This window comes from Enterobacter sp. KBR-315C3_2022 (assembly GCF_041399425.1).
In the GTDB taxonomy this organism is placed as follows: Bacteria; Pseudomonadota; Gammaproteobacteria; order Enterobacterales; family Enterobacteriaceae; genus Enterobacter.
Window position 1 is genome coordinate 509,387 of record NZ_JBGKEB010000001.1, and the last position, 52,639, is coordinate 562,025.

Sequence of the window (52,639 nt, forward strand, 5' to 3'; positions counted from 1 at the left end):
CTGTACACCACCAACGCCGACGGCGAGCTGCTGACCATCGATACCGCCAGCAACAAGATCCTGACGCGCAAGAAGCTGCAGGACGACGGTAAAGAGCATTTCTACCTGAACCTGAGCCTGGACACCGCCGGGCAGCGCGCGTTTATCACCGATTCAAAACAGCCGGAAGTGCTGGTTGTCAGCCTGAAGGACGGCAGCGTGATGGAAAAAATCGCCGCGCCGGAATCGCTGGCCGTGCTGTTTAACCCGGCGCGCAACGAAGTTTACGTGACCCACCGCGAGGCGGGCAAGGTGAGCATTATCGACGCGAAAACCTACAAAGTGACTCGCACCATCGATGCGCCCGTTTATCCAAACAGCCTGGCGCTCTCTGCGGATGGCAAAACGCTGTACGTGACGGTGAAGCAGAAATCGACGCGCCAGCAGGAAGCGACCCAGCCGGACGAGGTGATGCGCATCGCGCTGTAAAGAGGGGAACTGCCCGGCGGCGCAGTGGTTGCCGGGCACGCAGAAGAGTGAAACATAGGCCGGGTATGGCGAAGCCGCCACCCGGCTTTTTTATTAACGCGACGTCTCTTCCACGAGCGGAGCGCCCTTGCCGTCATCATCATGATGAACCGGCGCGGTGCTGTGGATCTCATTCACGCGCTTGCGCACGCCGAACCAGCCCGCGATCAGCAGTACCGCCAGCAGCGGAATCGTCGCGATGGTGTAGGTACCGTTCGGGTAATCAAACGCCATCAGCACCAGCACGCTGAACAGGAACAGCAGGGTCAGCCATGAGGTCACCGGCGCGCCCGGCAGCTTAAAGCTTACCTCGGCGGCTTTACCTTCCTTGATCGCCTTGCGCAGGCGCATCTGGCAAACCACGATAAAGGCCCAGGAGGCGATTATGCCCAGCGCGGCGACGTTCAGCACGATCTCAAACACCTGAGACGGCACCAGATAGTTCAGGAACACGCCAAAGACGTAAACGACCAGCGTGGCGAGGATGCCCGCATACGGAACCTGCTGCTTGCTCATCTTCGACATGAACTTCGGCGCAGAACCGCCCATCGACATGGAGCGCAGGATACGCCCGGTGGAGTAGAGGCCGGAGTTCAGGCTGGAGAGGGCGGCGGTCAGAACCACGATGTTCATGATGCTGCCAACGTAAGGCACGCCGAGCTTCGAGAAGAAGGTCACGAACGGGCTTTGACCCGCCTGATACGCATTCCACGGCAGGAGCAGCACCAGCAGCACCACGGAGCCGACGTAGAACAGGCCGATACGCCAGATCACGCTGTTAATCGCTTTTGGCACCATGGTCTGCGGATCTTTGCATTCGCCCGCCGCGGTGCCGACCAGCTCAATAGAGGCAAAGGCGAAGACCACGCCCTGAACCAGCACCAGCGCAGGCAGCAGGCCGTGCGGGAAGAGGCCGCCGTTGTCGGTTATCAGGTGGAAGCCGGTGGCGTTGCCGTCGAGCGGCTTACCGCTGCCGAGGAACACCGTACCGACGACGAGGAAAATCACAATCGCCAGCACTTTTACCAGCGCAAACCAGAACTCCATCTCGGCGAACCACTTCACGCCGATCATGTTCATGGTCCCGACGATGGCCAGCGCGCCGAGGGCAAACACCCACTGCGGCACATCGCCAAACGCGCCCCAATAGTGCATGTACAGCGCCACGGCGGTGATGTCGACAATGCCGGTCATCGCCCAGTTAACGAAGTACATCCAGCCTGCAACGTAGGCCGCTTTTTCGCCGAGAAACTCGCGGGCGTAGGAGACGAAGCTGCCGCTGGAAGGGCGGTGTAAAACCAGCTCGCCCAGCGCGCGAAGGATGAAGAAGGAGAAGATCCCGCACACCAGATAGACCAGGGCGAGAGCAGGGCCTGCCATCTGCAGGCGAGCGCCCGCGCCGAGAAACAGACCTGTACCGATAGCGCCGCCGATGGCAATCATCTGGACCTGGCGGTTGCCCATCGCTTTGTGGTAGCCCTCTTCATGGGAGTTCAACCAGCGACGTTTCGCAGCGTGATGATCGGCCGCGCTTTTATTGCTTGTTTTCATTGAGTTACCTGTTTGCCTGTCTGAACCATTATTGTGATAGTCGTACCTGGCATGCGGCGAAACAAACGATTGCCTCTGCGCAGGCACATGCTGCCTTTCCAGTCATTCTGCGTATGGATAAGGCGAAACATGGCGTCGCATCCTACCTGCAATTGATAAGCGACGCAAAATATAACCGTGGTGAAAGTGATACGCGTCGAAGTTAATCGTGTGGTCAGAGCAGACGGCGATCGCAAGGCGCTGAATCGCGGCAACATTGTAGATAAAATGACCTGTAGGCTGGCGATTTAATCATCAGTTATGCTTAAGCGTTTAGCCCTGGTATTGATGAACTGGATTCATAAGGACAAGCGGTTTTGCGCTGTAGTGTTCATAAGCAAACGCGCCTAAAGTCATTCCACCAGAGACATCATCATGAGGTGGACAATGCAACAGAGACGATTAGGCAAAAACGGACCCGACGTGTCAGCGCTCGGCCTGGGCTGCATGGGGCTAAGCCACGGCTACGGCCCGGCAACGGATAAACAGCAGGCTATCGCGCTTATCCGCGCGGCGGTCGATCGGGGAGTCACCTTTTTCGATACGGCGGAAGTGTACGGTCCCTACCTGAATGAAGAGGTGGTCGGCGAGGCGCTGGCACCGGTGCGCGACAGGGTGACCATCGCCACCAAGTTTGGGTTTGACTGCGATAAGCCGGGGCAGGTGATCAACAGCCGTCCGGCGCATATACGCGCAGCGGTGGAAGGGTCGCTGGCGCGCCTGAAAACGGACGTTATCGATCTTTACTATCAGCACCGCGTGGATCCGGACGTGCCAATGGAGGACGTGGCGGGAACGGTCGCGGATCTTATTGCCGAAGGGAAGGTGAAGCACTTTGGCCTCTCCGAAGCGGGGCCGGACTCCATCCGACGCGCCCATGGGGTTTGCCCGGTTGCGGCGTTGCAGAGTGAATATTCGCTCTGGTGGCGTCAGCCGGAGCAGCAGATCCTGCCGCAGCTGGAGGAGTTAGGCATCGGCCTGGTGCCGTTCAGCCCGCTAGGCAAGGGCTTCCTGACCGGCGCGATTGACGCCAGCACAACCTTCGACAGCAGCGATTTTCGCAACGTCGTCCCGCGCTTTAGCGAAGCGTCGCGGCAGGCAAACCAGGCGCTGGTTGAGACGGTTAAGCGTCTTGCCGCGGAGCAGGGCGTAACCCCTGCGCAAATCGCCCTCGCGTGGCTGCTGGCGAAAGCGCCGTGGATTGTGCCCATTCCCGGCACCACCAAGCTGCACCGTCTGGATGAAAACCTCGGCGCGGTTAACGTGACGTTGTCACAAACGGAGATGAGCCACATCAACCAGGCGCTGGCGGCCGTTGACGTTGTCGGCGAACGCTATCCGGCGCACCTGCAGGCGCGGGTCGGGAAATAAGCTAGCGGTGGCGCAGCGCCTCCACCAGCAGCGCAAACGCGGTGGTATGCTGGCGGCGGCTGGGGTAGTAAAGATGGTACCCGTCAAACGGCGGGCACCACTCTTCCAGCACGCGTACCAGCTGCCCCTGCGCGAGAGCGTCCACCACCGTATCTTCCGGCACGTAGGCGAGGCCCAGCCCGCATTGTGCGGCGTCGATGCGCTGCGGCAGGCTGTTCAGCGTCAGCTGGCCTTCCACCCGCACGCGCAGCTCGCGCCCGTCGCGCTCGAACTCCCAGGCGTACAGCCCGCCGCGCGTCGGCAGGCGCATGTTGATGCAGCGGTGGTGCGCCAGCTGCTCGGGCGTGTCGGGCACCCCGGCGCGCTGGAAATAGTCGGGTGAACCCACCACCGCCATTCGCATATCCGGCGCGATGCGCACGGCAATCATGTCTTTCGCCACCTGCTCGCCGAGGCGCACCCCGGCGTCAAAGCGTCCGTCCACGATGTCCGTCAGCCCGTTATCCACCGTCACTTCAACGTTAATATCGGGATACTGCGTCATAAAGGGCCTGAGCACCGGCCACAGCACGGCGGTCATCGCGTGTTCGCCCGCCGTGATGCGTATGTTTCCGGCGGGCCGGTCGCGGGTATCGCGCAGCGCCGCGAGCTCCTGTTCAATCTCCAGCAGGTGCGGGCTAAGCCGCATCAGCAGCTTTTCCCCGGCCTCGGTGGGGGCAACGCTGCGCGTGGTCCGGGTCAGCAGGCGCACGTCGAGCCTGGCCTCCAGGTTTCGCATGGCGTGGCTGAGCGCCGACTGCGACACGCCGAGCTGCGCCGCGGCGCGGGTGAAGCTGCGCTCGCGGGCGACGACCATAAAGGAGAGCAGGTCGTTGAAATTGTCTTTAAGCATCATGGCTGCCTCATTTATGAATTTAGCTCATGGTTCCATTCTGATTATGCAGTCTAATGCTCCGCCTGGCTTTAGGCTACTGTTAGCACATCAGTCAACGAGGAGATCAACATGAAAATTATTCGTAGCGGTTCACTGCCTTCAGCGCGCGGCCCGGAAGCGTGGTTTACGGGCACGGTGCGCATCGATGCGCCTTTTCAGGCCACCGAGCCGGCAAAGGTAGGGGGCGCGACCGTCACCTTCGAGCCGGGCGCGCGCACGGCGTGGCACACGCATCCGCTCGGGCAGACGCTTATCGTCACCCGGGGGCGCGGCTGGCTGCAGGAGTGGGGCAAAGCCGCCGAGCCGCTAAACGCGGGAGATATCGCGTGGATTGAGCCCGGCGTGAAGCACTGGCACGGGGCGAGCGCCGAAACGGCGATGACGCACATCGCTATCGCCGAATCGGTCAACGGCAGCCCGGTGGAGTGGCTGGAAAAGGTCACCGACGAGCAGTATTCAGACGCGTAGTATCCGGCCTAAACGGCGCCCGCGATGCCGCGCGGGCGCCTTAAGGCTTATTCAGTGCAGGGTTTTACATATCTGATTTCCGGCAAACCAAATGTAAATTAATTGTTTCTCACCGCCAAATTCCGCCTCTAATAATGGTGACATGTTCAGTCAAATGAGATGTCAACATGTCCTGGCGAATCAGCATATTGGATAAAAGCCCCGTCGCGGAAAATGAAACGGCAGCCGACGCGCTGGCGCGCACGCTCAGCCTTGCGCAGCAGGCGGAGGCGCTGGGCTATCACCGCTTCTGGATCGCCGAACACCACAATACTCCTCAGCTGGCGAGCCCTTCGCCGGAACTGGTTATCGCCTGGATCCTCGGCCAGACCGCGCGCATTCGCGTTGGCTCGGGCGGCGTCATGCTTCAGCACTACAGCCCTTACAAAGTGGCGGAAAACTTCAACCTGCTGGCCGCCATCGCGCCGGGCCGGGTGGATTTGGGCATCGGCAAAGCGCCCGGCGGGCTGCCGCTCTCAACACGTGCGCTGCAGCGCGGGCTGAACCCGCAGGAAAAAGGCAGCTTCGCGGAACAGCTGGCCCAGCTTGACGGCTGGATACGACCGGAAAATCAGGCGGAAGAGGCCTCCGTTCGCGCCACGCCGCTGCCGCCGGTTCCCGCCCGGGGCTTTCTGCTGGGGGCTAGCGTTGAAAGCGCGGCGCTCGCGGCGAGCCTGGACTGGGATTTTGTCTTTGCGGCGCACCTTAACGGCGATCCGGAACTGCTGCGGGACGTTATCAGCACCTGGCGCGATAAGAGCGCCCGCGACGTCATCGTCGCCGTGCAGGCCATCGTGGCGGACACCCAGCAGCAGGCCGACGCGCTGGCGCAGCGGGTGGAGGTGTGGGGCGTTGAGCTGGCAAACGGGCAGCGCGTCACCGTCGCCAGCGAGGAGCAGGCCTACGCCTTTGCCCGCCAGGCGGAAAGCGAGCCGGTGCGCATCGCCCGCCGCGCGCAGTCGTTGCTGTTGGGTACCGCGGAATCGGTTATCGCCCAGCTGGACGATCTGCACCAGCGGTGGGGCATCGATGAATTTATTATCGATACGCCCGTGTCCGAGGGCGCGGCGCGGCTGCGGTCCCTGCGTCTGCTGGCGCAGGCGCGCCTGAGCAGGGAGGTGAGCGCATGAGTTTCGCTCAACAGCTGATTGAATGGCGCCGCGAGCTGCACCAGAACCCGGAGCTTTCCGGACAGGAGGTTGAGACCACCCGCCGCCTGCGCGAGTGGCTGACGGCGGCGGGCATCGAGGTGCTGCCTTACGATCTGGCGACCGGCGTGGTCGCGGAGATTGGCAGCGGTGACAAGCGCATCGCCCTGCGCGCGGACATTGACGCCTTGCCCATTGAGGAGCGCAGCGGCGTGCCGTTTAGCTCGCAGCGGCCCGGGGTGATGCACGCCTGCGGCCACGATATTCACACCAGCGTGATCCTCGGCGCGGCGCTGCAGCTCAAGGCCCGCGAGGCGACGCTCGGCGGGCGCGTGCGGATCCTTTTCCAGCCTGCCGAAGAGAACTTTGGCGGTGCGAAAAGCCTGGTGCGCGCCGGGGCGCTGCGCGACGTCAGCGCCATCTTCGGCATGCATAACGAGCCGGGCCTGCCGGTTGGCGAATTTGCCACGCGCGGCGGGCCGTTCTACGCCAACGTCGATCGGTTCGCGATCCGCATTACCGGCAAAGGGGCGCATGCGGCGCGTCCGCACGAGGGCAACGACGCCATCGTGCTGGCAAGCCAGCTGGTAACGGCCCTGCAGAGCGTCGCCAGCCGCAACGTGAACACCCTGGATTCGGTGGTGCTGAGCGTCACGCGGATCGCGGGCGGCAACACCTGGAACGTGCTGCCGGAAAGCGTGGAGCTGGAAGGCACGCTGCGCACCCACCGCACGGAGGTGCAGCAAAACGTCAAGACGCGGGTGGGGGAAATTGCCGCCGGATTTGCCAGCGCCTTTAGCGCGCAAATCGATATCACCTGGTACGCCGGGCCGACCGCGCTGGTCAATGACGCGCGCTGGGCGGAGTTCGCTACGTCGGTTGCCCGCGAGTCGGGTTACGAAACGCGCCGCGCGGAGCTGCACATGGGCGGCGAAGATTTTGCCGTCTATCTCCAGTCCATACCCGGCGCGTTTGTCAGCATCGGCAGCGCCAGCCCGTTTGGGTTACATCATCCGGCGTTTAATCCCGACGAGGCGTTAATTGAGCCTGCCGCCCGCTATTTTGCCCGGCTTGCGGAAAAAGCATTACAGCACGTTTAATTCAGAAGAGGTGAATATGTCTGCAACTCGTCAACTGCGGCTGGGAACCATTTTGCACGGTGCCTCCGGAAATATGTCTGCCTGGCGCCATCCCGTTGCCGCCGCGGATGCCAGCATTAATTTTGATTTCGTTAAGGCGACGGCGCAAAAAGCGGAAGAGGGCAAGCTTGATTTTATTTTTGTGGCCGATGGTCTTTATATTAACGAAAAGTCGATTCCGCATTTTTTAAATCGCTTTGAGCCGCTGACGGTATTATCCGCGCTGGCGAGCGTTACCTCGCGCCTGGGGCTGGTGGGAACGTTATCCACCTCCTACAGCGAGCCGTTCACCACCGCGCGCCAGTTCGCCAGCCTCGATCACCTGAGCAACGGCCGCGCGGGCTGGAACGTGGTGACCTCGCCGCTGGAAGGCTCCGCGAAGAACTTTTCCCGCGATAAGCACCCGGAGCACGCGCTGCGCTACCGCATTGCGGATGAGTATCTCGACGTGGTGAAAGGGCTGTGGGACTCCTGGGAGGGCGATGCCTTCGTGCGCAATAAGGAGAGCGGGCAGTTTTTTGACCCAGAAAAATTGCACACCCTCAACCATCACGGGGATTTCTTTAAGGTGGCCGGGCCGCTGAATATTGGCCGCACCCCGCAGGGGCGTCCGATTGTCTTTCAGGCGGGCGCATCCGATGACGGGAAAAAGCTGGCGGCGAAACACGCCGACGCCATCTTTACCCACCACGAGACCCTCGGCGACGCGCAGGCGTTTTATCGCGACGTTAAGCAGCAGCTTGAGTTACATGGGCGCAGGGCGTCCGATCTGCATATTTTCCAGGGCGTGAGCGTTATTGTCGGAAAAGACGCTGACGACGTGGAAAATCAGTATCAAACCACCGCCGCGCTGGTCTCCATTCGCGACGCGCTGAACTATCTTGGGCGCTATTTCGAACATCACGACTTTAGCCAGTACCCGCTCGACGAGCCGTTCCCGGACGTCGGCGACCTGGGGCAAAACAGCTTTCGCAGCACCACCGACGAAATCAAGCGCAGCGCGCGCGACCGCGGCCTGACGCTGCGCCAGGTGGCGCTGGAAGCCGCTTCGCCGCGGCCGCGATTTTCCGGCACGCCGGAGCAGGTGGCGGATGGCCTTCAGGCCTGGTTCGACGGCGACGCGGCGGACGGCTTCATTATTCAGGGCGGCACGCCGGACGCCTTCCCGCGCTTCGTCGAGCAGGTGGTGCCCGTTCTCCAGGCGCGCGGCCTGTTCCGCACCGAATATCCCGGCACCACGCTGCGCGAAAGCCTGGGATTAGACCAACCTAAAAACCAGTTCACACAACAATAAAAGAGACGCGTGCTATGCAGAAATCATCGCTATTCCTGGCGCTTGCGCTGGCCTTTACCCCTGCCGTCTGGGCAGAGAACGTGAATATTAACGGCACCGGCGTGAGCATCGAGGCCAATAAAACCCCGATCAACACCGCGAAAAACGACGCCGCGGTGGCGCAGCTGCCGAAGGACTACCGCTTTGCGGTGCCGGGTAAATTCACCGTTGCGGTCGCGGGCCTGAACCAGCCGCCGCTGACGGTCTTTTCCGACGACAACAAAACGCTGCTGGGCAGCGAGGTCGACGTGGCCCGCCTGGTGGCCGACAGCCTGGGGCTGGAGCTAAACGTAGTGCCGACCTCGTGGGAAGACTGGCCGCTCGGCGTGGCGTCCGGGAAATATGATGCGGCGATCAGCAATATTACCGTGACCAAAGCGCGCAAGGAGAAGTTTGATTTTGCCACCTACCGCAAGGATTCGCTCGGCTTCTACGTGAAGTCGACCAGCCCAATAAAGTCGCTTGAGAAGGCCGAGGACATCGCCGGGCTGCGCATCATCGTCGGGTCGGGCACCAACCAGGAGGCGATCCTGCTGGCGTGGAATGAGGAGAACGTCAAAAAAGGCCTCAAGCCGTTCACGCCGGTCTACACCAAAGACGATGCGGCCCAAACCCTGGCGCTGCAGTCCGGGCGCGCCGACGCGTACTTCGGTCCGAACGTGATTGGCGCGTGGAAAGCGGCGCTCACCGGGAAAACCAAACTGGTGGGCAGCGTTGACGGCGGCTGGCCGAAGGCGGCGCATATCGCCGTCACGCTGAAAAAAGGCAGCGGCCTGGTTGAGCCGGTTCAGACCGCGCTGAACGGCGTTATCAAGAATGGGGATTACGACAAGGTGCTTAACCGCTGGGGGGAAGGCGTTGAGCGCATCCCGTGTTCAGAAGTTAACCCGGCGGGCCTGGGCGATTAAGGAGCCAGCATGAGCGATAGATTTCGTGACGTTTCACCGGAAGATGCCGATCTCCAGCCCATCATCGAAGGGCTGTTTGGCGAGTACGCGGCGCGCTACGGCGATTATTTCTCTAAGGACTCGGAGGTTGAGCTGACGGAGTGGTACCTGGCGCCGCAGGGGCTGTTTATCGTGCTGGAGCGGGACGGGAACATTATCGCCACCGGCGCGTACAAGCCGTTCGACGAGCGCACCGCCGAGATCAAGCGCATCTGGACCGACAAAACGCTGCGCCAGCAGGGGCTGGCGGCGAGGGTGGTGCAGGAGCTTGAGCGCCGGGCGGTGCTGGCGGGCTATAGCCAGATATATCTGACCACGGGTTTTCGCCAGCCGGAAGCGGTCAGGCTCTATCTCAGCCAGGGCTACGCGCCGCAGTTCGATCTTCACCGCGATCCGGAGGAGTACAGCCGACCGCCGTTCGACGGCAGATTGCGCTTCACCAAAACCCTGATCCGCGAAGCGTTCAGCAAAACCGCATGAGGAGCGACGATGAGCAAAGTTGAAACCATCAAGGTGGTCCCCGCGCGGTATCCGCTGCGCGCGGCCGGGGCCGTGGCGGCGCTGTTTGTGCTGGCGGCGGTCGTCCAGTCCGTCGCCTTTAATCCGCGCTGGGAATGGGCGGTTTTCGCCCGCTGGTTCTTCGATCCGGCGATCCTTGCGGGCGTGGGGCAAACGCTGCTGCTGACGCTGATCGGAACGGTGCTGAGCGTCGCCATCGGCGGGCTGCTGGCGCTGGCGAGACTCTCCTCGTCGTGGCTGCTGAGCAGCCTGGCCTGGGGCTATATCTGGCTGTTCCGCTCGCTGCCGCTGATCGTGGTGCTGATCATCCTCTACAACTTCTCCTATCTTTACGACACGCTTTCCCTCGGCGTGCCGTTCACGGGCATCACCTGGGGCCGCTTTGAGACCATCAACGTGCTGGGGCAGTTTTCAACCGCGGTGGTCGGGCTGACGCTGGTGCAGAGCGCCTATACCGCCGAAATCATTCGCGGCGGCTTTTTGGGCGTCGACCACGGCCAGTATGAAGCGGCCGCCGCGCTTGGCCTCCCGGCCTGGCGCCGCACCCTGCGCATCATTCTGCCGCAGGCGCTGCGCACCATTTTGCCCTCCGGGTTTAACGAGATCATCAGCCTCGCGAAGGGCACCGCGATGGTGTACGTGCTGGCCATGCCGGAGCTGTTCTATACCATCCAGATGATCTACAACCGCACGCAGGAGGTAATCCCGCTGCTGATGGTGGGGGCCGTCTGGTATCTGGTGATCACCACCGTGCTCTCCGCCATCCAGTACGTCGTGGAGCGCGGGCTGGCCCGCAGCGAGCGCCGTTCCGCCGTCAATCAGAACCGCGCGTCCAGCCGCACCCATTCCGTTACCGCCCCAACCGCACAGGAGCCCGTCCATGCAAGCCTCTCCTGAAGGACATATTTCCATTACCGGCGTGAGCAAGTTCTTCGGTCGCCACAAGGCGCTCGATAACGTCACGCTTGAGATCCCGCCGGGGTCGGTCACGGTGATCCTCGGCCCGTCCGGCTCCGGCAAATCGACGTTGCTGCGCACCATCAACCACCTTGAGCGGGTGGACGAGGGGTTTATCCAGATCGACGGGGAGTACATCGGCTACCGACGTCAGGGCGACAGGCTTTACGAGCTAAAGGAGAAAGCGATCCTGATGCAGCGCGTCAACGTGGGCTACGTGTTTCAGAACTTCAACCTGTTCCCGCATCTCACGGTGCTGGAAAACCTGATCGAGGCGCCCGTCGCCCACGGCAGGCTCAGCAGGAAAGAGGCGGTGGAAAGGGCTTACGACCTGCTCGACGTGGTTGGGCTGCGCGACAAGGCGGACGCCTGGTCGCGGCACCTTTCCGGCGGCCAGCAGCAGCGCATCGCCATTGCCCGCGCGCTGGCGCTGCGCCCCCGCGTGATGCTGTTTGATGAGCCGACCTCCGCGCTGGATCCGGAGCTGGTCGGCGAGGTGCTGGACGTGATCAAAAAGCTCGCCCGCTCCGGCACCACGCTGGTGGTGGTAACGCACGAGATCGGCTTTGCCCGCGAGGTGGCGGATCAGGTGGTGTTTATGGTCGACGGCAAAATCGTCGAGCAGGGCAGCAGCGACGAAGTGCTCAACCGCCCGGCACATCCGCGCACCCGCCAGTTTCTCTCCAAAGTGCTTTAGCGAGGCTAATCCGGCGGGGTGCTCTACACTTAGGGTTTTGAACCCTGAGGGGGGGCAACATGATTAAACTTTACGGCGTTCCCGGCTGGGGCTCGGCAATCAGCGAGGTCATGCTGACCCTGGCCAATATTCCCTATCAGTTTATCAACGTGGACGGGTTTGATCGGCCCGGCCCGCAGCGCGAGCTGCTGCAGAAATTGAATCCGCTGTGCCAGGTGCCGACGCTGGAGCTTGAAAACGGCCACGTCATGACCGAAACGGCGGCCATCGGGCTGATGGTGCTGGACCGCTGTCCCGACCTTGCGCCGCTTGTCGGACAGGCCGAACGCCAGCAGTTTCAGCGGCTGTTCGTCTGGCTGGTCGCCAACGTCTATCCTACGTTTACCTTCGCTGATTATCCGGAGCGATGGGCGCCGGACGCGCCGGAGCAGCTGAAGAAAAACTGTCTTGAATACCGCAAATCTCTCTACCTGTGGCTGGATAACCATTTAAAGGCCGCACCGTACGCGCTGGGCGAACAGCTGACCCTGATTGATATCTATATTGCGGTGATGCGCACGTGGGGACCGCGCCACGCGTGGTTTGCGACGAACGCGCCTAAGATAACGGCCATCGCAGACGCGGTGTGCCAGCTGCCTGAACTGCACGGGGTGCTAAAAGCTAACGAAATAATCTGATAACGTGAAGACCCACTTAAAAACAGGACGCCTGCACATGCCACACGTTGATATCAAATGTTTTCCCCGTGATTTTAATGACGAGCAAAAATCCGCGCTGGCGGCGGATATTGCCGAGGTGATTATTCGCCATTTTAATAGCAAAGACGCTTCCGTGTCGGTTGCGCTCAATCAGGTGCAGCAGGAGGACTGGAAGGGGCAGGTCTGGGACACGGAGATTGGCCCGAAGCTGAATGAGCTGATCAAAAAACCGGGTTATTCGATGTAATATTTTTGCCGGGCGGCGGCTAAGCCATGCCCGGCGAAATGTTCCTAAACGCCGGGTGCCGGAAAAGAAAAGCAAGCAACTGATTGATTTAGCGTGTATGGTGGCAGTCCCTTAAATCAGGAGATGCCTATGTCTGGACGTAAAAACACGCTAGCTCGTCGTAACTATTTAGTTAAATGCCCATGCCCAAACTGTTCAAAGGATTCTGAGCACAGCTTTACCCGCGTTCAAAAAGGGGCCCAGCTTGTTTGCCCGCACTGCAGTACCTTATTTAAATCCACGCAGCGACTCTAATCGTCCGCCTTTGCCAGATGACAGACGGCGGAAGCAGGCGCACTGAATCATTTGGCAATAAATTTCCCTCTTCGACACAAAAATAACCGCGTTAGCTTTTCTTCAGCAGTATTTCCATGAGCCCCGGGAAGCGGGCATCCAGATCGTCTCTTCGCAGCGAAATCATATTTTCACGCCCCTGCGGGCGCTGCCAGATCACGCCGCTATCGCGCAGCACGCGCCAGTGGTGGGTCATGGTCGATTTCACGACCTCCTCCGGGCGCAGCGCGTTACAGCTTAGCTCGCTGCCGTCGGCGAGGCGGCGAACGATCGCCAGGCGCAGCGGGTTGCCCAGCGCGAACAGGACGTTTTCCAGCACTATTTGTTCAGTTTCGGGATGGTTCGGGATCATGGTTTTCCTGCATCGGTCATCAGATTGGGCTATATCAACAATAGGCCAACCGTTAAAAAATAGTTCGATAATACTCGTACAATGGGACTATTATAGCAAACGAACGTACGGGCGACCATCCCGGTCGTCAACGCTGTCTTAATGACTAAGGATCTATCATGCCCCGACCCATCCCTCTCGAACGTTATCGCAACATCGGTATCTCCGCGCATATCGATGCCGGTAAAACGACCACCACCGAGCGCATCCTGTTTTATACCGGGATGAGCCACAAGCTGGGCGAAGTACACGATGGCGCGGCAACCACCGACTGGATGGCCCAGGAGCAGGAGCGCGGGATCACCATTACCTCTGCGGCCGTGAGCTGCTTCTGGCCGGGTATGGACAGAAGCTATGAGCCGCACCGGATCAACATTATCGACACCCCGGGCCACGTTGACTTCACCATTGAAGTTGAGCGCTCCATGCGCGTGCTCGACGGCGCGGTGATGGTGTATGACTCCGTTGGCGGCGTGCAGCCCCAGTCCGAAACCGTGTGGCGGCAGGCGAATAAATACCGCGTGCCGCGCCTCGCGTTCGTCAACAAGATGGACCGCCCCGGCGCCGACTTCTTCCGCGTGGTGCGGATGATGCAGGAGCGGCTGAAAGCCAATCCGGTGCCGATTGTGATCCCCGTCGGCGCGGAGGATCGCTTCAGCGGGGTGGTGGATCTGATCAAGATGCGCACCATCATCTGGGACGATGCGACGCAGGGCATGGCCTTTAGCTATGCCCCGGTCCCTGACGATTTGCTCACTACCGCGCAGGAATGGCGGGAAAAAATGGTTTCCGCAGCGGCGGAGGCCAGCGAGGCGCTGATGGATAAATACCTGGAAACGGGCGATCTCGACGAGGCCGACATTATTAAAGGCCTGCGCATCCGCACCATTTCAGGGGAAATCCAGCCGATGCTGTGCGGCAGCGCCTTCAAAAACAAAGGCGTGCAGCGCATGCTTGACGCGGTTATCGAGCTGATGCCGTCTCCGCTGGACGTGCCCGCCATCGACGGCGTGGATGAGAAAGGGCAGCACGCGGAGCGTCACCCGAGCGATGACGAACCGTTTTCGGCGCTGGCGTTCAAGCTGATGAGCGACCCGTACGTCGGGCAGCTGACCTTTATCCGCGTCTATTCCGGCATCCTGCGTAAAGGCGACGCGGTGTACAACCCGGTGAAGGGCAAAAAAGAGCGTATCGGGCGCATCGTGCTGATGCACGCCAACGATCGCCACGAGGTAGACGAGCTGCGGGCCGGTGATATCGCGGCCTGCGTCGGGCTGAAGGATGTCACCACCGGCGACACCCTGACCGATCCGAACGCGGTTATTACCCTCGAACGGATGGAGTTCCCGGACCCGGTGATTTCGCTCGCCATCGAGCCGAAAACCAAGGCTGACCAGGAGAAGATGGGGATCGCGCTGCAGCGTCTGGCGGCAGAAGATCCGTCGTTTCGCCTGCACACGGACGACGAATCCGGCCAGACGATTATCTCGGGCATGGGCGAACTGCACCTGGAAATTATCGTTGACCGCATGAAGCGCGAGTTTGGCGTTGAGGCGAGCATCGGGCGTCCGCAGGTCACCTACCGCGAAACCCTGCGCAGGGCGGTGAAGGACATTGAAGGGAAATTTGTCCGTCAGTCCGGCGGTAAAGGGCAGTATGGTCACGTGGTCCTGACTCTTGAGCCGCGAGAGCCCGGCAGCGGCTTCCAGTTTGAGGATGCCACCAAGGGCGGCGTGGTGCCGCGCGAGTACATCCCGTCCGTCGAGAAAGGGCTGCGCGAAGCCATGAATACCGGCGTGCTGGCGGGGTATCCGGTGGTTGACGTGAAGGCGACGCTGACGTTTGGTTCGTACCACGACGTGGACTCCTCGAAGATGGCGTTCCGCATGGCGGCGATCCTCGGATTCAAAGAGGGCGCGCGCAGGGCGGATCCGGCAATCCTTGAGCCGGTGATGCACGTAGAGGTCGAAACGCCTGAGGAGTACGCCGGAAATATCATGGGCGACCTCTCTTCCCGCCGCGGGATGGTGCAGGGGATGGAGGAGCAGTACGGCAGCCAGATTATTCGCGCTGACGTGCCGCTGGCGGAGATGTTCGGCTACGCCACCACGCTGCGCTCGATGTCGCAGGGGCGCGCGACGTACACGATGGAGTTCCATCATTTTGCTCAAGCGCCGCAGCATGTTGCGGATGAGATAATTTCGCGGCGTGCGAAGTCGTGAGATAAAAGCGCACAGTGGTCACAGGGCTACCGTGCGCTTTTTTTATTTGTGAGTCTGATCTGAGCCGCTGCCGTGGTGATACCGACTGGGGCGAGCGCTGCGCCAAAGCTGAGCCTCTGAGCGTTTACCTAGTGATGCTGGGTCGCGTTGAAAAGCCTGATCCCCTCCGCGTTTTGCTCACTGTGCAATCCGTAAAAACGGGCTCTGTCCAGAATTGCGGCCGCCCAGCGGCGATGCGTGGCGGGTTCACACATTACCCCCTGCGACTTAAACACAGCCTGGGAAGAGTTCAGGATCCGCAAGGCGTCAGAGTGCTCACTCTGGGTGACCATCAGTGCGCTTTGTATGATCTCTATCTGACGCGGATGAATCGCTGTTTTACCTACGAGCCCGTGAGCCATATCAAGAGCCAACTCTCTGGCCATGACCGCCTGGTCGTCAATATGCTCGCACACGGGCGCAGTCAGGGCGAAATCACGTGTCCCAAAGACCGAAACAAGCATTTTGATGACGTAACCCATCGGGCTGTCATACAGCGTCAGATCCCGGGGGCGACGAAGTGAGACAACGTTCATGAGATCGTTGCCACCGATTCGAAGCGCAATAATGCGTTCGTGGCAGGGGTGTGCTATCAAATGGTTAGCGAGCTCGCGCATCTGCACCACGTCAAAGACGTCTTCTGTTTCCAGCGTCGGCATCATATGCAGGTGAGTTCCACCTATGATGTCCCACCATTCAGCTAACGCGCTGAGGGTAAATTTCGGCAACACGAACCCGTCGATCGCGGAAAGATCGTAGTGTTCTTTTAAGCGTTTTCCCATTTCGGCATGCCGGGGGCGAATAAAGACCAAAGGCCAGTCAGTTTTACCCTGATTGCGCATGCAGGCGCTGAGCTTGTGTAACAGCTGCTCAAGATTTTTGAGGGCGGCGGGAATATCTTCTTCACTGACCGCATCTTCAAGGCAAATAACGAGGGAGCGTAAGCCCGGGATTTTATCTTGCGTAACGGCATCAGCAATATCTTTCCGGGTTGCAGGCATGTACAGCGTGGCTCCCAGGTTCCAGGGAGAAAGACGTTTTTTCATCAGAGTACCTTCTTGATAATGGTTACAGCCCGATACTGGCCGAGGGTTCCCCCTATTTCTGTAACGACTATTCCCTTTTCACGAGCAAGCCCCACAAGCAGCGCAACGTCCGGGTCGTCAATTGAACGCACAAAGACATGATCTGGCACCCGGCGTAATACCGCTCGGGTTGCCTCAGCAATGCCGGGTTTAATACGATTGACGCTGTCAACGCTAAACTCATTGGCCAGGAAAGCGAGCACGTCGCGGCTTGTCTGCCACAAGTTCCGGGCTGATTCCGTATTCCAGTTTAGAGGTGCGAGAGAGGACGGTATTAACGCCTTACGGAAATGCGCGACGGTATCGACAAGCATTCGGCTGCATTCGTATTCGCTGAGGTGGTCGCAAACCATGCATCCATGAAACCCTTCAGAGGACCATACTGACCGGGAGATCAGACCTGAAACCGGTGCTCCCATGATGCCAAAAGGAATGAGCCAGTCGTCATCACTGGCAGCAAGCCAGGAGCAGCCGCAGGGGTCGGCCAAAACAACCAGTCGCGGCTGCTCGGGGTAGCCTGGGCGATCTTTTAGCGCGCGCACAAGCTCGCCGGTAATGGCCCCTTTACCGGTCCAGCCGTCAACAAACACAATTCCCCTGGTACCGTGTCGCTCTTCAATGACGTCCAGTGCTGCACCGTCAATTCCGCGATCCCGGATAATGCTGATGCCGTAGTGCCATGAGGATTTCCCCATATCACGCAAGGCCTGGTGCAGCATAACGCCGAGCGGTACGCCAGCCCTGACAAGACTGGCCAGTACGATGGGCTCATCACCGAAGCGTTCGGCCAGCGCAATCGCGAGCTGCGTGACTTCTTTTGCAAGCCGGCCTGCGCCACGATCGAGCGCCCGATGAAACAGATCAAGATGCCATTGCGTGGGTGCTGGCTCCTGGCTGAGCATCTCCGAATAGTGTTTCTTTCCGGACTGAATCAGCTCTTCTTTTTGCTCAACCGGCGTCATTTCAATTTCAACTGGCTTTAGCAGAAACTCTACGTCACCAGGCTGGTATGAGCCGGTGAATGTTTCCCGTGACCGCATTTTATTGCTCTCCAAAAATCCGCTGTGAAATGGCTTCCGCAAACTGACTCTTGCGCGGTATGCCAAACCAGCTGCACAGCTTCATAAAACGGCGATCGCTCAGGCTGTCACCCAGGCCAATGACGGGGAAAACGCCGCGCTCAGCCCGAAGTTTTTCAAGCAGCCAGCTTACCGCCAGCCCTTTCTCTACCGGGTTGGGAAGCCAGGCCACGTTATTACCGTTGCGGTGGATATAGAAACCCTCTTTCGGAAATACCGTTTCTATCTCATCCGCGATGGCATTGAGTTCGTCGAGGCGGGTGCTTTCACGGTGTTTCATCACCATATAAATCGGCGTCTCACCGTATTCGAAATTCAGTCTTGCCCAGGCATTGATCCCTTTAGCCTCCATCATTTCCGTAATAAGGCGCTGCATGGTTGTCAGCTTTTCCCGGTACGGTGCCAGTTGGTCAAGCATGTGGTTCTGCCACTCCTCGTCCGGCTTGCCTTCCGGCGTAAGAATGACGGCTCCGTGCGTGGTGATTGCCCATGAGCGGAAAGGGATTCGGACGCGGCCGATTTCTTCGGTGCCACGTGCGGTCACGGGAATAAGCTCAGCATGCTCTAAGAGCCAATCCACGAGCATGGACTGTTCTTGCGTCATAAAGCTTCGTGGATTTAGGGCACGATCGACGGCACCGGTACGAAATGGCTCCAGTGCCAGTTCGTCCACCATTTTTCGACGGGTCTGAAACAGCGTGTCGTCAAGGTCACTCAGAAAAACAGGTTTATTCATAGGCAACAATCTCCACGACGGGGGCAACATCAGCCAGCGCCTTCAGGAGCTGACTATCCAGACTTTCTGCGGGGGTTTCGGTACAAACAAGAATGCGGTCAAACTGCTGGTGGGCGACGTTATAAACATAATTAGGGATGCCCAGACCATAGTTGTCGGTAAAGTAAATCGCTGACTGAATGGCATAACCCACGGCGATAGGGGAGCGGGTCGTCGAGCCGAAAAACGTTGCTGCTCCGGCAGCTTCGAGCCGTTCAGCGAGCAGGAAGGGCTCCCAAACGAACTCTCCAGTCCCGAGAACCAGCACACGCTCTCCCTGGCGGACAGAGACCTCAAGACCCAGATCGGCCGCAGGTGCAAGCATCCCCAGACGGCCCCAGGACTGTTTACCCTGGATATTCCATTTTCCGCGTGACGTTGTGCCGGCCTTCGGCATGTCCGGTACAGGTGCGTCAGGCAATGGCGTCCATTCCCACCGGCCGCTTACAAGAGAAACGGAACTGACGGGCAAAGGGCTGCGTGCAGACAGGGCATTACTGCTCCAGTCCGTAAGCGTGACGGCAATGACCTGCTCGATATGTTCGAGCTTGCCGGTTTCCCGCAGCGCGGACAGCAGGTTAATAAAGGTATTACCGGTTGTCGCTTCGTCGTCAATCAGCACTATCGTTCGCGCGTGCGTAACGCGGCGTCTTTTCTCTTTATCCTCTGGCAGATAAATCAGATGATCGGTGGCGTGGCTATGCTCTTCTTTGAACTCGCAAAGCAGCGTGCCGTCAATCGGGTGACGGGTTGAGGTCAGGTAAACAGATTCGCAGTACTGGCGGCGTACTTCATCAAACACACCCGCACCGAGCCCTACGGCCGTTTCAGCCATTCCGATAAAAAGCACAGGCCCAGCCAGTTTTGCAGGAAACTGGCTGGCAAGCTGCCTGTAGGCCTGCCGCATGACGGAGGGGGCGACGGGAATATGCCTGCCGAGAACTTTACTCACAAACAGGAAGGCTCGCTTCGGGTTGCGCCGCTCGGCGATATCAAACAGGTCTTCGAGCAAGGCGCCATCCTGGTCTCGGGTAACCTGAATCGTACCGGATGAAAGCGAACGGCGATAAATCATTTCTTCGAGGGAGTCCGACATAAAGACGCCTTAATTCAGTCGGTTAGTTAACGATTGCGGGTATACGATGACATCCGTGATGGATCTCACCGCAACCGAAGAAAAGGCGTTTTTAGCGCTCTGGACCACGGCATTTTTAGTCATCAGACAGAGCTTAAAGGCGGCAAATAATCCGGGAAGGTTTACCCCGCTGTGAAGGGTGTAACCCACTCCACCTGACGGACGCATATTGGTTTCAAGCAGCATGGGGTTGCCATGTACATCGTTCCTTGTCTGAACATTCACCAGCCCGTCGGCCTTCATAAGCCGGGCGCAGCTGCACGCAAGCTCAAAGGCGGAACCTTCGTTTACCAGATACTGGATAGCGCCTTCTTTACGACGCCCTACGGCAGCGAGTATTTCCCCCTTATCTGCAAGAATATCGACGGAAAATTCTGGGCCTGGCAGGTATGGCATCAAAACAAGTGGCTCAAACGACTCACAGGCCGAAGCGGCTGCTACATACTGTTGCGGAGTGACGATGCGATGATCGGGATGATTAAAGACAGCCATGGGCGATGCATTGTCATCAAAACGCCAGAAGCCCATGCCATAAATGCCTGTTATTGGCTTCACGCATACCGCACTGTCAGTAAACGGCGGGGCCGACAGGTAGGCCTGTAATTCTGCAAGCGTGTTGACGCGCCAGGACGGCACGACCGGTAGGCCGTTTTGCATCATAAACTCAGCAAAATTAGCCTTTTCATCCGCCAGGCTAAGCCAGTCAACGCTTGTTGCCCCGGTCGTCAACGTGGCTCCCGTTGACTCAATGGCGGCGCGGTGTTCCTCAAACCATCGGCTACTCCGGCCAGTATGAATATGATGAATACCGTGATGCTGAACGGTGTCTTTAATAAACTGAAGGCGGTTTTCGGTGGTCTGAGGTTCAATCAGCGAATAATCAGCGACAGAGAGTATTTCATTTCTTTCATTACGGTGAGAAGCGAAAAGGGTAATGCAAAATTTATTTGTCTTAGCAAATGAATTGATTCCCTGAATAATATCCCGCTGTGAGGATAGGCCTTCCATTAGCCAAATTTTTCTTTCCACGATTATTTAATTGCCCAGAGCACTATGTAAATTATGACTGGCGGCGAGTCTATGGGCATTGAGGGTGCTTGTCAATCACGCCATCATTAAGTGCTTATTTCTGGGTGAAGTATTATCAGGCTAATGAATAAGAACTGACGAATCGATATTTTGTATATATTACAACGCATAAACAAAGTCTGAATTTTATATGGCGAGGCGTAAAAGAAGTACCAGGGCATATCATCATGATATTATTTTTTATTGCAGTTGATAAACACACTTTCAATTATCCAGGATATAGCCATTTTAAGGAATGAAATATGGTTTCGCTAAGCAAGAATCAGACGGTGTCACTCAGTAAAGAATCTTCATCATTAAGCCAGCTCCAGTTTGGTCTCGGCTGGGATCCGCTAAAGAAAAAGGGCTTTCTTAGCGGTCTATTGGGCGGCAATGCATCGATTGATCTTGATGCTGGCTGCGTATTGATGGATAGCGCCGGAAATACAATTGACACGATCTGGTTCCGCAAACTGGAATCTACCTGCGGAGCAATTGTTCACAGTGGCGATAACCTGGATGGTGTAGGTGACGGAGATGATGAAGTGATTAACGTGAACCTGACCCGCCTGCCTGCAAACGTTGAATACCTTGCATTTACCGTTAACAGCTTCCGTGGTCAGTCTTTCAATGACGTCGAAAATGCCTTCTGCCGCGTGGTCGATCAAACTGGCAAAGAACTGGCTCGTTACAAGCTGACTGAGCAGGGGGCACACACCGGGATCGTTATTTCTTCTCTACGTCGTAACCACGGCAACTGGGATTTCACCGCCCATGGCCATGCGTGTCGCGGCCGCACAATTGATGACATGCATTCCGATATCGTTTCGACGGTTATCCGCTAATGAATCTTACGCCGGGGGGGAACGCCCCCGTCCCAACCCAGGAGTTACGGATCCGGATTGCCTCGGGCGGCCAGGTAGATGCTTCTGCGTTTCGCCTGTACGCAGACGGGAAGGTGAAGGGTGATGCGGACATGGTGTTTTATGGCCAGCCTCGTAACGATGACGGTACCGTCAGCCTGGTCAGTGAGGGCCAGTTTTCAACCTTTACCGTTGCGCTCAGCCGGCTGAAAGCGGAGGTCCAGAAAATAGCGTTTACAGTGACCTGTGACGGTGGGCAGAAGGTGTCTGATCTTCATCATCTCTCCATCGACGTAGAGCAGGGGGCTGCCAGCCTGGCGAGCGGAGCAGTTGACCTGAGCGGCCGTCAGGAAGCAGCCTTAATTCTGGGCGAATTTTATCGTCGCAATAATGACTGGAAATTCCGCTTTGTTGCACAGGGGTTCAACGGTGGGCTTAAGCCGCTGGCTGAACATTTCGGTGTAAATGTGGCAGATGATCCTACTCCTGCAGCCCCGACGCCTGCGCCTGTAACCCCTCCGCCAGCAGAAACAAAAATCAGTCTGAGTAAAGTTTCCCTGACTAAAGAAAAGCCTGCCATAAGCCTGACCAAACGGGACAACTTCGGTGAAATCCGGATTAACCTGAACTGGCACCGGGGCAGCAGTCAATCCGGCTTTGCAGGCATGTTCGGCTCCCAGGGTATCGACCTGGATTTGGGGGCCTTTGTTGAGCTTAAGGACGGTTATAAGTCAGTCATTCAGGCGCTGGGTAATGCCTTCGGTGATTATCGCCATGAACCTTATGTTCAGCTCAAGGGCGATGACCGGACGGGGGATGCGTCAGATGGCGAATGGCTACATATCAATGGCCGTGAATGGAAGCATATCCGCGAAGTGCTGATATACGCCTTCATTTATGAAGGCGTTCCCAGCTGGGACAAGACTGATGGCGTGGTCACCATTCACGTTCCGGAACAACCCCCTATTGAGACCCGGTTAACCGAAGGTGAAAACCGTCGCACGTTGTGTGCCATTGCCCGGCTCGTAAACGAAAACGACGCGATTAAAGTCGAGCGTATTAACCAGTACTTCAAAGGTCAGAGCGAAATGGACCGGGCGTTTGGCTGGGGATTTCGCTGGAGCTCCGGTTCTAAATAACACCGCAACAAAGGAAACAAGCATGAGCTTTTTCAACAAAGTAAAGGGGGCCATTAACTCCGGTCGGGATGAACTGACCCGTCAGGTTGGCCGCTATAAAAACAAAAAATTTATGCAGGGCACCGTTGCTGTCTGCGCGCGTATTGCCGTATCCAGTGACGGCGTGAGCTCAGAAGAAAAGCAGAAAATGATGGGCTTTCTTCGCTCTTCTGAAGAGCTGAAGGTTTTCGATACGAATGAGGTGATCGAATTCTTCAATAAACTGGTTTCAAGCTTCGATTTCGATATGGAGATTGGTAAAGGGGAAACCATGAAATACATCCTGGCACTGAAAGATCAGCCTGAGGCCGCCCAGTTGGCCTTACGTGTTGGTATTGCCGTTGCGAAAAGTGACGGTAACTTCGATCAGGATGAGAAACTTGCCTGCCGCGAGATTGCTATCGCGCTGGGCTTCGAACCGGCTGAATTTGGTCTCTAATCCACATCTCAAAGGGTAAAATAGAGTGTCAACACACATCGGCTTCCCGACTGAAACGGTCGCTGTCTTCATCGCGCTTTCAGTGGGTGCCATCTTTATTGACCTGTTTATGCACCGTGATGATAAGCCCGTTTCCCTGAAAAGCGCGGCGCTTTGGTCCGTATTTTGGGTTGTCATCGCGATGGCATTTGCCGGTTTCCTCTACATCCATCACGGTGCTGAGGTGGCGAGTCTGTTTGTTACGGGTTATGCACTGGAGAAAGTTCTGTCGGTCGACAACCTGTTTGTCATGATGGCCATTTTCTCCTGGTTCGCAGTACCGGATCGTTATCGCCACCGCGTTTTGTACTGGGGTGTCATCGGTGCCGTTGTCTTCAGGGGCATCTTTGTTGCCATCGGCACCAGCCTGCTGAGCCTGGGACCGTACGTTGAAGTCGTCTTCGCCATCATCGTTGCCTGGACGGCGGTCATGATGCTTAAAAGCGGTGATGATGATGACGAAATCGAGGATTACTCCCAGCATCTGGCTTATCGCATGGTTAAACGTTTCTTCCCCATCTGGCCGAAGCTGAGAGGTCATGCCTTCCTGCTGAATCAGAAAGAAGTGGATGGTGAACTGGCGAAGCCTGAAAACAGCGATGTGACCATTGGGCGGGGTAAAAAGGCGGCGCTGTATGCTACCCCACTTTTCCTGTGCGTGGCCGTGGTTGAACTGTCGGATGTGATGTTTGCGTTTGACTCGGTACCGGCAATCATTGCCGTCAGCCGTGAACCGCTCATCGTCTATAGCGCAATGATGTTCGCTATCCTCGGCCTGCGTACCCTGTACTTTGTCCTTGAGGCTCTGAAACAGTATCTCGTTCACCTGGAGAAGGCCGTCATCGTGCTGCTGTTCTTCATTGCGGCAAAACTGGGCCTCAATGCGACCGACCACATCTGGCATCACGGTTTCAGCATCGCGGCTACAACTAGCCTGTATGTCGTATTAGGCGTTCTGGCGCTGGGTATTATCTCAAGCGTTATTTTCCCGGACCAGCCTGAACCGGAGGAAAAGGGGAGCTGATCCCCTTAACTGCCAACCTGAACAATTACTAAGCTAAGAGGGTATTTTATGAGTGTTTCTCTTTCTAAAGGTGGGAACGTTTCCCTGAGTAAAGCCGCGCCGTCGATGAAAAACGTCCTGGTGGGGCTTGGCTGGGATGCGCGCTCGACTGACGGTCAGGATTTTGACCTTGATGCTTCAGCATTCCTGCTGGCCACTAACGGCAAAGTGCGCGGTGACGCTGATTTCATCTTCTATAACAACCTCACGTCTTCCGACGGATCTGTAACGCACACCGGCGATAATCGTACCGGTGAAGGCGATGGTGATGATGAATCGCTGAAAATCAAACTCGACGCCGTTCCGTCTGACGTAGACAAAATCATTTTCGTGGTGACGATCCATGATGCGGTGGCTCGTCGTCAGAGCTTTGGTCAGGTATCCGGTGCGTTTATCCGCCTGGTTAACGACGACAACCAGAATGAAGTCGCTCGCTACGATCTTACCGAAGATGCGTCAACGGAAACCGCCATGCTGTTTGGCGAGCTGTATCGCCACAACGGTGAGTGGAAATTCCGCGCAGTGGGCCAGGGTTATGCTGGGGGTCTTGCCTCTGTATGCGCCCAGTACGGCATTAATGCGTCTTAATAGAACGATATTTTTTCATATCAGGAGCTGGTGGTTCAGCCCTATTTTAACTGTTTGCAGGAGCTAAAAAAATGGCAGTTTCTCTCGTAAAAGGCGGCAATGTATCCCTGACTAAAGAAGCGCCAACCATGAATATTGCGATGGTTGGCCTGGGCTGGGATGCTCGCGTAACTGACGGTCAGGGTTTTGACCTGGACGCTTCAGTATTCGCAGTAGGCGAAGATGGCAAAGTGCTGTCAGATGCCCATTTCATTTTCTTTAATAATAAAACCAGCCCGGATGGCGCGGTAGAGCACCAGGGGGACAACCGTACAGGTGAAGGCGACGGCGATGACGAGCAGGTCAAAATCGATCTGACCAAAGTCTCAGCAGATATCAAAAAACTGGTGTTTGCCGTTACCATCTATGATGCAGAAGCGCGTAAACAAAACTTCGGCATGGTGAGCAACAGCTTCATGCGCGTTTACAACAACGACAACGGCACGGAAATTGCCCGTTTCGATCTGTCTGAAGATGCCTCAACCGAAACCGCTATGGTCTTTGGTGAACTTTATCGCCACGGCGCTGAGTGGAAGTTTAAAGCTGTCGGTCAGGGCTTTGCCGGTGGCCTGGCGGCTCTTGCCTCTCAACACGGCGTCAATATCTAATTAAAGCGTCATTTAACCCCGGCATCATGCCGGGGTTTTTACTTGACGAAATATTATTGTGATTTAGTGAATGTATTCACAAAGCCTGGCTTTACGTCTGAGCTGATATAAACGCTGCACTTTCAAAATAATAAATCATGTGGAAAGTTAATGTGAATTTACAACCCGGACAAAACATTCCGCTTCATAAAATATTGATCAGGCTGAATCTCAATTACTCTGCCAAACCCGGTTTTAAGAGCGAAATAGATACCTGCCTGTTCCTGCTCAATGCTCAGGGAAAAGTAACGGGCGATGCCGGTTTTATTTTTTATAATAACCTGACTTCTCCAGAGGGAGCGGTAAAGCTTGTTTCCGAGCCCCACCAATCCAGCATCGATATAGCACTGTATCGTGTGCCGCCTGATATCAGTAAAATTGCGATCACCGTCGTCATTGATGGTGATGAGACGATTAGCGGACTCAATGTGCTGAGCATTGAGATTCCAGGCATCTCCGAATTTCGGGCTGAGACACAGGCTCGGAGTGAAAAAGCGATCATTCTGGGTGAAGTATATCGTCATAATGGCGCCTGGAAATTTCGTGCGCTTGGGCAGGGTTTCAACGGCGGACTGGAGCCTCTGGCAACGAGTTATGGTGTCGATGTCCTGGCGGAACCAACAATGAACCTCCCGTAATGGAAGAAATTGTCGACTATCTTTGCAATGGATGATTTCGGTTCGATAAGCGATGAAAAGCTATATGATAATTTACTGGAAGAATTCCGGTCGTGGATTGATGAAAGTAAAAAGCTAAATATCCTTTAGCCAGATTCAGAATAAAAATAGCTCTGCAGAAAACAATTGCTGTAGAGCTTAGATGAGACAGGAATAAAGCCGACTTACTCGCACTGGAAAAAGCCACATCATAACGTTGCACGCTAAGTTTAAAAGAAACGATATTCAGCCAACCAGGACCTGTAAATATCAATCCAGCGCCCTAACCATCCTGCCGCTCGCCACAAACGTTCCCGCGCCCAGATGATGCAGCGTATTGAGCTTATCCCCGTCAAACTGCCAGCGGCCTGCAACAAACGCCCGAGCATCCGCGGCGGCGGACACCACTTCGCCAAACAGCGTGTCGTATTTATCTGCCGCCGCGGTTGCGGGCAACAGGCGGCACTCCATCCATGCCAGGCACTTTTCTTCAATCACCGGAAGGCCCAGCTCCGGGCCGTTGACCACCGGAATGCCATAGCAGTTGAACTTGTCTTCATCGCGTCCGCTGACGCTGCCGACGGCGTAGGTCCAGTTTGCGGCCGCGACGCCGGGGATCACGATGCCAAATTTCCCGCTGCGCTCAATCAGCTCCCGCGACCAGGCGCTTTTATCGACCACAATTGCGATGCGTGGCGGATCGAACTCGACGGGCATCGACCAGGCGGCCGCCATCACGTTGCGCCTGTCTATGGTTTCATCGCGGCTGGTGATCAGCACCGTGGGGCCATGGTTTAGCAGGCGGCTGGCGTGGCGTAGCTCAACGGGGTGAAAGTGGCTCATAGGGTCTCCTCATATATATGGATGAGTATGGCGAAAAAGCACTTTTGCGCATCTGGTTAAGCCAAAATAGTTTATAAACAGGGAATATCTTACTAAGGAATTAACTATGTCCCCATTTCTGAGTGCCTATTTTGCCCGCATCGGCTGGAAGCAACCGTCTTCTGTTGATATCGACACCCTGCGCGGACTGCATCTTCACCACAACAGCGCCATTCCTTTCGAAAATATCGATGTCGTCCTGCCGCGCGAGATCCACCTTGACGATCAAAGCCTGGTCGACAAGCTGATGACGGCGCGACGCGGCGGCTACTGCTTTGAGCAAAACGGCCTGTTCGAACGGGCGCTGCGCGAAGTGGGCTTCACGGTACGCAGCGTGTTGGGGAGGGTGGTTTTAGCGAATCCGCCGCAGATGCCGCCGCGCACGCACCGCCTGCTGCTGGTTGAGCTTAACGGCGAGCGCTGGATCGCGGACGTCGGCTTTGGCGGACAAACGCTGACGTCGCCGATTCGCCTGATTGCCAACGAGGAGCAGACGACGCCGCACGGGCTTTATCGGCTGCTGAGCGAGGGCAACGACTGGGTGCTCCAGTTCCGTCATCACGAGCACTGGCAGTCGATGTACCACTTTGATCTGGCAGCGCAGTATTTCAGCGATTACGTGATGGGCAACTTCTGGTCAGCGCACTGGCCGCAGTCCCACTTTCGCCATCACCTGCTGATGTGCCGCCATCTGCCGGACGGCGGCAAGCTGACGCTCACCAACTTCCACTTTACCCACTGGCAGAACGGTCATGTGGAGGAGCAAATTCATCTGCCGGACGCCGGGGCGCTCTATTCGCTGATGCTGGAGCGGTTTGGCCTGGGCGTTGACGATCCGAAACACGGATTTTCACTGGCGGAACTGACGGCGGTGATGGCGGGATTTGAGACGCTTCCGCAGGCGGGGAAATAGCCCGGTAGCGGCTACGCTTTACCGGGCCTTGAACGTAGGTCGGGTAAGGCGTAGCCGACACCCGACACATTTAACGCCGCGAACGCACCACCTGATACCGCCGCGTTAAATACTCCAGCGGCGCGCTCCAGACGTGAACCAGACGCGTGAAGGGGAAGATCAGGAAGATGGTCATTCCCAGCACCAGATGGACGCGGAAGATAAACGCCACGCCGCTCAGATGTTCAGACGAGCCGCCGCGGAACGTCACCACCGACTGCGCCCAGTCCACCAGCTTGAGCATTTCGCTCCCGTCCGGATACCGCGCGGAGAACGGAATGGTCGAGAGTCCCAGAATGCACTGCGCCAGCAGAATGCTGAGGATCAGAATATCCGCGGTCGTCGCGGTGGCGCGAACGCGCGGGTTGGTCAGGCGGCGGATCAATAGCCCCGCGCCCCCCACCAGCGTCAGCACGCCGCACACGCCGCCGAGGATCATCGCCATCAGCTGCTTTTGCGACATCGGCAGGAACCACGAGTAGACCCAGTGCGGCGTCAGCATGCCGAACAGGTGCCCGAAGAAAATGCCGAGAATGCCGACGTGGAACAGATTCGACCACAGCACCATGCCGCGCCTGTCCAGCATCTGGCTGGAGGAGGCGCGCCAGGTGTACTGGCCGTAATCGTAGCGCAGCCAGCTTCCGACGAGGAACACGGTGCCGCACACGTAGGGGTAGATATCGAAGAAAAAGACGTTCAGATACGGCATCATTTTGGGCCTCCGGCGCTGACGTCGACGTACTGCGGGGCGACGTCCTGGCTAAAGCGTCGTTGATATTGCTGCATCGGCGAGCTGTCGCACGACGTAGCGTTGTCCTCAATAAACTTAACCTGTTCCTCTTCCCAGACCGCGTCCAGCGCCTGGCGGGTGTCGTCGCGCTTTTCGCCCGAGACCTGTTTGGTGACACTGTCACTTGAGAGGCGGCTTCCTGCCAGGGCGAGCAGGGCGTCAAACAGCTGATAGTGCGCCACGCCGCGCTGCTTGAGGCGTCCGCCAATCAGCGCGAGGATCGGCGCGACGTTTTGCAGCCCGTCGCGCGCCTCGTCGTCCGTGACGATGCTGAGGTATTCCAGATACAGCGGCAGGTAGTCCGGCAGCTCGCGGCAGTCCAGCTGCAGGCCCGCCTTCTCGTACTGGCTCATCAGATCGACCATCGCCTGGCCGCGATCGCGGGACTCGGCGTGAACGTGCTCGAACAGCAGCAGCGACGTGGCGCGGCCCCGCTCGAACACTTCGCACCACTCGGCCTGCTTGTCCAGCAGGGCGGTGCTCAGGTGCTGGCGCGCAAACGGCAGCAGCATGGGCGCGTCCTGGGCAATCAGGGAAAGCGCTTCGTCACGGCTTTCCCACAGGGTCTCATCGGGATACTCGATCAGCAGCGCGATGATTTTGAGGATCTGCATTATTCTCCCTCCCCGTGTTCGCGCACCTCGGTGATGTTGATCGCGTCGATGCGGCTGCTGTTGAAGAGGTTGAATTTGGTGTCGGAGCCGTGGCAGCCGTCGCCGAAGGTAAAGCCGCAGCCGTTTTTCTCTGGGAAGGCGTCGCGCGCCATCTCGCGGTGGCTGGTGGGGATCACGAAGCGATCTTCGTAGTTGGCGATGGCGAGATAGCGATACATCTCCTCAACCTGTTCAACCGTCAGGCCGACCTCTTCGATCGCGCGCGTGTCCGTTACGCCTTCTACGGTCTGGGAGCGCATGTAGTGGCGCATCGCCATCATGCGCTTCAGCGCGCGCAGCACCGGGCCGGTGTCGCCCGCGCTGAGCATGTTCGCCAGATACTGCACCGGTATGCGCAGGTTCTCAACCGCAGGAAGCACGCCGTCGTTCATCGGCAGGCCGCCGGCGTCGGCGTAGGACTGAATCGGCGACAGCGGCGGCACGTACCAGACCATCGGCAGGGTGCGGTATTCCGGGTGCAGCGGCAGGGCCAGCTTCCAGTCCATCGCCATTTTGTAGACCGGGGACTTTTGCGCGGCGTCGATCACGTTCTGCGGAATACCCTGCTTCAGTGCCTCTTCGATGACCGCCGGGTCGTGCGGGTTAAGGAACACGTCGCACTGGCGCTCGTAGAGATCGGTTTCGTGCTCGGTGCTGGCCGCTTCCTCAATGCGGTCCGCGTCGTACAGCAGCACCCCGAGATAGCGGATGCGCCCGACGCAGGTTTCCGAGCAGACGGTAGGCTGGCCGGATTCAATGCGCGGGTAGCAGAAGATGCATTTTTCCGACTTGCCGCTCTTCCAGTTGAAGTAGATTTTTTTGTACGGACAGCCGCTGATGCACATGCGCCAGCCGCGGCATTTGTCCTGGTCGATCAGCACAATCCCGTCTTCTTCGCGCTTGTAGATCGCGCCGCTCGGGCAGGTCGCCACGCAGCTTGGGTTCAGGCAGTGCTCGCACAGGCGCGGGAGATACATCATGAAGGTGTTCTCGAACTGGCCGTACATTTCCTTCTGAATTTTGTCGAAGTTGCGGTCGCGCGCGCGCTTTTCGAACTCGCCGCCGAGCAGCTCTTCCCAGTTCGGACCGCCGACGATTTTATCCATGCGCTTGCCGGTCAGCAGCGAGCGGGGGCGGGCGGTCGGCAGATGATCGCCTTCCGGCGCGCGGTGCAGATCCTGGTAGTCAAAGGTGAACGGCTCGTAGTAATCGTCGATGCCCGGCAGCGACGGGTTGGCGAAGATTTTCGACAGCACGCCGACGCGGCCGCCGAGGCGCGGGGTCAGCTTGCCGGTAATGCCGCGCACCCAGCCGCCTTGCCACTCCTCCTGATCTTCCCAGTTTTTCGGATAGCCAATACCCGGCTTGGTCTCCACGTTGTTGAACCACGCGTACTCCATGCCTTCGCGCCCGGTCCAGACGTTTTTACAGGTGACCGAGCAGGTGTGGCAGCCGATGCACTTATCGAGATTCAGTACCATGCCAACCTGTGAGCGTATTTTCATTTTTTCGCCTCCTGAACCTGATCCCGACCTTCGCCGTCCAGCCAGTTAATGTTTTTCATTTTGCGGATCATGATGAACTCGTCGCGGTTGGAGCCGACGGTGCCGTAATAGTTAAAGCTGTAGGCGAGCTGCGCGTAGCCGCCGATCATGTGCGTCGGCTTCGGACAAACGCGCGTCACCGAGTTGTGAATGCCCCCGCGCCGTCCGGTTACCTCTGAACCCGGAATGTTCAGGATGCGCTCCTGGGCGTGGTACATCATGGTCATGCCCGGGGGCACGCGCTGGCTGACCACCGCGCGGGCGGTGAGGGCGCCGTTGGCGTTGAAGGCTTCGATCCAGTCGTTATCCTCAATGCCCAGCTCGCGGGCGTCGGTTTCGCTGAGCCAGACGATCGGCCCGCCGCGCGACAGGGTCTGCATCAGCAGGTTTTCGCTGTAGGTGGAGTGAATGCCCCACTTCTGGTGCGGCGTCAGGAAGTTCAGCGCTTTTTCCGGGAAGCCGTTCGGCGGGATCTCGCGCATGTGGGTCACGCTGCGGGTGTCAATCGGCGGACGATAGGCCACCAGGCTTTCGCCAAAGGCGCGCATCCACGCGTGATCCTGATAGAGCTGCTGGCGGCCGGAGAGGGTGCGCCACGGGATCAGCTCGTGGACGTTGGTGTAGCCCGCGTTATACGAGACGTGCTCGCTCTCAAGGCCGGACCAGGTCGGGCTGGAGATGATTTTGCGCGGCTGCGCCTGAATGTCGCGGAAGCGGATTTTCTCGTCTTCCTTGTTGATCGCCAGATGGGTATGGTCGCGCCCGGTTAACTCCCCGAGCGTCTGCCAGGCCTTCACCGCCACCTGGCCGTTGGTCTCCGGCGCGAGGGCGAGGATCACCTCCGAGGCGTCAATCGCCGTCTCGATCAGCGGGCGGCCTTTTGCCGGGCCGTCGAGCTTGACGTAGTTAAGCTTGCCGAGGAAATCCACCTCGTTCTGGGTGTTCCACGAAATGCCTTTTCCGCCGTTGCCGAGCTTGTCCATCAGCGGGCCCAGCGAGGTAAAGCGCTCGTAGGTTTCCGGGTAGTTACGCTCAACCACCGCAATGTTCGGCGCGGTTTTGCCGGGGATCAGGTCGCATTCGCCCTTGCGCCAGTCCTGAATATCAAACGGCTGGGAGAGCTCCGCCGGAGAATCATGCTGCAGCGGCTGCAGCACCACGTCGGTTTCGGTGCCCAGATGCCCCACGCACACCTCGGAGAAGACTTTGGCGATGCCTTTGTAGATCTCCCAGTCGCTGCGCGATTCCCACGCCGGATCGACGGCGGCGGAGAGCGGGTGAATAAACGGATGCATATCCGAGGTATTCATGTCGTCTTTTTCGTACCAGGTGGCGGTCGGCAGGACGATATCCGAGAACAGGCAGGTGCTGGACATGCGGAAATCGAGCGTCACCAGCAGGTCCAGCTTGCCCTCGATGGCGGCGGTCTGCCACTCCACCTCTTCCGGCTTGACGTCGTTGGTCGAGCCCAGGTCCTCGCCCTGAATACCGCTCTCGGTGCCGAGCAGGTATTTCAGCATGTACTCATGGCCTTTACCGGACGAGCCGAGCAGGTTTGAGCGCCAGACGAACAGGTTGCGCGGGTGGTTTTTGCCGCTGTCGGGCTGTTCGCAGGCGAAGCGGATATCGCCGGACTTCAGCGCCGCCGCGGTATAGTCCTGCGGCGTCATTCCCGCGGCTTCCGCGCGCGCCTTCACGTGCAGCGGGTTAAGGTTGAGCTGAGGCGCGGACGGCAGCCAGCCCATGCGCTCGGCGCGGACGTTGAAGTCGATCAGGTGGCCGCTGAACTTCGAGGCGTCGGCTAGCGGAGAGAGCAGCTCCTGCGCGGTCAGCTTTTCATAGCGCCACTGGCTGGCGTGGTTATAGAAGAACGAGGTGCTGTTCATCTGGCGCGGCGGGCGGTTCCAGTCCAGCGCGAAGGCCAGCGGCAGCCAGCCGGTCTGCGGGCGCAGCTTCTCCTGGCCGACGTAGTGCGACCAGCCGCCGCCGCTCTGCCCGACGCAGCCGCAGAAGACCAGCATGTTGATCATCCCGCGGTAGTTCATGTCCATGTGGTACCAGTGGTTCACCCCGGCACCGAGAATAATCATCGACCGGCCGTGCGTTTTGTGCGCGGTGTCGGCAAATTCGCGGGCAATTTTTTCGATCAGGTACGCCGGAACGCCGGTGATCTGCTCGCCCCAGGCCGGGGTATAGGCTTTCACGTCGGCATAGCTTGCCGCCGCGTTGCTGTCCTCCAGGCCGCGGTCGAGCCCGTAGTTGGCCAGCACCAGGTCGTACACGCTGGCCACGCGTTGCTGGCTGCCGTCGGCGAGGGTCAGGATTTTGCTCGGCACGCGGCGATACAATACCGGTTCCTGCTTGACGCTGCGGAAGTGCGGGTTTTCGTTACCGCCAAAGTAGGGGAACGCCACCTCGGCGATGCTGTCGTGGGTGATGAGCAGGGAGAGCGTAAGCTCGGTTTCGCTGCCCGCCGCCAGCGTTTCGAGGTTCCATTTGCCTTTTTCTCCCCAGCGGAAGCCGATCGATCCGTTTGGCACCACCAGATTGCCCGCGACGTCAAAGGCGATGGTTTTCCACTCCGGGTTATTGGCTTCGCCGAGGCCGTCGGCCAGATCGGACGCGCGCAGCATGCGCCCCGGCACCGTGCGTCCGTCGGCCTGTTCGTCGAGCAGCACCAGCATCGGCATGTCGGTGTAGCGGCGGCAGTAGTTGAGGAAGTAATCGCTCGGGTTATCGAGGTGGAACTCCTTAAGGATCACGTGGCCCATCGCCATGGCGAGGGCGCTGTCGGTGCCTTGCTTCGGCGCCAGCCACTGGTCGCTCAGCTTGGCGACCTCGGAGAAGTCCGGCGTGATGGCAACGGTTTTGGTGCCCTTATAGCGCACCTCGGTAAAGAAGTGGGCGTCCGGGGTGCGCGTCTGCGGCACGTTCGAGCCCCAGGCGATGATGTAGCTGGAGTTGTACCAGTCGGCGGACTCCGGCACGTCGGTCTGCTCGCCCCACGTCATCGGCGACGCGGGGGGCAGGTCGCAGTACCAGTCGTAGAAGCTCAGGCAGGTGCCGCCCAGCAGGGAGAGGTAGCGCGTGCCCGCGGCGTAAGAGACCATCGACATCGCCGGGATCGGCGAGAAGCCGGCCACGCGATCCGGGCCGAAGTTTTTGATGGTCCAGACGTTGGCGGCGGCAATCAGCTGGTTAAGCTCTTTCCAGTTCGAGCACACGAAGCCGCCGTGGCCGCGCGCCTGCCTGTAGCTTTGGCTCTTCTGCGGATCGTTTTGAATGGCGTCCCAGGCCACAACCGGATCGGGATGCTCGGCCAGCGCCTCGCGCCACAGCTCGATCAGCCGACGGCGCACCAGCGGATACTTCAGGCGGTTGGCGCTGTAGAGATACCAGGAATAGCTCGCCCCGCGCGGGCAGCCGCGCGGCTCGTGGTTGGGCAGGTCAGGGCGGGTGCGCGGGTAGTCGGTTTGCTGGGTTTCCCAGGTGACGAGGCCGTTTTTAACGTAGATTTTCCAGCTGCAGGAGCCCGTACAGTTTACGCCGTGGGTCGAACGCACGATTTTGTCGAACTGCCAGCGCTGGCGGTAGCTGTCCTCCCAGTCGCGGTTGGTGTGGTACACCTGCCCGTGCCCGTCGGCGAAGCTTTCGCCTTTTTGTTTGAAATAACGAAAGCGGTCCAACAGTTTGCTCATGACATTTCTCCTGCTTCGATAACGTGGCCGCAGGGCGCCGCGGCGCCTTACGGCAAAGAGGCATTATTATTTTTGTGAGGATTTACGGCCGTAGACCAGCCAGGTGACAAGCACGCAGACGATGTAGAACACCAGGAACACCTTCATCGCCCCGACCGGGGAGCCGGTCATCGCCAGCGACGTGCCGAAGGCTTTAGGAATGAAGAAACCGCCGACGGCGCCAATGGCGGAGATAAAGCCCAGCGCGGCGGCCGTTTCGGTCACCGCCTCGTGTTGCGCCTGCTCGTCGCTGCCGCCCTGCTGCTTGACGCGGGCGAGGGTGATTTGGCGGAAAATCACGGCAATCATCTGGAAGGTAGAGCCGCTGCCCAGCCCTGCGGTCAGGAACAGCCCCATAAACACCAGGTAGAACGCCATGAAGCTGCCCGAGCCGGAGCCGGGCAGCGTCAGGAAAATCAGGGCGCTGAAGATCGCCATAAAGACGAAGTTGATCAGCGTGACGCGCACGCCGCCCAGCCGGTCGGAGATCATCCCGCCCGCAGAGCGCGCCAGCGCGCCGATCAGCGGGCCAAAGAAGGCGAGGTGCAGGATGTTGACGTCCGGGAACTGGGTTTTCGACAGCATGGCAAAGCCCGCCGAGAAGCCGATAAAGGAGCCGAACGTCGCCAGATAAAGCAGGCTCAGCAGCCACAGGTGAAAGCGCTTCAGCACCGGCAGCTGGCTGGCAATCGTCGCCTTAGAGCTGGCGATATCGTTCATGCCAAAGAAGGCGGCCACGGTCGCCAGCAGCAGCAGCGGCGCCCAGATCCACGCCGCGTTGGCGAGCCACATCGTGGAGCCGTCCTCCTGCGGCACGCCGTGAACGCCGAGGAAGGTGAACATCGGCAGGAAAATCACCAGCGGTGCGACCAGCTGCATCACGCTGACGCCGAGATTGCCCAGCCCGCCGTTGATCCCCAGCGCGCTGCCCTGTTTGGCTTTCGGGAAGAAGAAGCTGATGTTGCCCATGCTGGAGGCAAAGTTAGCCCCGGCAAAGCCGCACAGCAGCGCGATGATGATAAACACCCAGTACGGCGTGGCGGTGTTCTGAATGGCGATCCCCAGCCAGACGCAGGGAACAATCAGGATCACCGTGCTCACTACCGTCCAGTAGCGCCCGCCAAATATCGGCACCATAAAGGAATAGGGCACGCGCAATATCGCGCCGGAAAGGGAAGGAAGGGCGGTAAGCATGAAAAGCTGGTCGGTGGTGAAATTAAATCCGACTTTATTCAGATTGACCGCAATGGCGCTAAATAACATCCAGACGCAGAAGGCGAGCAGCAGGCAGGCGACGGATATCCATAGATTTCTTCGCGCGATTGGCTTTCCTTTATTCTCCCAAAATTGCGTGTTTTCCGGTTTCCAGTCTTTAAGCAGGTATTGATTATTTTTTTCACCTTGAAATGACATATCGCCCTCTTGCTTCACCAAGTAAAGAGAAAAGTAGAATAAAATCAAACAGATGACAGGATGGAATGAACTGACGTTATTGGATGTTTTTGGATACTTCTGAAAGGATAGATAAAAAAGCGAACCCCCGAGTTTGGAATGGGAATAGGGTATCGCTTTATGTGTTACTAATTGTAACGTTTTGCGGATTTTAATACCTCGTTGTAGGTATTAATACAATTCGAGGGTGATAGATTTATCGAGATGGGTATTAAACGCGTCATCGTCCATTTCGGGCATATTTAAAACGTATATCCCGTCAAGCCCGCATACCAGCCCGATCAATCGCCATGCGATATTTTCAGCCCGATCCGAAAGGGTAAATTCGCCTGCCGACTCGCCGGCCTGAATAATGGCAACGGTATCCTGATGCCACATTTCCATCGTCAGCACGTAGGCGCCCTTTATGTCCTCATCGCGGCTCGCCAGGATCTGCGCTTCGCGCCATAACCGGATATAAGGTTCAAACCCGCCCTCGTCGCTGCCGAGCATCGCCCGCAGGCGTTCCCGCCAGCTGGCCTCCTCGCCGACCACTTCCGCATCCAGCAGGTCGCGGATCAGCCTGACGAACGTCAGCGACTTTAGCTCTCCGACGGAGGCAAAATGGTGGTGAACCTGGCCGGTCGCGACGCCAGCCTCCGCCGCAATGCGTCGCACCGTCATTGCCGCCAGCCCTTCCGCCAGCGCCACGCGCATGGCCGCCTGTAAAATCGCTTCTCGCCGTTCGTCCTTGGTCAGATACCGCATAGTGACTCTCTCTCAATGGGAACGAAACGAGTGTAACAAAAAGCTGGACAAGTGTTCAACATTACGTAGGATCGCCTCCTGGACATGTGTCCAGCTTTAGGTGAAAAGGAAATTTATGTTTCGTCAGTGGTTAGCGTTGGTAATTATCGTGCTGGTCTATATCCCGGTAGCGATTGACGCGACGGTGCTGCACGTGGCTGCGCCGACATTGAGCATGACGCTGGGTGCCAGCGGCAATGAATTGCTGTGGATTATTGATATTTACTCGCTGGTGATGGCGGGTATGGTGCTGCCGATGGGCGCGCTGGGGGATCGCATTGGCTTTAAGCGGCTGCTGATTATCGGCAGCACCCTGTTTGGCCTGTCGTCGCTGGCCGCGGCGTTTGCGCCGTCGGCGGGGTGGCTGATTGCCGCCCGCGCGTCGCTGGCAATCGGGGCGGCGATGATCATTCCCGCCACGCTTGCGGGTATCCGCACGCTGTTCGTTGACGCCAAAGATCGCAATATCGCCCTTGGCGTCTGGGCGGCGGTCGGCTCCGGCGGCGCGGCGTTTGGCCCGCTGATCGGCGGTATGCTGCTTGAGCATTTCTACTGGGGCGCGGTCTTCTTAATCAACGTGCCGATCGTGCTGGTGGTGGTAATGCTGGCCGCGCGCTTTGTGCCCGCGCAGCAGGGGCGGCCCGAGCAGCCGCTGAACATCAGCCACGCGATTATGCTGATTATCGCGATCCTGCTGCTGGTCTTTAGCGCGAAAACGGCGCTGAAGGGGGCGCTGTCTCCGTGGCTGGTGGCGGGCACGCTGCTGATCGGCGCGGCGATGCTCTTTACCTTCGTGCGCATCCAGCTTCGCGCCCGCGTGCCGATGATCGACATGCGCCTGTTCTGCCACCGCATCATCCTGAGCGGCGTGGTGATGGCGATGACGGCGATGATCGCGCTGGTTGGCTTTGAGCTGCTGATGGCGCAGGAGCTGCAGTTTGTTCACGGCTTCACGCCGTTTGAGGCGGGCATGTTTATGCTGCCGGTGATGGTCGCCAGCGGCTTTAGCGGCCCGATTGCCGGGATCCTGGTCGGGCGTCTGGGGCTGCGCCTCGTTGCGGCGGGCGGCATGGGGCTTAGCGCCGTCAGCTTTATCGGGCTCTCGACGCTCGACTTCAGCACCCAGCAGTGGCAGGCGTGGAGCCTGATGGTGCTGCTCGGCTTTAGCGCCGCCAGCGCGCTGCTGGCGTCAACCTCAGCGATTATGGCTGCCGCGCCGAAGGAGAAAGCGGCAGCGGCGGGGGCGATCGAAACCATGTCCTACGAGCTGGGCGCGGGGCTGGGGATTGCGATCTTTGGCCTGCTGCTGACCCGCAGCTTCTCGGCGTCGATCGTGCTGCCGCAGGGGCTGAGCGGAGCGCTGGCCGATAAGGCCTCGTCGTCGATTGGCGAAGCGGTGAAGGTGGCGCAGGATCTGACGCCGTCGATGTCCGAGTCGGTGATCGGGGCCGCGAAGGCGGCGTTTATCACCTCCCACAGCGTGGCGCTGGGCAGCGCGGGCGCCATGCTGCTGGTGCTGGCGGTGGGGATGTGGTTTAGCCTCGCGAAAGCGCCGCAGCAGTAACCGCGCGGCGCGCGGATCGGGGCCTCCTTGTTTTCAGGGAGGCCTTTTTTAGTGCGCTATTTCGCGGTGCTTCGCGTGGCGTACCAGCAGAGGAGCGAGCCGGCGCACACCATCAGCGCGCCCTGCCAGAAGGAAAACGAGAGCGGGGAGCTGAGCACCGCGGCCGCCAGCGCGGCGGAGAGCACGGGGGTAAAATAGGAGACCGCAGCAAGCACCGTGACGTTGCCGTGCAAAATGCCAATGTTCCACGCCGCGTAGCCGAAGCCAAGCGCCACGCCGCAGAGCAACAGCTTAACCACCACCGGCACGCTAAAGACCATTTCCGGCTGATCGCTGACGGCATATTTCACCCACAGGCTGAGGGCCGTCAGCAGCACGAAGAGGGTAATGCCGTTCTGGCCTTTCGCGTATCTGCTGGTCACGGTGCAGTAGGCCGCCCAGATGAAGGCTCCGACAAAGGCCAGCGCGTAGCTCAGCGGGCTGGAGACGACGTTGCGGATGATTTCATCCGCGTGCAGCCCCCGGTCGCCGCCCAGCACCCAGCAGACGCCGAGAAGTGAAACGAGCAGGCCGGGGATCACCCACAGCGTCGATTTTTGTCCGTTGAACAGGATGGCAAAGACGATCGTCAGGCTCGGCCAAAGGTAGTTGACCATGCCCACTTCGATGGCCTGCGCGCGCGTGGCCGCGTAGCCCAGGGAGAGCGCCAGGCAGATTTCGTAGCTGACGAACAGGATGCTGCCCGCCACCAGATAGCGCGGAGAAAACCGCCTCACATTGGGAAAACCGACGGTGACCAGACACAGTAATCCGCTGACGGTGTAGATCATCGCCGCGCCGCCCACCGGGCCGAGCCCTTCGCTGACGCTGCGTATAAGTCCGACCATGGTGCTCCACAGCAGGATCGCCGCCAGCCCAATCAGCGTTGCTCGCTTTCTGTCCATCTCTTCGCCATTCCCCTCATATTCAAAGGGAAAACTTATAACACCGATTGCATACATCCTGCGAATAGTCCATGCAAAAATTAGCCCTTTGGGAGTACGCAAAGCCAGCGGGTGCGACTATTTAGGGGGCTAAATCAGGCGTCCTTGATTTGACGCAAAAAAAACAGGGGCTTTGCTGTTAGTTTGCGGCGCGAAGTCTCATTAGATAACGAGGACAGCAATGGACGTCAGCCGCAGACAATTTTTTAAAATCTGCGCGGGCGGTATGGCCGGAACAACAGTCGCCGCACTGGGATTCGCTCCCAAGATGGCGCTGGCTCAGGCGCGCAACTTTAAGCTGCTGCGCGCCAAAGAGATCCGCAACACCTGCACATACTGCTCCGTAGGTTGTGGGCTACTGATGTATAGCCTGGGCGATGGCGCGAAGAACGCCAAAGAAGCGATTTACCATATTGAAGGCGATCCGGATCATCCGGTAAGCCGCGGGGCGCTGTGCCCAAAAGGGGCGGGCCTGCTGGACTATGTCCACAGCGAAAACCGCCTGCGCTATCCGGAATACCGCGCGCCGGGTTCCGATAAATGGCAGCGCATCTCGTGGGATGAAGCCTTCTCCCGCATCGCGAAGCTGATGAAAGCCGACCGCGACGCCAACTTTATCGAAAAGAACGAGCAGGGCGTGACGGTCAACCGCTGGCTCTCCACCGGGATGCTCTGCGCATCTGCGGCAAGTAATGAAACCGGCATGCTGACGCAAAAATTCGTGCGCTCGCTCGGCATGCTGGCGGTAGACAACCAGGCGCGCGTCTGACACGGACCAACGGTAGCAAGTCTTGCTCCAACATTTGGTCGCGGTGCGATGACCAACCACTGGGTTGATATCAAAAACGCTAACGTCGTGGTGGTGATGGGCGGTAACGCCGCTGAAGCCCATCCGGTGGGATTCCGCTGGGCGATGGAAGCGAAAAACAACAACGATGCGACGCTTATCGTCGTCGATCCGCGCTTCACGCGTACGGCATCGGTGGCCGATATCTATGCGCCAATCCGCTCCGGCACGGACATTACGTTCCTGTCCGGCGTGCTGTTGTACCTGATCGAAAACAACAAAATTAACGCCGAATACGTTAAGCACTACACCAACGCCGGCCTGCTGGTGCGGGACGATTTTGCCTTCGACGACGGCCTGTTCAGCGGCTATGACGCCGAAAAACGCCAGTACGACAAGTCCTCCTGGAACTACCAGTTCGACGAAAACGGCTACGCGAAACGCGACGATACGCTCACCGATCCGCGCTGTGTGTGGAACCTGCTGAAGCAGCACGTTTCCCGCTACACCCCGGACGTAGTGGAAAACATCTGCGGGACGCCAAAAGCGGACTTCCTGAAGGTGTGCGAAGTGCTGGCCTCGACCAGCGCGGCGGACAGAACCACCACCTTCCTGTACGCGCTCGGCTGGACGCAGCACACCGTGGGCGCGCAGAACATCCGCACCATGGCGATGATCCAGCTGCTGCTGGGCAACATGGGCATGGCGGGCGGCGGCGTGAACGCGCTGCGCGGCCACTCCAATATTCAGGGCCTGACCGATCTCGGCCTGCTGTCGACCAGCCTGCCGGGCTACCTGACGCTGCCGTCGGAAAAACAGACCGATTTCCAGACCTGGCTTACGGCGAATACGCCGAAAGCCACGCTGCCGGACCAGGTGAACTACTGGAGCAACTATCCGAAGTTCGCCGTCAGCCTGATGAAATCCTTCTACGGCGATGCGGCGCAGAAGGAAAACGACTGGGGCTTTGAGTGGCTGCCGAAGTGGGACCAGGCCTACGACGTCATCAAGTATTTCAACATGATGGATAAGGGCAGCGTCACCGGCTACATCTGCCAGGGCTTTAACCCGGTCGCGTCGTTCCCGGATAAAAACAAGGTGGTTCGCAGCCTCAGCAAGCTGAAGTACATGGTGGTTATCGATCCGCTTGTGACCGAAACGTCCACCTTCTGGCAGAACCACGGCGAGTCTAACGACGTCGACCCGGCGTCGATTCAGACCGAGGTGTTCCGCCTGCCGTCCACCTGCTTCGCGGAAGAGGACGGCTCGATTGCCAACTCCGGCCGCTGGCTGCAGTGGCACTGGAAGGGCCAGGACGCGCCGGGCGAAGCGCGTAATGACGGCGAAATTCTGGCCGGTATTTACCATCGCCTGCGCGACATGTACCGCACGGAAGGCGGCAAAGGCGCCGAGCCGCTGCTGAAGATGAGCTGGAGCTACAAGCAGCCGGACCATCCTGAGTCAGAGGAAGTGGCGAAAGAGAACAACGGCGTTGCGCTGGAAGATCTCTTTGATGCCAACGGCAACCTGCTGGCGAAGAAGGGCCAGCTGCTGAACAGCTTCGCGCTGCTGCGCGACGACGGCACCACGGCCTCTTCCTGCTGGATCTACGCCGGAAGCTGGACCGAGCAGGGTAACCAGATGGCCAACCGCGACAACGCCGATCCGTCAGGCCTTGGCAATACGCTGGGCTGGGCATGGGCGTGGCCGCTGAACCGCCGCGTGCTGTACAACCGCGCGTCTGCGGACGTCAACGGCAAGCCGTGGGATCCGAAACGGATGCTGATCGAGTGGAACGGATCGAAGTGGGCGGGGAACGACATCCCGGACTTCAACACCGCCGCGCCGGGCAGCAAAACCGGGCCGTTCATCATGCAGCCGGAAGGGCTGGGCCGCCTGTTCGCCCTCGACAAGCTGGCGGAAGGGCCGTTCCCGGAGCACTACGAGCCGATGGAAACGCCGCTCGGCACCAACCCGCTGCACCCGAACGTGATCTCGAGTCCGGTGGTGCGTATCTACGAGGACGACGTGCTGCGCCTGGGCAAGAAGGACAAATTCCCGTACGTGGGAACGACCTATCGCCTGACCGAGCATTTCCACACCTGGACCAAGCACGCGCGGCTTAACGCCATCGCCCAGCCGGAACAGTTCGTGGAAATCAGCGAAACGCTGGCGAAGGCGAAGGGCATTGCCAACGGCGACCGCGTGACGGTCAGCAGCAAGCGCGGGTTCATTCGCGCCGTGGCGGTGGTGACCCGCCGTCTGCAGACGCTGAACGTGCACGGCCAGCAGGTGGAAACCGTGGGTATTCCGCTGCACTGGGGCTTTGAGGGCGTGGCGCAGAAAGGCTACATCGCCAACACCCTGACGCCTAACGTCGGCGATTCCAACTCGCAAACGCCGGAGTACAAAGCGTTTCTGGTTAACATCGAGAAAGCGTAAGGAGCGAATAAATGGCGATGGAAACACAAGACATCATTAAACGCTCCGCGACAAACGCCATGACCCCCGCGCCCCGCGCGCGGGATTACAAGGCCGAGGTCGCCAAGCTTATCGATGTTTCATCCTGCGTGGGCTGTAAAGCCTGCCAGGTGGCGTGCTCGGAGTGGAACGACATTCGCGACGAGGTGGGGCACTGCGTCGGAGTTTACGATAACCCGGCCGATCTGAGCGCCAAGTCGTGGACGGTGATGCGCTTTAGCGAAACCGACCAGAACGGCAGGCTGGAGTGGCTGATCCGCAAAGACGGCTGCATGCACTGCGAAGACCCGGGCTGCCTGAAGGCGTGCCCGTCCGCGGGGGCGATCATTCAGTACGCCAACGGGATCGTCGACTTCCAGCAGGACCACTGCATCGGCTGCGGCTACTGCATTGCCGGGTGTCCGTTTAACGTCCCGCGCCTCAACAAAGAGGATAACCGGGTCTATAAATGCACCCTGTGCGTGGACCGCGTCAGCGTGGGCCAGGAGCCAGCCTGCGTGAAGACGTGCCCAACGGGCGCCATCCACTTCGGCACCAAGACCGAGATGCTGGAAGTGGCGCAGCAGCGTGTGGACAAGCTTAAGGCGCGCGGTTACGAAAACGCGGGCATTTACAACCCGCAGGGCGTGGGCGGGACGCACGTGATGTACGTGCTGCACCATAACGACCAGCCGGAGCTGTACCACAACCTGCCGAAAGATCCGGCGATCGATACCTCGATCAACCTGTGGAAAGGGGCGCTTAAGCCGCTCTCCGCGGCGGGCTTTATCGCCACCTTTGCCGGGCTGATTTATCACTACATCGGCATCGGGCCAAACAAAGAGGTGGATGACGACGAGGAGGATCATCATGAGTAAGTCGAAAATGATCGTGCGCACGAAGTTTATCGACCGCGCCTGTCACTGGACGGTGGTGATCTGCTTCTTCCTGGTGGCGGTATCGGGGATTTCGTTCTTCTTCCCGACGCTGCAGTGGCTGACCGAAACCTTCGGGACGCCGCAGATGGGGCGCATTCTGCACCCGTTCTTCGGCGTGCTGATTTTCGTGGTGCTGATGTTTATGTTCGTGCGCTTCGTTCACCACAACATCCCGGACAAGCAGGACATTCCGTGGGTGAAGGGGATTATCGAGGTTCTGAAGGGCAACGAGCATAAGGTCGCAAAAGTCGGCAAATACAACGCCGGGCAGAAGATGATGTTCTGGACCATCATGAGCATGATTTTCGTGCTGCTGGTGACCGGCGTGATCATCTGGCGTCCGTACTTTGCCCAGTACTTCCCGATCCAGGTCGTACGCTACGCGCTGCTGATCCACGCCACGTCGGCCATCATTCTGATCCACGCCATCCTGATCCATATGTACATGGCATTCTGGGTGAAAGGCTCGATTAAGGGGATGATCGAAGGGAAGGTGAGCCGCCGCTGGGCGCAGAAACACCACCCGCGCTGGTATCGCGACGTTGAGCGCATGGAAGCGAAAGAAGAGAGTAGCGAAGGGCTTAAATAGCGTAAGCGCCGCCGGTTTTGACCGGCGGCGTTTTGCTAAAACCGTTCATGTATAAACCTGAACGGGTATTTTGTCGGCTTCACCTTACCAATTTTACGCTTCGGTAAATCCAGCGTTTCGATATGCAGGTCTTTATAGGGGATCTGCGAAAGCAGGTGCGAAATAATATTAAGCCGCACGCGTTTTTTATCCTCCGACCGTGCAACAAACCACGGTGCCCACGCGGTGTCGGTGGCTTTAAACATCTCGTCCCGCGCCACGGTATATTCGTCCCAGAGGTTGAACGATTTAATATCCATGGGCGACAGCTTCCAGGTCTTTCGTCCGTCATTAATTCGGTCGCGAAGGCGACGCTCCTGCTCTTTTGGCGTCACCTCGAGCCAGTATTTCAGTAAGATGATCCCCGCATCAACCATCGCTTTTTCCATCACCGGCGTGCCGTCCAGAAACTTCTCAACCTGTTCTTCGGTACAAAAGCCCATCACGCGCTCAACGCCCGCGCGGTTATACCAGCTGCGATCGAAAATGACGATTTCTCCGGCCGAAGGCAGGTGGGAAACGTAGCGCTGTAAATAGAGCTGGCTTTTCTCCTTTTCGGTAGGGGCCGGCAGGGCGACAACCCGGAAAACCCGGGGGCTGACGCGCTCGGTGATGGCTTTAATCGTACCTCCTTTGCCCGCGCCGTCTCGCCCTTCAAACACGATACAGACCTTCAAACCTTTGCTGACCACCCACTGCTGAAGCTTCACCAGCTCTACGTGCAGGCGGCGCAGCTCTTTTTCATACTCTTTCGTTTTCAGGGGCGTTTTCGCTGCGTCATCAACCACTTTGTTCGCGTTCTTTTTGCTGCCCATACCTGTCATCCTCTTGCGGGTCTACCTGAAGTGTAATCGACCTGAATAAATGGACTAACGTGTCAGAGATCGGTTTTGAACTGGTTCACCATACCAGTTTGGTCAATAATGCCGGTTGCCTCTCTTTTCTTTGTGGTTGCGGTATGAAAAAAACGATCTTTTCGCTGGCGCTCGGCACGTTCGGTCTCGGTATGGCCGAGTTCGGCATTATGGGCGTCCTCACCGAGCTGGCGCACGATACCGGGATATCCATTCCCTCCGCCGGGAACATGATCTCGTTCTATGCGTTTGGCGTGGTGATTGGCGCGCCGGTGGTGGCGCTGTTTTCCAGCCGGTTTTCGCTGAAATCCACGCTGCTGTTTTTGGTTGCCCTGTGCGCCATCGGAAACGCCATTTTTAGCCTGTCGACAAGCTATACCGGGCTGGCGGTCGGGCGGCTTATTTCCGGCTTCCCCCACGGCGCTATCTTTGGCGTCGGCGCGATCCTGCTGTCGAAAATTGCGCCGCCGGGCAAGGTGACGGTCGCCGTTGCGGGCATGATCGCCGGGATGACGGTCGCTAACCTGGTGGGCGTGCCGCTCGGCACCTGGCTCGGGCATGCGTTCAGCTGGCGCTACACCTTCTGGCTGATTGCCGCCTTCGACGCGCTGGTGATTTTGTCCGTGCTGGCGTGGGTGCCCAGCGTCTATGACAAAACGGAAACCCGGCTGGCCGAACAGTTTCATTTTCTCAAGCGGCCGGAGCCGTGGCTTATTTTCTCCGCCACGCTGTTTGGCAACGCCGGGGTGTTTGCGTGGTTCAGCTTCGTGAAGCCGTTTATGGTGAGCGTGTCCGGCTTTAGCGAAGGGGTGATGACCGCGATCATGATGCTGATGGGGCTTGGCATGGTGCTGGGCAATCTGGCGAGCGGAAAGCTGTCGGCGCGCTTCAGCCCGCTGCGCATTGCGGCAACCACGGACCTGATCATCGTCGCCTCGCTGCTTTCGCTGTTTGCCTTCGGCGAGCGGCAGACGGCTTCGCTGGTGATGGGTTTTATCTGCTGCGCCGGGCTGTTTGCGCTCTCCGCGCCGCTGCAAATTTTGCTGCTGCAAAACGCGAAAGGGGGCGAACTTTTAGGGGCTGCTGGCGGGCAGGTGGCCTTTAATCTCGGCAGCGCGGTAGGGGCGTACTTTGGCGGGATGATGATCGTGCTGGGCTTCAGCTGGCGCTACGTCACGCTTCCGGCGGCGATTCTGTCCTTCTCGGCGATGACGTCGCTGCTGCTGTACGGCTACCTCAAATCGAAACGGGCTCAGGCCAGCGCGCGCGCGCCGGCCTAAAGATCGGAACTAGACAAATTTCGCCAGCGGATCGGCGGCGGCAAAGGCGACCGCGCGGTCCGCTGCTGGCGGATAGATCAGCTCGTTGGTGATGGCGATTTTGATTTTCTTCGCCTCATCGCGAACCGATTTCACCTGCTGATCCCAGCCTTCGGTATACACCGCGCCCCACGCGCCGAGATCCAGACAGGTCACATAGTTCACCTGGCGATAGGGATACGGCTCTGCGCCGAGCAGGCTGGCCGCCGCGTTGTGACCGGCGAATTTGCCGAGCTGGATGGCGTGCTGGCAGGTCATCAGCGCGGTGTTCCCCACGTCGTCCGTTTTGGCATGGGCCATATCGCCGGTGGCGTACACGTCCGGGTGCTGCACAACCTGCAGGTTTTCGTTGACGATAAGGCGGCCCTGGCTATCGCGATCGTCGCTAATCTGCTGGCTCAGCGCGTTGGCTTCTACGCCAGCGGTCCAGACGACGGTGGACGACGCTATACGCTCGCCGTTTTTCAGCGTCACGCCGCCTTCATCAATTGCTTCAATTTCGCTGTTCAGACGCCACTCCACGCCCAGCTCGCGGCTTGCGTCTTCAATGGTTTTACGCAGCGCCTCGCTGTAGCGTCCGCCGATAACCGCGCCTCTTTCAACTACGATAACTTTAGTCTGCGTATCTGCGCCGAAGCGCGCGCGCAGGCGGGCAGGGAGCTCGGTGGCCAGCTCGATGCCGGTAAAGCCGCCGCCGCAGACCACCACGGTATTGCGCTGCGCGCTGACGGGGTGCGCCGCCAGCGAATCAAGATGGGCTTCGAACGCCTGCGCGGACTCAAGCTGGTCGATATCAAAGGCGTGCTCAGCCAGCCCGGCAATCGGCGGGCGCCTGGCCTGGCTGCCCGTCGCCAGCACGAGACGCTCGTAGGACACGACGGATTTGCCGCCGCTGGCATCAAGCCAGGTCACGGTTTTAGCATTGACATCAATGGATTCGGCGCTTCCGGCGATAAATTCGATGCCCAGTTCGTCAAACAGCCCGCCCAGCGGAGCCACCAGCGTTGACACTTTTTCTTCGTAGAAGCGTGGGCGCACGCGCAGTTCGGGGGCGGGAGCCAGTACGGCGATCTTCAGGCCATTATTGCCTTCCAGCGCAGACAGGCGGGCGGCGCTGACGGCTGCCCACATACCGGAAAAACCACTACCCACAATTAAAATTTGCTTCTTCATGTTCGATCCTTTTGATCGTCAGGCCGTATGTCTGACATAACTGCAACTATACTTGTCGGAGTTAACTGCGACAACTTCTTTCTGAGTTAAAATTCGTTATAATGGCCCGAACAGCAATCTGGAGTTAACCATGGCGTTTTACAGTTCCGGTGTGGAATACGGCATTCACAGCCTGATGTGTATGGTGGATGCGAAAGGCAATGAGCGCGAGATGAGCGTCCGGGAGATGGCTGCCCTGCAGGGCGTGCCGTACGATTACTTGGGCAAAATCTTCACGCGCCTGTCGCGCGCCGGGCTGGTGAGCAGCACCGAAGGCAAGGGCGGAGGCTTCAGGCTGGCGCGTCCGGCCGAGCTGATCTCCGTGCTGGACGTGGCGCACGCCATCGACGGTGAAAAAAACATGTTTGAATGTCGGGAAATTCGCCAGCGGCTGGCGGTGTTTGATGAAGCGCCCCCGGCGTGGGTGTGTGACGGCCCGTGCGGCGTGCGTTCGGTGATGGACAGCGCCCAGCAGCGGATGGAAGAGGAGCTGGCGCGGCACACGATTTTAGATCTTGCGCGTAAGATGTACCGCAAAGCGCCGGATACGTTTCAGATTGAAGTACAGGAGTGGATTGCCGACAGGCGGTCTTCCTGAAAAGAAGCCGGGGAGGGCGACGCCTTCACCCGGCACGATATTTACGAACGTAAATCGATAACCATGCGGCCGCGAATCTGGCCTTGTTCCATCTCTTTAAAGATGGCGTTGATATCCTCCAGCGGGCGCATTGCCACTTTCGGAACCACCTTGCCCTCGGCGGCAAACTGGAACGCTTCAACCAGATCCTGACGCGTGCCCACCAGCGAACCCACAACCTGAATGCCGTCCAGCACCAGACGCGGAATGTCGAGGCTCATGGACTCCGGCGGCAGGCCAACGGCCACCACGCGGCCACCCGCGCGCACGGCATCCACCGCAGAGTTAAACGCCGCTTTCGCTACCGCCGTCACCACCGCAGCGTGCGCGCCGCCGGTTTTCTCCTGAATGATCTTGGCGGCATCTTCATTGCGCGAGTTAATGGTCAAGTCAGCGCCCATGCTGGCCGCCAGCTTCAGCTGCTCGTCGTTCACGTCGATGGCAATGACCTTCGCATTAAAGACGTTTTTCGCATACTGCAGCGCGAGGTTACCTAACCCGCCGAGACCGTAAATGGCAATCCACTGGCCAGGCTTGATGTAGGAAATTTTCACCGCTTTATAGGTAGTAACACCTGCGCAGGTGATGCTGCTGGCCGCGGCGGAGTCCAGCCCGTCCGGCACTTTAACCGAGTAATCGGCGGTGACGATGCACTCCTGCGCCATGCCGCCGTCAACGGAATAGCCGGCGTTTTTCACGTCGCGACACAAGGTTTCGTTCCCGGAGTTACAGTATTCGCAGTGGCCGCAGCCTTCGAAGAACCACGCTACGCTTGCGCGATCGCCCACCTTGAGTGAGGTCACGCCTGGCCCGATCTCCTTCACAATGCCAATCCCTTCGTGCCCGAGGATCACGCCGGTTTTGTCGCCGAAATCACCGTTCTTAACGTGAAGATCGGTATGGCACACCCCGCAGCATTCCATTTTGAGCAGGGCCTCACCGTGCTCAAGCGGGCGTAATGTTTTTTCGGTGACGTTAACCTGATGATCGTGAGTCACTACAGCAGCCTTCATATGTTTCTCCTTGTTCATGACGAGAATCTGCATTGCATACACTACCCCTCAAGGATTAATACTTTGCCGCGCTAATGCAAGGTAACCGCAACATAATGTAATAAATTCAGGGCATATCAGATTAAGAACAGAGCGATCCTCTAATAAATAGGGGGGAATAAAACTGCCAAAAAAACGTCATGATTCCGTCATGCGCCAAACGTAACGTGTTGTCTTTCCAATAACCGAAGAGTTAAAAGACAATGCATCTGGTGAAAAAACTTATCGCAGCGGGCGTTTTCCTGTCCGCTTCCGTACAGGCCCAAAACATTCTTGAATTTCCTCAGCCGGACAATAACCCGGAAGAGTTCTACGCCGTGACGGAGATCCCGGCGGGCGGGATAATCAAATATGAAACCGATGCAAAGACCGGGTTTATCGTCGCCGACCGCTTCCAGTCCATGCCGGTGGCGTATCCGGCGAACTACGGCTCGCTGACCCAGTCTTTAGCCGGTGACGGCGATCCGCTGGACGTGATCTTCTATACCCGCGCACCGCTGGCGCCGGGCACGCTGATCAAGCTGCGCGCCATCGGCGTGCTGAAGATGGTGGACGGCGGCGAGAAGGACGACAAAATCGTGGCGGTTCCTGCCAGCAAAATCGACCCGACCTACGACGACATCCACGAGCTGAGCGATCTGCCGAAGATTGAGGTTCAGCGCCTCGAGTCATTTTTCCGCGTCTACAAGCAGCTGCCGGAAGGGCGTAAAAAAGTGGAGCTGAGCGGCTTTAACGATGCCGCCGCGGCAAAGCAGGAGGTTAAGCAAGCGTGGGATGCGTGGAAAGCAAAAGCCCCGCAGTGATTAACTGGCCCGGCGGAATAACCGCCGGGCGCAGGACTACAGCTGTTCTTCCAGGTTTTTAATCTCCTCGCGCCACTGCGCCTGAAGCTGCGGCTTTTGATGCTTCGGCTTGCGCGCCAGATCCTCGGCAAGCAGCGTCTCCAGCGCAACCAGGCGCTCGAGCAGATCGTCCGACGGCGAAGGCTGCGTTGAGGTGGCCTTCTCAGCCGCAGCCTGCGGCATAGCGCCTGACGATTCGCGCAGCCGCTCGAACACGGCTTCCGCGTCGTGCCACTCGCTGAGCGCGCCGTCCTCTATCAGCCAGAAGCGGTTGCAGCTGTGGCTAATCAGCTGACGATCGTGGCTCACCAGCAGAACACCGCCTTCAAACTGCAGCAGGGTTTCCGCCAGCGCCTCTTTGCCTTCCATATCCAGATGGTTGGTCGGCTCGTCGAGCATCAGCAGGCTATACCGGGCGAGCGTCAGCCCGACAAACAGCAGGCGGGAACGCTCTCCGCCGCTGAGGGTGGAGACCTTCTGTCCGTGGCGCGCCCACGGGAAACCGGCGCCGATCAACGCCATCTTGCGATCCTGCGGGTTGGGCGCAAACGGCTCAAGCGCGTCCAGCAGCGTGGCGTTGTCCGGCAGCTGGTTTAGCGTCTGGTCGTAATAGCCGGGAGCGACGCGAGGGTGGATTTTCAGCCCGTCCTCCGCCGGTTCTCCGGTCATCTGGCGCCAGATAAGCCGCATCAGGGAGGATTTGCCGCAGCCGTTGCGTCCGACAATCGCCACGCGATCGCCGCTTTTCAGCCGCGCGACGTCCACGCTGAACAGCGCGGGCAGGCCGGGCGCGGGCGGTACGGCAAGATCCTCCATCTCCAGCAGGCGGTCAGCCCGCAGCGCGTCGCCGCGCAGGGTGAGCGTCCACGGGCTGCCCGCCTTGAGCTCGGTCTGGCTCACCTTCAGCCGCTCGACCTGTTTTTCCATCTGCTTCGCCTTGCGGGCCAGATCCTCGTTGTCGTAGACCTTGCCCCAGGTCGCCAGCCGCCTGGCGCTGGCGGCGACGCGGTCAATCTCCTTTTGCTCCGCCTTGTGGCGCTGCGCGTCGCTTTCGTCCTTCGCCAGCAGCGCCTTACGCGCCGCCGTGCAGGGCAGAGCGAAGTAGTGCAGCGTTTTATCGCGCAGGATCCAGCTGCCGTTGGTGACGGCGTCCAGCAGCTGCCGGTCGTGCGAGACGAGCACGAAGCTTCCCGACCAGGCTCGTAAAAACTGCTCCAGCCAGAGCAGGGTCGGCAAATCGAGGTGGTTGCTGGGCTCGTCAAGCAGCAGCAGGTCCGGATCGCTAATCAGCGCCCGCGCCAGCAGCAGCCGCGTGTGCTGGCCGCCGCTGAGCGTGGCGGACTGCAGCGCCATATCGTTCGGCGTAAAGCCCATTCCGGCCAGCAGCGTTTCCGCCTTCCAGCGCAGGCTTTCCCGTTCAGCGGCCGGGAGTTGCGCCAGCACCGCGTCCAGCATGGTCAGCGAGAGAAGATCCTGCGGCAGATGCTGTTCCACGCGCGCCAGCAGGCAATGCCCGGCCAGCGCAACGGTGCCGAAAGCGGGGGAGTCGGTGCCGTCGAGGATCTTCAAGAGCGTGCTTTTGCCGCAGCCGTTATCGCCCAGCAGGCCAATGCGGTCGCCTTTTTTCAGCGTAAAGGAGAGGGAGTCGAAGAGCGTGCCAAACGCCGTTTCAACGCGTAAAGATTGTGCAGTGAGTAAAGTGCTCATTGTTGCTTACCCAAGAGTTACAGGCATGTTTATGCCTCGTCAAACATCGCTGACGATAACTCAGTAAGCCCGAGGGAAGGGATTTCAGGGGGTTGTGTCTTCGCTCAAGCCGACGTTATCGCAGCACGATATCGGTAACGCTTGAGCAGACGCGATCGCCTAAGGTATGTGAAAAATTGAAAATTTCACAGTACAGCATATCGGTCCTCCTTATATATTCAGTAGGTTGATGGATGAAGGGAGTGTAGCGGGGGAATGGAGGTTTGGCTAGAGGGTATTCGTTAGTCCGTAGGCCCGGTAAGCGAAGCGCCACCGGGTGGTTAGGCTGCACTGCGGTCTGGTGCTTTTACCACAGGGAGAGGGATCTCAGCCAGCAGCGGTTAGGATTTCATTAACAGAATAAAGTACTTAAAGCGACATCCCGGTCCGGCTGAAAATCGCTGAGGCGTTTCCTGCAGGCCGGGAGCCCGGATTGTGAAGGGGGCGGCGGCTGTATGAACCGGTCACATGGGTTACAGATCTGACCGGTCACATAGGTAACACTTTTTGACTTAATCGGCCCGGATTATACGATGATTTCGTCTGTCGTACCGGGCCAGTATCAGTTCACCAAAGCCAATTTCATCC

47 protein-coding genes and 2 pseudogenes (1 of these 49 only partly in view) are annotated in these 52,639 nt (G+C 58.6%); 29 read left to right on the forward strand and 20 right to left on the reverse strand.

All coding sequences use genetic code 11. From position 1 onward, the window contains the following. Nucleotides 1–468, forward strand: partial view of a YncE family protein gene (locus AB8804_RS02565; protein ID WP_371182692.1) — the final stretch only. Its footprint begins 594 nt before the window's first position; 468 of the gene's 1,062 nt are visible here — the last part of the coding sequence; the start codon falls outside the window, past its left edge; the stop codon is at nucleotides 466–468. Between the two features lie 93 nt (nucleotides 469–561). Here the strand turns inward: AB8804_RS02565 and ansP are convergent, their stop codons facing one another. Beyond that, complete coding sequence (gene ansP / locus AB8804_RS02570; protein WP_371182694.1) at nucleotides 562–2,058, reverse strand: L-asparagine permease; 1,497 nt, start codon at nucleotides 2,056–2,058, stop codon at nucleotides 562–564. Nucleotides 2,059–2,484: 426 nt separating this feature from the next. On the opposite strand from ansP, the gene AB8804_RS02575 reads away from it, so the two are divergent. Further along, complete coding sequence (locus AB8804_RS02575) at nucleotides 2,485–3,468, forward strand: aldo/keto reductase (RefSeq protein WP_371182695.1); 984 nt, start codon at nucleotides 2,485–2,487, stop codon at nucleotides 3,466–3,468. A gap of 1 nt (nucleotide 3,469) precedes the next feature. Here the strand turns inward: AB8804_RS02575 and AB8804_RS02580 are convergent, their stop codons facing one another. Then, nucleotides 3,470–4,360: a LysR family transcriptional regulator gene (locus AB8804_RS02580; protein WP_371182815.1), complete on the reverse strand. Its 891-nt coding sequence runs from the start codon at nucleotides 4,358–4,360 to the stop codon at nucleotides 3,470–3,472. Nucleotides 4,361–4,471: 111 nt separating this feature from the next. Here AB8804_RS02580 and AB8804_RS02585 point away from each other — a divergent pair, with 111 nt between their 5' ends. The 10 genes and pseudogenes from AB8804_RS02585 (at nucleotide 4,472) to AB8804_RS02630 (ending at nucleotide 12,888) form a co-directional block, all read left to right on the forward strand. Then, entirely contained in the window at nucleotides 4,472–4,870 is a 399-nt protein-coding gene (locus AB8804_RS02585) for a cupin domain-containing protein (RefSeq protein WP_371182697.1), read from the forward strand. 167 nt (nucleotides 4,871–5,037) lie between these two features. Next, on the forward strand, nucleotides 5,038–6,039 hold the full coding sequence (locus AB8804_RS02590) for an LLM class flavin-dependent oxidoreductase (protein ID WP_371182699.1): 1,002 nt from the start codon (nucleotides 5,038–5,040) through the stop codon (nucleotides 6,037–6,039). After that, entirely contained in the window at nucleotides 6,036–7,157 is a 1,122-nt protein-coding gene (locus AB8804_RS02595) for an amidohydrolase (protein WP_371182701.1), read from the forward strand. Before AB8804_RS02590 ends, AB8804_RS02595 begins: the two co-directional genes overlap by 4 nt. Before the next feature lie 16 nt (nucleotides 7,158–7,173). Then, nucleotides 7,174–9,437, forward strand: a pseudogene (locus tag AB8804_RS02600) (NtaA/DmoA family FMN-dependent monooxygenase). Nucleotides 9,438–9,446: 9 nt separating this feature from the next. Continuing rightward, complete coding sequence (locus tag AB8804_RS02605) at nucleotides 9,447–9,956, forward strand: GNAT family N-acetyltransferase (protein WP_371182703.1); 510 nt, start codon at nucleotides 9,447–9,449, stop codon at nucleotides 9,954–9,956. 9 nt (nucleotides 9,957–9,965) lie between these two features. Continuing rightward, the gene (locus AB8804_RS02610; RefSeq protein WP_371182705.1) at nucleotides 9,966–10,892 is read left to right on the forward strand and encodes an amino acid ABC transporter permease; all 927 of its coding nucleotides are present in this window, start codon (nucleotides 9,966–9,968) and stop codon (nucleotides 10,890–10,892) included. Then, nucleotides 10,876–11,649, forward strand: coding sequence for an amino acid ABC transporter ATP-binding protein (locus AB8804_RS02615; protein WP_371182707.1), 774 nt, complete (start codon nucleotides 10,876–10,878; stop codon nucleotides 11,647–11,649). Before AB8804_RS02610 ends, AB8804_RS02615 begins: the two co-directional genes overlap by 17 nt. Nucleotides 11,650–11,708: 59 nt before the next feature. Beyond that, nucleotides 11,709–12,326, forward strand: coding sequence for a glutathione S-transferase family protein (locus AB8804_RS02620; RefSeq protein ID WP_371182709.1), 618 nt, complete (start codon nucleotides 11,709–11,711; stop codon nucleotides 12,324–12,326). A 37-nt stretch (nucleotides 12,327–12,363) separates the two neighbouring features. Then, entirely contained in the window at nucleotides 12,364–12,594 is a 231-nt protein-coding gene (pptA, locus tag AB8804_RS02625) for a tautomerase PptA (RefSeq protein ID WP_371182711.1), read from the forward strand. 129 nt (nucleotides 12,595–12,723) lie between these two features. Continuing rightward, a complete protein-coding gene (locus tag AB8804_RS02630) occupies nucleotides 12,724–12,888 on the forward strand; it encodes a YnfU family zinc-binding protein (protein WP_220092921.1) in 165 nt (54 codons plus the stop codon). 91 nt (nucleotides 12,889–12,979) lie between these two features. Here AB8804_RS02630 and AB8804_RS02635 read toward each other — a convergent pair whose 3' ends face one another. Continuing rightward, the gene (locus AB8804_RS02635; protein ID WP_371182714.1) at nucleotides 12,980–13,279 is read right to left on the reverse strand and encodes an ArsR/SmtB family transcription factor; all 300 of its coding nucleotides are present in this window, start codon (nucleotides 13,277–13,279) and stop codon (nucleotides 12,980–12,982) included. A gap of 158 nt (nucleotides 13,280–13,437) precedes the next feature. Here AB8804_RS02635 and fusA point away from each other — a divergent pair, with 158 nt between their 5' ends. Further along, the gene (fusA, locus tag AB8804_RS02640; protein ID WP_371182716.1) at nucleotides 13,438–15,540 is read left to right on the forward strand and encodes an elongation factor G; all 2,103 of its coding nucleotides are present in this window, start codon (nucleotides 13,438–13,440) and stop codon (nucleotides 15,538–15,540) included. Nucleotides 15,541–15,668: 128 nt separating this feature from the next. Here fusA and AB8804_RS02645 read toward each other — a convergent pair whose 3' ends face one another. The 5 genes from AB8804_RS02645 to AB8804_RS02665 are packed head-to-tail and all read right to left on the reverse strand — an operon-like array spanning nucleotide 15,669 to nucleotide 20,682. Then, nucleotides 15,669–16,625 carry an HpcH/HpaI aldolase/citrate lyase family protein gene (locus AB8804_RS02645; protein WP_371182718.1) on the reverse strand — a complete coding sequence of 319 codons (957 nt, stop codon included), beginning with the start codon at nucleotides 16,623–16,625 and terminating at the stop codon, nucleotides 15,669–15,671. Then, on the reverse strand, nucleotides 16,625–17,704 hold the full coding sequence (locus AB8804_RS02650; protein WP_371182818.1) for a cysteine protease StiP family protein: 1,080 nt from the start codon (nucleotides 17,702–17,704) through the stop codon (nucleotides 16,625–16,627). The genes AB8804_RS02645 and AB8804_RS02650 overlap by 1 nt, the downstream gene beginning before the upstream one ends. A 1-nt stretch (nucleotide 17,705) precedes the next feature. Continuing rightward, entirely contained in the window at nucleotides 17,706–18,479 is a 774-nt protein-coding gene (locus AB8804_RS02655; protein WP_371182720.1) for a hypothetical protein, read from the reverse strand. After that, a complete protein-coding gene (locus tag AB8804_RS02660; RefSeq protein WP_371182721.1) occupies nucleotides 18,472–19,614 on the reverse strand; it encodes a phosphoribosyltransferase domain-containing protein in 1,143 nt (380 codons plus the stop codon). Before AB8804_RS02660 ends, AB8804_RS02655 begins: the two co-directional genes overlap by 8 nt. Before the next feature lie 9 nt (nucleotides 19,615–19,623). Beyond that, entirely contained in the window at nucleotides 19,624–20,682 is a 1,059-nt protein-coding gene (locus tag AB8804_RS02665; protein ID WP_371182723.1) for an ATP-grasp domain-containing protein, read from the reverse strand. 302 nt (nucleotides 20,683–20,984) lie between these two features. On the opposite strand from AB8804_RS02665, the gene AB8804_RS02670 reads away from it, so the two are divergent. The 8 genes and pseudogenes from AB8804_RS02670 (at nucleotide 20,985) to AB8804_RS02705 (ending at nucleotide 26,344) form a co-directional block, all read left to right on the forward strand. After that, nucleotides 20,985–21,566 carry a TerD family protein gene (locus AB8804_RS02670; RefSeq protein ID WP_371182725.1) on the forward strand — a complete coding sequence of 194 codons (582 nt, stop codon included), beginning with the start codon at nucleotides 20,985–20,987 and terminating at the stop codon, nucleotides 21,564–21,566. Next, nucleotides 21,566–22,723 carry a TerD family protein gene (locus AB8804_RS02675; protein WP_371182727.1) on the forward strand — a complete coding sequence of 386 codons (1,158 nt, stop codon included), beginning with the start codon at nucleotides 21,566–21,568 and terminating at the stop codon, nucleotides 22,721–22,723. The genes AB8804_RS02670 and AB8804_RS02675 overlap by 1 nt, the downstream gene beginning before the upstream one ends. A gap of 22 nt (nucleotides 22,724–22,745) precedes the next feature. Beyond that, nucleotides 22,746–23,201, forward strand: coding sequence for a tellurite resistance TerB family protein (locus tag AB8804_RS02680; RefSeq protein WP_371182730.1), 456 nt, complete (start codon nucleotides 22,746–22,748; stop codon nucleotides 23,199–23,201). 25 nt (nucleotides 23,202–23,226) lie between these two features. Continuing rightward, nucleotides 23,227–24,264, forward strand: coding sequence for a tellurium resistance membrane protein TerC (gene terC, locus AB8804_RS02685; protein WP_371182732.1), 1,038 nt, complete (start codon nucleotides 23,227–23,229; stop codon nucleotides 24,262–24,264). A 48-nt stretch (nucleotides 24,265–24,312) separates the two neighbouring features. Next, complete coding sequence (terD, locus tag AB8804_RS02690; RefSeq protein ID WP_371182735.1) at nucleotides 24,313–24,891, forward strand: tellurium resistance membrane protein TerD; 579 nt, start codon at nucleotides 24,313–24,315, stop codon at nucleotides 24,889–24,891. 71 nt (nucleotides 24,892–24,962) lie between these two features. After that, on the forward strand, nucleotides 24,963–25,538 hold the full coding sequence (locus tag AB8804_RS02695; protein ID WP_371182737.1) for a TerD family protein: 576 nt from the start codon (nucleotides 24,963–24,965) through the stop codon (nucleotides 25,536–25,538). A gap of 152 nt (nucleotides 25,539–25,690) precedes the next feature. Beyond that, a pseudogene (locus AB8804_RS02700) lies at nucleotides 25,691–26,197 on the forward strand (TerD family protein); the annotation flags it as partial. Between the two features lie 45 nt (nucleotides 26,198–26,242). After that, the gene (locus AB8804_RS02705; protein ID WP_371182820.1) at nucleotides 26,243–26,344 is read left to right on the forward strand and encodes a hypothetical protein; all 102 of its coding nucleotides are present in this window, start codon (nucleotides 26,243–26,245) and stop codon (nucleotides 26,342–26,344) included. A gap of 159 nt (nucleotides 26,345–26,503) precedes the next feature. Here the strand turns inward: AB8804_RS02705 and AB8804_RS02710 are convergent, their stop codons facing one another. Next, nucleotides 26,504–27,076 (reverse strand): flavin reductase family protein, encoded by a 573-nt coding sequence (locus AB8804_RS02710; protein WP_371182739.1) that lies wholly within the window; start codon nucleotides 27,074–27,076, stop codon nucleotides 26,504–26,506. Between the two features lie 106 nt (nucleotides 27,077–27,182). Here AB8804_RS02710 and nhoA point away from each other — a divergent pair, with 106 nt between their 5' ends. Continuing rightward, nucleotides 27,183–28,028, forward strand: a complete 846-nt coding sequence (gene nhoA / locus AB8804_RS02715; protein ID WP_371182741.1) for an N-hydroxyarylamine O-acetyltransferase — start codon at nucleotides 27,183–27,185, stop codon at nucleotides 28,026–28,028. A 70-nt stretch (nucleotides 28,029–28,098) separates the two neighbouring features. Here nhoA and narI read toward each other — a convergent pair whose 3' ends face one another. The 6 genes from narI to AB8804_RS02745 all read right to left on the reverse strand — a co-directional run bounded on the left by narI (nucleotide 28,099) and on the right by AB8804_RS02745 (nucleotide 36,990). Further along, nucleotides 28,099–28,779: a respiratory nitrate reductase subunit gamma gene (gene narI / locus AB8804_RS02720; protein WP_371182743.1), complete on the reverse strand. Its 681-nt coding sequence runs from the start codon at nucleotides 28,777–28,779 to the stop codon at nucleotides 28,099–28,101. Beyond that, nucleotides 28,776–29,471, reverse strand: a complete 696-nt coding sequence (narW, locus tag AB8804_RS02725; protein WP_371182745.1) for a nitrate reductase molybdenum cofactor assembly chaperone — start codon at nucleotides 29,469–29,471, stop codon at nucleotides 28,776–28,778. Before narW ends, narI begins: the two co-directional genes overlap by 4 nt. Continuing rightward, nucleotides 29,471–31,015, reverse strand: coding sequence for a nitrate reductase subunit beta (gene narH / locus AB8804_RS02730; RefSeq protein WP_371182747.1), 1,545 nt, complete (start codon nucleotides 31,013–31,015; stop codon nucleotides 29,471–29,473). The genes narW and narH overlap by 1 nt, the downstream gene beginning before the upstream one ends. Next, a complete protein-coding gene (locus AB8804_RS02735) occupies nucleotides 31,012–34,752 on the reverse strand; it encodes a nitrate reductase subunit alpha (protein ID WP_371182749.1) in 3,741 nt (1,246 codons plus the stop codon). Before AB8804_RS02735 ends, narH begins: the two co-directional genes overlap by 4 nt. 66 nt (nucleotides 34,753–34,818) lie before the next feature. Next, on the reverse strand, nucleotides 34,819–36,204 hold the full coding sequence (locus tag AB8804_RS02740; RefSeq protein WP_371182751.1) for a NarK family nitrate/nitrite MFS transporter: 1,386 nt from the start codon (nucleotides 36,202–36,204) through the stop codon (nucleotides 34,819–34,821). 210 nt (nucleotides 36,205–36,414) lie between these two features. After that, the gene (locus AB8804_RS02745; RefSeq protein ID WP_371182753.1) at nucleotides 36,415–36,990 is read right to left on the reverse strand and encodes a TetR family transcriptional regulator; all 576 of its coding nucleotides are present in this window, start codon (nucleotides 36,988–36,990) and stop codon (nucleotides 36,415–36,417) included. A gap of 115 nt (nucleotides 36,991–37,105) precedes the next feature. On the opposite strand from AB8804_RS02745, the gene AB8804_RS02750 reads away from it, so the two are divergent. Further along, nucleotides 37,106–38,593 (forward strand): MFS transporter, encoded by a 1,488-nt coding sequence (locus AB8804_RS02750; protein WP_371182755.1) that lies wholly within the window; start codon nucleotides 37,106–37,108, stop codon nucleotides 38,591–38,593. A gap of 56 nt (nucleotides 38,594–38,649) precedes the next feature. Here the strand turns inward: AB8804_RS02750 and yddG are convergent, their stop codons facing one another. Continuing rightward, entirely contained in the window at nucleotides 38,650–39,537 is an 888-nt protein-coding gene (gene yddG / locus AB8804_RS02755; RefSeq protein ID WP_371182757.1) for an aromatic amino acid DMT transporter YddG, read from the reverse strand. Nucleotides 39,538–39,757: 220 nt separating this feature from the next. Between yddG and fdnG the strand changes: the two genes are divergently transcribed. The 3 genes from fdnG to fdnI are packed head-to-tail and all read left to right on the forward strand — an operon-like array spanning nucleotide 39,758 to nucleotide 44,350. Further along, the gene (gene fdnG / locus AB8804_RS02760; RefSeq protein ID WP_371182759.1) at nucleotides 39,758–42,805 is read left to right on the forward strand and encodes a formate dehydrogenase-N subunit alpha; all 3,048 of its coding nucleotides are present in this window, start codon (nucleotides 39,758–39,760) and stop codon (nucleotides 42,803–42,805) included. A gap of 11 nt (nucleotides 42,806–42,816) precedes the next feature. Then, nucleotides 42,817–43,701, forward strand: a complete 885-nt coding sequence (fdxH, locus tag AB8804_RS02765) for a formate dehydrogenase subunit beta (RefSeq protein WP_371182761.1) — start codon at nucleotides 42,817–42,819, stop codon at nucleotides 43,699–43,701. Then, nucleotides 43,694–44,350, forward strand: a complete 657-nt coding sequence (gene fdnI / locus AB8804_RS02770) for a formate dehydrogenase-N subunit gamma (RefSeq protein WP_371182763.1) — start codon at nucleotides 43,694–43,696, stop codon at nucleotides 44,348–44,350. Before fdxH ends, fdnI begins: the two co-directional genes overlap by 8 nt. A gap of 35 nt (nucleotides 44,351–44,385) precedes the next feature. Here the strand turns inward: fdnI and ppk2 are convergent, their stop codons facing one another. Next, on the reverse strand, nucleotides 44,386–45,213 hold the full coding sequence (gene ppk2 / locus AB8804_RS02775) for a polyphosphate kinase 2 (protein ID WP_371182766.1): 828 nt from the start codon (nucleotides 45,211–45,213) through the stop codon (nucleotides 44,386–44,388). Nucleotides 45,214–45,347: 134 nt separating this feature from the next. Here ppk2 and araJ point away from each other — a divergent pair, with 134 nt between their 5' ends. Then, nucleotides 45,348–46,523, forward strand: a complete 1,176-nt coding sequence (gene araJ, locus AB8804_RS02780; protein WP_371182768.1) for an MFS transporter AraJ — start codon at nucleotides 45,348–45,350, stop codon at nucleotides 46,521–46,523. A 9-nt stretch (nucleotides 46,524–46,532) separates the two neighbouring features. Here araJ and AB8804_RS02785 read toward each other — a convergent pair whose 3' ends face one another. Then, on the reverse strand, nucleotides 46,533–47,735 hold the full coding sequence (locus AB8804_RS02785) for an NAD(P)/FAD-dependent oxidoreductase (protein ID WP_371182770.1): 1,203 nt from the start codon (nucleotides 47,733–47,735) through the stop codon (nucleotides 46,533–46,535). Between the two features lie 130 nt (nucleotides 47,736–47,865). Between AB8804_RS02785 and AB8804_RS02790 the strand changes: the two genes are divergently transcribed. Continuing rightward, nucleotides 47,866–48,372, forward strand: coding sequence for an Rrf2 family transcriptional regulator (locus tag AB8804_RS02790; protein WP_371182773.1), 507 nt, complete (start codon nucleotides 47,866–47,868; stop codon nucleotides 48,370–48,372). A gap of 41 nt (nucleotides 48,373–48,413) precedes the next feature. Here the strand turns inward: AB8804_RS02790 and adhP are convergent, their stop codons facing one another. After that, nucleotides 48,414–49,424, reverse strand: a complete 1,011-nt coding sequence (gene adhP, locus AB8804_RS02795; protein WP_371182776.1) for an alcohol dehydrogenase AdhP — start codon at nucleotides 49,422–49,424, stop codon at nucleotides 48,414–48,416. 242 nt (nucleotides 49,425–49,666) lie between these two features. On the opposite strand from adhP, the gene AB8804_RS02800 reads away from it, so the two are divergent. Continuing rightward, nucleotides 49,667–50,266, forward strand: a complete 600-nt coding sequence (locus tag AB8804_RS02800; RefSeq protein WP_371182777.1) for an inorganic diphosphatase — start codon at nucleotides 49,667–49,669, stop codon at nucleotides 50,264–50,266. Between the two features lie 36 nt (nucleotides 50,267–50,302). On the opposite strand, the gene AB8804_RS02805 is transcribed toward AB8804_RS02800, so the two are convergent. Beyond that, nucleotides 50,303–52,012: an ABC-F family ATP-binding cassette domain-containing protein gene (locus AB8804_RS02805; protein ID WP_371182779.1), complete on the reverse strand. Its 1,710-nt coding sequence runs from the start codon at nucleotides 52,010–52,012 to the stop codon at nucleotides 50,303–50,305. Nucleotides 52,013–52,639 lie beyond the last annotated feature (627 nt).

What these genes read in the sequence shown, in the direction of transcription:
- ansP (WP_371182694.1), bottom strand. Translation starts at nt 2,058, where the DNA reads ATGAAAACAAGCAATAAAAGCGCGGCCGATCATCACGCTGCGAAACGT.
- AB8804_RS02575 (WP_371182695.1), top strand. Translation starts at nt 2,485, where the DNA reads ATGCAACAGAGACGATTAGGCAAAAACGGACCCGACGTGTCAGCGCTC.
- AB8804_RS02580 (WP_371182815.1), bottom strand. Translation starts at nt 4,360, where the DNA reads ATGCTTAAAGACAATTTCAACGACCTGCTCTCCTTTATGGTCGTCGCC.
- AB8804_RS02585 (WP_371182697.1), top strand. Translation starts at nt 4,472, where the DNA reads ATGAAAATTATTCGTAGCGGTTCACTGCCTTCAGCGCGCGGCCCGGAA.
- AB8804_RS02590 (WP_371182699.1), top strand. Translation starts at nt 5,038, where the DNA reads ATGTCCTGGCGAATCAGCATATTGGATAAAAGCCCCGTCGCGGAAAAT.
- AB8804_RS02595 (WP_371182701.1), top strand. Translation starts at nt 6,036, where the DNA reads ATGAGTTTCGCTCAACAGCTGATTGAATGGCGCCGCGAGCTGCACCAG.
- AB8804_RS02605 (WP_371182703.1), top strand. Translation starts at nt 9,447, where the DNA reads ATGAGCGATAGATTTCGTGACGTTTCACCGGAAGATGCCGATCTCCAG.
- AB8804_RS02610 (WP_371182705.1), top strand. Translation starts at nt 9,966, where the DNA reads ATGAGCAAAGTTGAAACCATCAAGGTGGTCCCCGCGCGGTATCCGCTG.
- AB8804_RS02615 (WP_371182707.1), top strand. Translation starts at nt 10,876, where the DNA reads ATGCAAGCCTCTCCTGAAGGACATATTTCCATTACCGGCGTGAGCAAG.
- AB8804_RS02620 (WP_371182709.1), top strand. Translation starts at nt 11,709, where the DNA reads ATGATTAAACTTTACGGCGTTCCCGGCTGGGGCTCGGCAATCAGCGAG.
- pptA (WP_371182711.1), top strand. Translation starts at nt 12,364, where the DNA reads ATGCCACACGTTGATATCAAATGTTTTCCCCGTGATTTTAATGACGAG.
- AB8804_RS02630 (WP_220092921.1), top strand. Translation starts at nt 12,724, where the DNA reads ATGTCTGGACGTAAAAACACGCTAGCTCGTCGTAACTATTTAGTTAAA.
- AB8804_RS02635 (WP_371182714.1), bottom strand. Translation starts at nt 13,279, where the DNA reads ATGATCCCGAACCATCCCGAAACTGAACAAATAGTGCTGGAAAACGTC.
- fusA (WP_371182716.1), top strand. Translation starts at nt 13,438, where the DNA reads ATGCCCCGACCCATCCCTCTCGAACGTTATCGCAACATCGGTATCTCC.
- AB8804_RS02645 (WP_371182718.1), bottom strand. Translation starts at nt 16,625, where the DNA reads ATGAAAAAACGTCTTTCTCCCTGGAACCTGGGAGCCACGCTGTACATG.
- AB8804_RS02650 (WP_371182818.1), bottom strand. Translation starts at nt 17,704, where the DNA reads ATGCGGTCACGGGAAACATTCACCGGCTCATACCAGCCTGGTGACGTA.
- AB8804_RS02655 (WP_371182720.1), bottom strand. Translation starts at nt 18,479, where the DNA reads ATGAATAAACCTGTTTTTCTGAGTGACCTTGACGACACGCTGTTTCAG.
- AB8804_RS02660 (WP_371182721.1), bottom strand. Translation starts at nt 19,614, where the DNA reads ATGTCGGACTCCCTCGAAGAAATGATTTATCGCCGTTCGCTTTCATCC.
- AB8804_RS02670 (WP_371182725.1), top strand. Translation starts at nt 20,985, where the DNA reads ATGGTTTCGCTAAGCAAGAATCAGACGGTGTCACTCAGTAAAGAATCT.
- AB8804_RS02675 (WP_371182727.1), top strand. Translation starts at nt 21,566, where the DNA reads ATGAATCTTACGCCGGGGGGGAACGCCCCCGTCCCAACCCAGGAGTTA.
- AB8804_RS02680 (WP_371182730.1), top strand. Translation starts at nt 22,746, where the DNA reads ATGAGCTTTTTCAACAAAGTAAAGGGGGCCATTAACTCCGGTCGGGAT.
- terD (WP_371182735.1), top strand. Translation starts at nt 24,313, where the DNA reads ATGAGTGTTTCTCTTTCTAAAGGTGGGAACGTTTCCCTGAGTAAAGCC.
- AB8804_RS02695 (WP_371182737.1), top strand. Translation starts at nt 24,963, where the DNA reads ATGGCAGTTTCTCTCGTAAAAGGCGGCAATGTATCCCTGACTAAAGAA.
- AB8804_RS02705 (WP_371182820.1), top strand. Translation starts at nt 26,243, where the DNA reads ATGGATGATTTCGGTTCGATAAGCGATGAAAAGCTATATGATAATTTA.
- AB8804_RS02710 (WP_371182739.1), bottom strand. Translation starts at nt 27,076, where the DNA reads ATGAGCCACTTTCACCCCGTTGAGCTACGCCACGCCAGCCGCCTGCTA.
- nhoA (WP_371182741.1), top strand. Translation starts at nt 27,183, where the DNA reads ATGTCCCCATTTCTGAGTGCCTATTTTGCCCGCATCGGCTGGAAGCAA.
- narI (WP_371182743.1), bottom strand. Translation starts at nt 28,779, where the DNA reads ATGATGCCGTATCTGAACGTCTTTTTCTTCGATATCTACCCCTACGTG.
- narW (WP_371182745.1), bottom strand. Translation starts at nt 29,471, where the DNA reads ATGCAGATCCTCAAAATCATCGCGCTGCTGATCGAGTATCCCGATGAG.
- narH (WP_371182747.1), bottom strand. Translation starts at nt 31,015, where the DNA reads ATGAAAATACGCTCACAGGTTGGCATGGTACTGAATCTCGATAAGTGC.
- AB8804_RS02735 (WP_371182749.1), bottom strand. Translation starts at nt 34,752, where the DNA reads ATGAGCAAACTGTTGGACCGCTTTCGTTATTTCAAACAAAAAGGCGAA.
- AB8804_RS02740 (WP_371182751.1), bottom strand. Translation starts at nt 36,204, where the DNA reads ATGTCATTTCAAGGTGAAAAAAATAATCAATACCTGCTTAAAGACTGG.
- AB8804_RS02745 (WP_371182753.1), bottom strand. Translation starts at nt 36,990, where the DNA reads ATGCGGTATCTGACCAAGGACGAACGGCGAGAAGCGATTTTACAGGCG.
- AB8804_RS02750 (WP_371182755.1), top strand. Translation starts at nt 37,106, where the DNA reads ATGTTTCGTCAGTGGTTAGCGTTGGTAATTATCGTGCTGGTCTATATC.
- yddG (WP_371182757.1), bottom strand. Translation starts at nt 39,537, where the DNA reads ATGGACAGAAAGCGAGCAACGCTGATTGGGCTGGCGGCGATCCTGCTG.
- fdxH (WP_371182761.1), top strand. Translation starts at nt 42,817, where the DNA reads ATGGCGATGGAAACACAAGACATCATTAAACGCTCCGCGACAAACGCC.
- fdnI (WP_371182763.1), top strand. Translation starts at nt 43,694, where the DNA reads ATGAGTAAGTCGAAAATGATCGTGCGCACGAAGTTTATCGACCGCGCC.
- ppk2 (WP_371182766.1), bottom strand. Translation starts at nt 45,213, where the DNA reads ATGACAGGTATGGGCAGCAAAAAGAACGCGAACAAAGTGGTTGATGAC.
- araJ (WP_371182768.1), top strand. Translation starts at nt 45,348, where the DNA reads ATGAAAAAAACGATCTTTTCGCTGGCGCTCGGCACGTTCGGTCTCGGT.
- AB8804_RS02785 (WP_371182770.1), bottom strand. Translation starts at nt 47,735, where the DNA reads ATGAAGAAGCAAATTTTAATTGTGGGTAGTGGTTTTTCCGGTATGTGG.
- AB8804_RS02790 (WP_371182773.1), top strand. Translation starts at nt 47,866, where the DNA reads ATGGCGTTTTACAGTTCCGGTGTGGAATACGGCATTCACAGCCTGATG.
- adhP (WP_371182776.1), bottom strand. Translation starts at nt 49,424, where the DNA reads ATGAAGGCTGCTGTAGTGACTCACGATCATCAGGTTAACGTCACCGAA.
- AB8804_RS02800 (WP_371182777.1), top strand. Translation starts at nt 49,667, where the DNA reads ATGCATCTGGTGAAAAAACTTATCGCAGCGGGCGTTTTCCTGTCCGCT.
- AB8804_RS02805 (WP_371182779.1), bottom strand. Translation starts at nt 52,012, where the DNA reads ATGAGCACTTTACTCACTGCACAATCTTTACGCGTTGAAACGGCGTTT.